Consider the following 43,704-nt stretch of genomic DNA (forward strand, 5'->3'; position numbering starts at 1 on the left):
GTCCTGAGCCAGGATCAAACTCTCCAAAGAATTTGATATAGCTCTTGAAAATGACGAAGCTTGCGCTTCATTCAAAAATTGTAAAACTTTTTTTGCCTCATCGTTCAGTTTTCAAAGTTCGTCTGTCGCTCATTGGCGACTCTTAAGATAATACAAGTCATCGACACAGTTGTCAACCACTTTTTTTATTCTTTTCCGCTGCCATCAGCGGCAACGTTTATTACTTTACCGTATCCCTAAATAGAACGCAATACTTTTCGCGAAAGTTTTTCTAAAAAAGTTTTAGCGTCTTTAAACCGCTAACTCTCCCCTAATAGAAAAACCTCTCGCCCATAAGAGCGAGAGGTTAAAACGATTCTTTATTGTTGGTGTCTCATCGTCGGGAACAATAGAACATCGCGGATCGATGGTGCATTCGTCAACAACATGACTAGGCGATCGATTCCGATTCCAAGACCGCCTGTTGGCGGCATTCCGTATTCGAGTGCCTCAAGGAAATCGTTGTCCAATTCATGGGCTTCATCATTCCCGGCTTCTTTCTCAAGAAGTTGGGCTTCGAAGCGCTCACGCTGATCAATCGGATCGTTCAATTCCGTGAAGGCGTTGGCATGTTCACGACGAACGATGAACAATTCAAACCGATCCGTGAAACGTGGATCCGTATCGTTCTTTTTCGCAAGTGGTGATACTTCAACAGGGTGACCTGTGACAAACGTCGGTTGCAACAATGTTTCTTCGACTTTCTGTTCAAAGAATTCATTGACGATGTGACCGAACGTCATATGGTCTTGAATCTCGACACCGTGCTCTTTTGCAAGCGCACGTGCATCTTCATCCGACATCTGTTGCCAGAAATCGACGCCTGTTTCTTCTTTAACCAAGTCGACCATGTGCGCACGTTTCCAACCGACCGCTAAATGAATCGTATCTTCTCCATATTGAACGTCTGTCGTACCAAGTACTTCTTGGGCTACGTGAGCCACAAGTTCTTCTGTCAAATCCATGATGTCGTTATAGTCTGCATACGCTTCATACAATTCAATCATCGTGAACTCTGGGTTATGACGTGTTGAGATCCCTTCGTTCCGGAAAACACGGCCAATCTCATACACACGCTCGAGACCACCGACAATCAAGCGCTTCAAGTGAAGCTCGATGGCGATTCGCATATATAACTCCATATCAAGCGCATTGTGATGCGTCAAGAACGGACGAGCTGCCGCTCCACCCGCAATCGTGTGCAACATCGGCGTTTCGACTTCCAAGTAACCACGATGGTTTAAGAAGTTCCGAATTTCCGAGATAATCCGGCTACGTAGAATGAACGTTTGACGCGAATCGTTATTTGTAATCAAATCCAAGTAACGTTGGCGATAGCGTTGCTCAACATCTTTTAAGCCGTGATATTTATCAGGAAGTGGACGAAGTGCTTTTGTTAAGAGTTCAAACTCTTCAACATGAATCGACAATTCGCCTACGTTTGTCTTAAACAACTTCCCTTTCACTCCGACAATGTCGCCAAGGTCAGATGATTTGAATAAGTCGAACGGTTCATCTCCTACGTCATTTTTACGCACGTAAATCTGGATTTGTCCTGTGACGTCTTGGATGTGGGCAAAGAAGACTTTCCCTTTTCCGCGTTTCGTCATAATTCGTCCAGCAAGCGTCACTTCGACATCTTGTTCGGCCAAGGCTTCTTTTTCAATCGCCTCATATTGTTCATGTAATTCACCGGCGTGGGCAGAACGTTCGAATCGACGTCCGAACGGATCAAGCCCTTGTTCACGCATCTCGGTCATTTTTTCAAACCGAACCTGCATTTGGTCATTCATTTCCAACTCGTGACTCACTACTCCATTCACTCCTCTATACGTATTGGGGATGTTCCTAATAAAAAACTGTCAGCCTCACGGCCAACAGCACAGCCTAAACCGTTTGCTTGTGTGGTTCACTTTTTCGCCAAACAAGCTTACCACAAATCAATTTTTTTCACTAGTTCACACTTCTTGCATTTGTCGCTCGAGCTGTTCCACAAAATGATACAGCACGATGCCAAAAGCATCTCGCGATTCCGTTTCGTTGATTTGCTTCCGAACCGGGCCGCTGCCTTTCAACCCTTTCAAGTACCAAGCCGCGTGTTGACGCATCTCGCGAACGGCGGTCACTTCTCCTTTGATGGCAATCAAACGATCGAGATGCAACATACAGATGTCAATCTTTTCACGCGCCGCCGGTTCTGGTGGAAGTTCACCCGTCTCCAAATACTGCACCGTTTGATAGAGCATCCACGGATTCCCGAGCGCTGCCCGCCCAATCATGACGGCATCAACGCCATAATGATCAATCGCATGCTTCGCTTCTTTGGGCGTCGAGATATCACCGTTACCGATAATCGGGACCGTCGCGATTTTCTTGGCTTCGCCGATCCAGTCCCAGTTTGCGGTTCCTTCATATTGTTGGGACCGCGTGCGACCATGGATCGCAATTGCCGCTGCCCCTCCCGATTGAGCAGCCCGAACATTGTCGAGAATATAAATATGGTCTTCATCCCAACCGAGACGCATTTTGACCGTGACCGGCTTCTCGACGGCGTTCGAGACAGCGTTCACCATCTCGTAAACCTTATCTGGGTCGAGTAACCATTTGGCACCGGCCTCGCACTTCGTGACTTTCGGGACCGGACATCCCATATTGATATCGATGATGTCCGCATTCGTGTTTTGATCCACGTACTGGGCCGCTCGAACGAGTGTATTCTTCGAACCACCGAAGATCTGGAGGCTGAGCGGTTTTTCCCGTTCATCGACGTAGAGCATCCGGAGCGTTCTCGCATTCTCCAATAAAATCCCTTTATCGCTGACCATTTCGGCACAGACGAGTCCCGCACCGAATTCTTTCGCGATTAAACGAAACGCAGGGTTTGTCACTCCGGCCATCGGGGCAAGCACGGCACGGTTCTTTATATCAATGTTACCAATTTTGAACCCTGACACTTCTCCACTTCCTTTGCTAACGTTAAACCGAGTTGACCAATGATTGTAACGGTCCGAGACGGACGACGTCTTGTCGTTCCGACGTAGGCAGGGCTTCTAGCAACGCCCGCACCGTCATCCCCTTTACCTCGACCGCCGGAGCAATCTCCGCGAACGGGGCAAGGACAAAAGCACGTTCATGCATCCGTGGATGCGGAACAGTTAACTGCTTCGATTGTATATCTTCGCTGTTATAGACCAAGATGTCAAGGTCGATTGTACGCGGTCCATTCTTGAATAGTCGTTCTCGCCCTAGGTCCCGTTCAATCCGTTGGAGTTGAAGCAAGGCCGCCTCCGCAGAAAGCACCGGCTCGACTTCGACGACCATATTATAGAAGGAGGGCTGATCTGTATATCCAACAGGCGCCGTCTCATAGACGGACGATTCCTTCGTCACCTGAAGACCGCTTGCCGCCATCGCTTGAATCGCTTCTGCCAGATAGTTGGCGCGCTCTCCAATGTTCGATCCCAGTGCCACGTACATCATCCGTTTTGTCTCCTTGTCATCTCAATCGCGACCGAGTCGTAGTGTCCCGGGATAGGCGGATCCGGCTTGATGACTTTGACGGTAACGCTTTGAATCTTCTCACTGTGAGCCAAGACAGCCGTCGTGATGCGCTCGCCCAGCGCCTCGAGCAGATTGACCGGTTCCCCGGTGACGATGTCTTCCGTCAATTGATAGAGACCAGCATAGCTGACCCCGTCTGATAAATCATCCGATTGTCCGGCCGGCGCCAAATCCAACTCACACATCAAATCGATGTTGAACCGTTGACCGAGTCGATTCTCTTCTTCAAACACACCGTGATAGCCATAAAAACGCATTCCATTCACAAACATCTTATCCAATTTGTCCGCCTCCCAGCATCGCGTCCATCATGAGTGACGCTCGTTTATTCGCTCGTACATCATGGACACGGATCCACGCACAGCCTTTCATGATGCCTAAACACGTCGTCGCCAATGTCCCTTCCAATCGTTCTTCGGTCGGTAAATCAAGCGCTTGGCCGATAAATGATTTCCGCGACGTCCCGAGTAACACCGGGTAACCGAGGTTCGTGATCACGTCGAGTCGATTCATCAACTCCATATTTTGCGCATAGTCTTTCGCAAACCCGATTCCCGGGTCTAGCCAAATCATCTCTTCCGGGACACCGGCCGCTTGGGCGATTTCAATCGACTCATGCAAGTCACCGACGACCTCCTCGATGAAATGACCATAATTGCGATTGTCACGATTGTGCATCAAGATGATGGGAACGTTATACGCCCGTGCCACTTGCGCCATCGACTGATCCCCCCACTTTGATCCCCAGACGTCATTAATGATGTCGGCCCCGGCTTCTAATGCCGCTTGTGCCACCACCGGTTTGTACGTATCGATGGAGATGAGCACGTCGAGTTCTTGCTTCAGTTGACGAATGACAGGAACGACCCGCTCGATTTCTTCTTCCGCCGAGACGAACCGGGCTCCCGGCCGTGTCGATTCCCCACCGATGTCAATCGCGTCCGCTCCGTCTTGAACGAGTTGCTTGGCGTGAGCGACCGCCTGTTCAAGCCCCGTATACCGTCCCCCGTCTGAAAACGAGTCCGGCGTCACATTTAAAATGCCCATGACTTTTGTCATCGCGTTTCTTCCCTTTCAATCGCATGCATCAAGACAGACCAACATGCTTTAAATTTTACCCCGTCTTTGCCTGGATAGCTGTTCCCGGCATAGTGTGTGACCGGCGCAATCTGTTGAACCGAATTGGTCAACCAAATTTCGTCTGCCCGAGCAAGTTCAGCAAACGTCACATCACGTTCACTCACCTCGAACGTATCCGTCACCCAGCGCCGCGTGACTCCGGCGAGCGCACCGGTCGTAAGCGGTGTCGTCCAAAGCTGGTCCGCTTCGACCCAAAAGATGTTCGAGACGAGTCCTTCCACGACATATCCTGCGTCGTCTGCGAACAGTCCCTCCGCTTCCCGGTCAATGAGCATTCGTTTCCCTAATATGTTGTTCATATAATGATGAGACTTTAAGCGGAACGCCGCTTCGGGCCGACTTCTTGGAAACGGAATGGCTTCCAACCGTTTTTCCACGGGCTGGAACGACTCCAACAGCGGTTTGATAAGCAACGTCACGTTCGGATGCGTATAACGTCCGTCATACAGTCCGAGTGGCGCCTCGCCCGCGGACACGTTCAAGCGTACATATAGATTCGGAGTCCCGTTTTGACGAACGACGTCTTGAATCGCCTGTTCAATCTCTTGTTTCGTATACGGTAAATCGATCCACAGTTCCGCTAAGCTCTTCTCCAGCCGCTCCCAGTGAAGATCAAACAAAAACGGGATGCCATCGAACGTTCGAAACGTCTCGAATAGGCCCATTCCATATAAAAACCCGTGATCCTCCACCGGAATCATCACTTCAGAACGACCTCGCAATTCGCCGTTATGCCAAAGCCACATGACGATACACCTCGATAAAATTGCGAATCATGTCTTTTCCGTGCTCGGTCAAAATCGCTTCCGGATGAAACTGCACGCCTTCGATCGGTAACGTTTCATGCCGCAACGCCATAATCTCTCCCAGGCTCGTCTCGGCCGTGACTTGCAAACACGACGGCAGCGAGTCGCGTTCGACCGCGAGCGAATGATAGCGTGTCACAATCGTCTGTTGCGGGACGCCGTCAAACAGCGTGTTGCCGTCATGTTGAATCGCCGACGTCTTGCCGTGCATGAGCCGCTCGGCATGCACGACTTTTCCGCCGAACGCTTGAGCAATCGCCTGATGCCCGAGACACACGCCTAAAATCGGGATACGACCGGCAAACGCCTGAATCGTATCGATGCTGATTCCGGCTTCACTCGGCGTACATGGACCGGGTGAAATGACAAGATAACTTGGGGCGAGCGCTTCAATTTCCTCGAGCGTGATGTCATCGTTACGACGGACGACGAGCTGTTCACCGAGTTCCCCAAAGTATTGAACCAAATTGTATGTGAACGAGTCATAGTTATCGATGAGTAAAATCATACTGTCGCCTCCGTCATTTCTTTCGCGGCCCATAGTGCCTTCGCCTTGGAAAGTGATTCGGCATACTCCGCTTCCGGATCCGAATCGATTACAATCCCGGCACCGGCCTGAACATGGGCGATTCCGTCCTTGACGACCATCGTCCGAATCGTGATGTTGAACACGAGGTCGTCATCCCAACTGAGCCAGCCGTATGAGCCCGTATAAATCCCACGCCGGACCGGTTCGAGTTCTTCGATGATTTCCATCGTCCGGATTTTCGGCGCCCCGGTGATGGTGCCGCCGGGGAACATGGCGCCGAGCGCCTCGGCTCCTGACACACCGTCTCGCATCACACCACGCACGTTCGAGACGATATGTTGGACGTGCGAGTATTTCTCAATGACCATCAGCTCATCGACATGCACCGTCCCATAAGCGGCGACTTTGCCCAAGTCGTTTCGTTCCAGGTCGACGAGCATAACGTGTTCGGCCCGCTCTTTCTCATTGTCGAGCAACGTCCGCGCCAATTCCAAATCTTCCGCCTCGTTCCGGCCTCGCGGTCTCGTTCCGGCAATCGGACGGGTCGAGATGGCGGCGCCGTGCTTCTCGAGTAACAGTTCCGGTGAAGCCGACACCATCGTGAGCGAGTCGTCAGCGAAATAACCCATATACGGTGACGGGTTCACTTTCCGAAGCGTGTCATAGATGTGACGCGGGTGCGCGAGTAACGGTTCCGATTGCCGGACGCTCAAGTTCACTTGAAACACATCGCCCTCGACGATGTAGTCCTGAATCTTTCGCACTGCCGTCACGAACGTCTCTGGTGACAGCGAACGCGAACGTTCGAGTGCTCCGTTCGCGACCGGCGGGAACGCATAGTGCGTCTCGGTGTGCCAGAGGGCGGCAAAGCGATCGAGCTTCACTTCTAACTGATCGTCCGCCGTGACGAGCGTATATAGGATTGACTCTTCTTCATCGAAGACTGCCACTTCATCGAACAGTAAGAATGAGACGTCCGGTGTCGCCAAATCGTCCGCCGCCTGCCGCGGTAAACGTTCGAGCGTTCGGGCCACGTCATAGCTCACATAGCCGATCATCCCACCAAAAAACGGGGGAGCGCCAGCCGGGCGCTCGGTAGCGTATCGGGTCCGGATCGTTTCGACGATGTCGAGCGGGTCACCGTAAAGTGTTTCCGTCGCCGTTGCTGTCGCGAACGTCCCGACACCATCTTTCACGTGAAGCGTAGCGAACGGTTCAATCCCGGCCATCGTATAACGACCGACGCGACCGCTCTCTAACCACGCGTAATGCTTCTTTCCTTCGGTCAATGTCATATAGGTGTCGTACATCTTCTCTTTTGTCATGCGCATCGTTTTGAACGCTGTTCGTCTCACGCCACATTCCCCCGTTCCACTAATTCATGCCTTTAATTGTACACAAGAAAAGGCAGTTACCGAAAGAAGTTGTCTCCCGGTAACTGCCGTTTGTTTACGAGCGTACGCTATCTGATTCTTCGTCGAATTGATAGAGCGGTGTGCTAAGGTAGCGTTCTCCGTTTGATGGGATAATCGCCAGCACGTTTTTGCCTTTGCCGAGACGTTTAGCCGTATCGACAGCGGCAGCGATGGCCGCCCCAGACGAGATGCCGCCGAGCACGCCGTTCGTTTTGGCAGCGAGACGTGCGTATTCGAACGCCTGATCGGTCGTGATTTGAAGGACACCTTCATAAATCTCCGTATCAAGAATCGACGGGATGAACCCAGCCCCGATTCCTTGGATTTTATGCGGGCCTGGTTTGCCGCCCGATAAGACCGGTGAATCGACCGGTTCGACCGCTAGGATCTGAACGTTCGGATAGTGGGCTTTCAACACTTTACCCGCTCCCGTAATCGTTCCACCTGTCCCGACGCCGGCGATGAACGCATCGACTTGAAGGCCTGACGCATCGAACGCGTCGACGATTTCAGGTCCCGTCGTCATCTCGTGCACGTTCGGGTTGGCTTCATTGTTAAACTGTTGCGGGAGGAAATAACCGTTTTGTTCAGCCTCTTCCGTCGCGCGGCGAATCGCTCCGCCCATTCCTTCAGGACCCGGTGTCAAAATGAGTTCGGCACCGTAGCCACGAAGCAGGTTGCGACGTTCCATGCTCATCGTTTCCGGCATGACTAAAATCGCTTTATAGCCTTTGGCCGCACTGACCATGGCGAGACCGATTCCTGTGTTCCCACTGGTCGGTTCGATAATCGTATCTCCTGGTTTCAAGACCCCTTCTCGTTCCGCCGCTTCAATCATTGCGAGCGCAATCCGGTCTTTTACGCTCGAGCCCGGGTTCATATACTCCAACTTCAAGTAAACCGTGGCATCTTCGGCGCCAGTCAATCCATTCAACTTCACAATCGGTGTCTTGCCAATTAAGTCTGTTACTGAATCTACGATACGCATTTCATTTCCTCCTCCATAATTCCGACTATTCCGATATTGTAATCATACCCTATCAGATTCAAAATATGCAATTTGGAGCAAAGCGGTCAGCGTGCTTGTTGTTTCATCGTTTCTAATTGTTCCGCCGAGAAGTGGTATTTCTCGCCGCAGAAGTGACAAACCGCCTCAGCGCCGCCATCTTCTTCGATCATTTGGCTGATTTCGTCAGCTCCGAGTCCGATGATGGCACTTTCCATGCGGTCGCGACCACATGTGCAATTGAACTGAACCGGTTTTTGATCCAACACTTCAAGGCTGTCGCCAAGGAGCATATGGAGCATCTCTTCCGGTGTCTTCTCTTCCCCAATGAGGACCGATACCGGCGGGAACGACTTGAGTGCCTGTTCAAGCGATTGAATCGTCTCTTCTGACGCATCCGGCATCAATTGAACGATGATTCCACCGGCCGCGAGAATCGATTCATCTTCTGGCAAGACGAGGACACCCGCGCCGACAACTGACGGTACTTGTTCAGATGTCGCGAAATAGTACGTGAAGTCTTCACTGATCTCACCCGTTTGAATCTCAGACGAGCCGCCAACAAAGTCTTTCAAGCCGAGGTCTTTAACGACCGAAATCGTCCCTTTTCCGACGACTTCGCCAACTTTCAATTTCGTCAAACCGTGGTCGTTGACAAACGTACCACCTTCAACGCGTGGATGAGACACGTAACCGCGCACATCACCGGCCGTATCAGCATCGACGATGATTTTTCCAATCGGACCATCGCCTTCGACTTTAAGCGTCACGCGGGCAGCGCCTTTTTGCATCGCCCCGATCATCGTCCCAATCGTCATCGTCCGGCCGAGCGCTGCTGAAGCGACCGGTGTCGTCTGATGACGGAGTTGTGTTTCGAAGATTGTTTTCGTCGTCCGGACGGCAAACGCTCGGACTTCCCCGTTGAATCCGAGGGCACGGACGAGGTAATCGGCTTTCATTTGGTCAAGTAATGCTTGTTGTTCTGGTTGAATCATATTGAGTAACTCCTTTAAAGTTTATTTCTGGTTACGCTCATAGATGAGACGAAGCCCATCGAGCGTCAAGAATGAATCGACGACGTCAATCGTCTCGGCATGTTCGCTAATCAAACGCGCGAGACCGCCCGTGGCAATCACGGTCGCTTCTCCGACTTCACGTTTCATGCGACCGACAATGCCGTCGACTTGTGCGACATAGCCGTAATACGTTCCGGACTGCATCGCTTGAATTGTATTTTTCCCAACGACCGTAGGCGGTGTCGCGAGCTCGATACGCGGTAGTTTGGCCGCTCGTTGATAGAGCGCCTCGACCGAGATCATGATTCCCGGTGAAATGATGCCTCCGTGATAACGACGGTTCTCATCAATATAGCAGTACGTCGTCGCCGTTCCGAAATCGACGATGATGAGCGGTCCATCATACTTGGCGATTCCAGCGACCGCGTTGACGATACGGTCCGCACCTACTTCACGTGGATTATCGACATGAATGTCGAGACCGGTTTTCACGCCGGGACCGACGACAATCGGCCGGACATTGAAATAGCGTTGCGACATCTGTTCGAGCGGAAAGATGACCGGTGGCACGACCGAAGACAGAATCACGCCGTCAATCTGATCGAACGAGACGTTCGAATGATCGAACAGCGATTTCACGAGCATGCCGTATTCATCGGTTGTTTTCGTACGGTCTGTCGAGATGCGCCAATGATGGACGAGCGTCTCACCATCATACATCCCAAGGACAATATTTGTATTCCCAACATCAATCACTAAAATCATGATAGCGTTCCTCACTTTGTTGTCAATTACAGTTCGCTCGAATTATAACACGAAAAAAGACGAATGCCTTGTTTAGGGCATTCGTCTTGATTTCATTACCGCAAATCGTTGTTCGGACGTTCCGTCGGTGTCGCTTCCGGCTTATCGCCTTCAGGGACAACGTCTGGCTTCGTCTCTTGAACGACTCCTGGTTGGTCGATGACTTGTCCGTGCTGGACGGCCGCCTCATCTTTTTTCGCTTCGTCGTTTGAATCATCTGTCGATGGTTCAGACGGCTCTTCTGGCTCATGCGGCAAGAATTCGCGCGTCTTGATCAAGTGACGAATCTGTTTCGAGTCGAGCGTTTCCACGTCGAGAAGTGTCTTCGCAACGAGCTCGAGATCATCTTTGCGCTCCGTCAAAATTTGTTTCGCTTTCGCGTAGCAACGGTTGATGATGTCACGGATTTCAAGATCGATATCTTGCGCGATCGCATCCGAGTAGTTTTGTTCCGTTTGGAAATCACGGCCAAGGAAGACTTGTCCACCGTGGTTCGAACCAAGTTGGAGCGGTCCGAGCTTATCGCTCATCCCATAATCCATGACCATTTTCCGGGCAATTCCTGTCGCACGTTGGAAGTCATTGCTCGCGCCTGTCGACACTTCACCGAAGATGACGTCTTCGGCGACACGTCCGCCAAGGAGACCGACGATTTTGTCTTCAAGTTCTGGCTTCGTCATGAAGTAACGATCTTCTTTTGGAAGCATGACGACGTAACCGCCAGCGTTTCCGCGAGGGACGATCGTCACCTTGTGGACTTCGTCCGCATTCTCGAGCTCGAGGCCGATAATCGTGTGACCCGCTTCGTGGTACGCCACGATTTGACGTTCTTTGTCCGAGATGATCCGGCTCTTCTTCGAAGGACCGGCGATGACGCGGTCAATCGCTTCTTCCACATCCACGACCGAGATGGCCGCGCGATCCGAACGGGCTGCGACGAGCGCGGCTTCGTTCAACAAGTTTTCAAGGTCTGCCCCTGAGAAGCCAGGTGTGCGTTGCGCGATCGACTTCAAGTCGACTGTTGAATCAAGCGGTTTGTTGCGGGCGTGAACTTTAAGGACTTCTTCACGGCCTTTGACGTCTGGACGATCAACCGTGATTTGACGGTCGAAACGGCCTGGACGAAGCAAGGCTGGGTCAAGGATGTCCGGACGGTTCGTCGCGGCAACCATGATGATTCCTTCGTTATCGCTAAATCCATCCATCTCAACGAGAAGTTGGTTAAGCGTTTGTTCACGTTCATCGTGGCCGCCACCAAGACCGGCACCACGTTGACGTCCGACTGCATCGATTTCATCGATAAAGATGATACACGGCGCATTTTTCTTCGCGTTCTCGAACAAGTCGCGAACACGCGATGCTCCGACCCCGACGAACATCTCAACGAAATCAGAACCTGAAATCGAGAAGAATGGTACACCGGCTTCGCCTGCAACAGCGCGGGCGAGGAGTGTCTTACCTGTTCCCGGAGGACCGACGAGCAAGACACCTTTCGGAATCCGTGCCCCGAGTTTCGAGAACTTGCGTGGGTCTTTCAAGAATTCAACGACCTCGATGAGCTCTTGTTTTTCTTCGTCCGCTCCGGCGACGTCTTTAAACGTCACACGGCGCTTCTCTTGGTCGTAGAGTTTTGCCTTCGATTTCCCGAAGTTCATCACACGACCGCCACCGCCGCCACCTTGGGCTTGGTTAAGCAAGAAGAAGAATAAGATGAAGATGATGATGAACGGTAAGATCGCGAACACGATGCTGAACCAGTTCCCACTCGACTCCGCCTCTTCGATTTGGATGTCGGTATCCGCACGAAGTGACGAGAGCACTTCGGCGTATTCGGCCTCGTTGGCCGGGATGTTCGTTTCAAAACGCTGATCTTCGTCTCCTGCTAGATCTCCTGTAATTGAGATGGCTCCCGGAATTTCTTGTACGGTTGCCGTTTCAATCCGACCTTCTTCCACATATTCCAAGAACTTCGAATACGTAAGCGTCTCGCTCTGGCTATTCGGGTTTTGTAAATATTGAAGGAACAAGATCAAGGCTAGGAAAATCACACCGAAAACTAAGGTGTTTTTCACTGCACGATTCATTCTCTGCCTCCTATTCCGAGAAACGATGTTCTCGCCCATTCAGTATATGTGTATACTTTGGGTATTTCTTTTATCTTAACACGACGCATTTTCAAAAGAAAAACGTTAGCCCCCGTAAATGCTCGGCTTGAGCACACCGACGTACGGAAGGTTACGATATTTCTCTTCATAATCGAGACCATAGCCGACAACAAACTCGTGCGGAATAACAAATCCGCTATAATCTGCCGACAATCCGTTCTTGCGGCCCGTCGGTTTATCGAGAAGCGTCACGATTTTTACCGATTTGGCTTTGCGGTACTTGAGCAGGTCGACGAGATAGCCGAGCGTAAGTCCACTATCAATGATATCTTCTACAATCAAGATGTCGCGTCCTTCTACAGATGTATTTAAATCTTTCTCAATTTTGACTTCACCTGTCGATGACGTTCCGCCATGATACGTCGACACGTCCATGAAATCCATTTCTAAATGGATATCCATTTCTTTGACGAGGTCCGACATGAATGGCATCGCACCTTTTAACACGCAGACGAGGAGTGGGAACTCTTCTTTATATTCTTCGCTAAGTGTTGTAGCGAGTTCTTTCACTTTACCTTGAATCTCTTCGCTTGAAATCAGTACTTTCTCCATATCGTTCATTAATGACATCTTAAAATCCTCCTCTTTCTTATCCGACACAATCATCATTTTACCATTAATCGTGGGCACATCGCACCCGACTTATCCGGAAAATCGGAAACTCTTACCCCTACTATAGCGATAATCCGTCCCGTCGCGTCAACTATCAATGGGACCAAAGGCCGTTTTTCTCGCGGAATCTTCGCGTCAACGAAGATGCGGGCGACTTTTTTCGTTCCGACAGACAGTTTCATCACGTCGCCCGGCTCGACCGTGCGAATCACGAGCGGCAACTCGATCGCCTCGAGCGGGATACCGGTCGTACCCTCGACCACGTCCAGCGTGACTGACATCGCTCCGAACGTGATACGCGCCGGGAATGTCGTCACCTCTTGTGGAGCTGGGGCTAGTACTGACGGGGCGGTCACTTGTAACGATAAGAGCCCGTCTTGTTTCCGCAGTTGCCACGGCCCCTCTAAATCGAAGTGACCAGACCCCTGTGTGCTCGTTAACAGACGATCGAGCGCAGTCCCCACCTCTACCTCATAGCGACTCGAGAGCAGGCGTCCGACGGTATATCGTTCGATCGGACGCAAGCGCATCAACTCATCAGATTTCACGTGAAACGCTTTCATCTCAAGCTGCACGTTATCCTCAATCCAACCCTCCATCTGGTGGTAGCGGGTTCGCCACAGTTCGCGTTGATACCGCGCCGTCTCGGTCACGACTTGAACGAGATTCGGTTGTGACGCGAGGAGCTGAGGCACAACGTGATGCCGCAGTTGATTGCGCAAATAATCCGTCGTGGCGTTGCTCGCATCTTCTCGCCATTCGAGTCCGTATCGTTTGGCATAGGCGATGAGTTCCCGCTTCGGTTCCGACAAGAGCGGGCGGACGAGTTCCCCTCCAGCGAACGGACGCCGCTCGGGAATCCCCGTCACTTCGACGACGTTACGCTGCAGTTGGATGAGGACGGTCTCGAGTTGGTCGTCTGCGTGATGGGCCGTCATCAGTTGGGTATAGCCGAACTCGCGCATCACGGCCTTAAAAAACGCATAACGCGCTTCCCGATAGACGGCTTGCGACCCGCCGTTTGGAAACGACAGTCGCTCACCATGAAACGGGACACCGTATTGGTCGGCCAGATGCTCGACGAATGTATACTCTTCATCCGATTCCGGACGCAAGCCATGATGGACATGCGCCACCCCGATGTCGGTTCCGCTTCGGGCGAGACGATCGAGTAACACAACCGAGTCTACACCGCCCGATACGGCAATCAATACTTTCGTCATCCGTCCGCCTCCTTGATATAACAAAAGAAGCCATCTCGAGTGAGATGGCTTCTTTTCGCTTAGGTAAGTGACCCGTACGGGATTCGAACCCGTGTTACCGCCGTGAAAGGGCGGTGTCTTAACCGCTTGACCAACGGGCCTAAATAAAATGGTAGCGGCGGAGGGAGTCGAACCCACGACCTCACGGGTATGAACCGTACGCTCTAGCCAGCTGAGCTACACCGCCATGTTATTGTTGTGTCCTAAGCACATTTTCTATAATAACCAGTAGCCACGTCAGTGTCAATTCTTTTTTAAAAGTTTTTTCACAAAAAAATCGTGTATAGTGTCGTCTTATCCACTATACACGATTTTCAATTGTTTGTGCATCACGCTTCTGACGTCGTCAGCCGATATTTTTTCTTCCAGGCGATGCGGAAATATCCCCAGAGCAGGAAGAAGCAAGCGGTTGAGACGAACGCCAAATAGATGATCGCTTGTTGCAAGTACTGCCAACCGTCCGCTGACAAAATCTCTTTATAGCCCGAGACGGTGTACGTCATCGGTAACCAGGCGTTGAACGGTTGGAGGGCACTCGGAATCAGTTCGAGCGGGAACGTTCCAGCCGACGTCGTCAATTGAAGGATCAACAAGACGATGGCGACGAACCGGCCCGGATTTCCGAGCGTCGTGACGAGCAGCTGCACGATCAAGAGGAACGTGATGCTGACGAGCCAACTGAATCCGAAGAACTGGAGTGGCGCCTCGACTTCAAGTCCGAGCAACATGACCATCGCCACGTCCAAGACGAGTGCTTGAATCAATCCGACGACAAGCAATACACCCGATTTCGAGACGAGCCATGACAGGCTGCGCTTCGGTTTTCCAGCTGGGTCGTACAGCGGATAGACGATTGAGAGCAAGAGCGCCCCGACGAATAGTCCGAGTGACATGAAGTACGGTGCAAAGCCCGTCCCGTAGTTCGGGACCTGGTGAATCGAGTCGTTGACGACCGTGACCGGTCCGGCCATCATGTCGACGTTATCGTCTCGGATGTCGATAGCAGCCGCTTCTGCCCCATCGGCGAGCGCGTCCCGTAACTTGCTGTTTCCGGATGCAAGTTCGGATACACCATCTGCGAGCTGGTCGCTACCTGACTGAAGGTCTTTACCGCCCTCTGCCAAACGGACAGCCCCGTTCGCAAGTGTAGTCGTGCCCACGCCGGCGCTCTTCGCCCCGTCCGCGAGTTTTGAACTTCCCTCTGACAAGGCACCTGTCGCCTCGGTCAACCGCGTGCTGCCGGACGCAAGTTCGGCGGTCCCATCTTTCAATGCTCCGACGCCAGTGTTTAAACGATCGCTGGCCGAAGCGAGCTCTTTCGAACTCACGGCTGCCGTTTGCGCCCCTTGCTCCACTTGAGCCGATCCATCCACCAACGCCTGCGCTCCATTCGCGAGCTCGGTCTGTCCGTCACGCAACGTCACGAGTCCCGATGCGAGTTCACCTGCACCGGCCTCAGCTTGGGTCAATCCGTCACCGAGCGCGGCCTGCCCCTCTTTCACACGCGCCGCTCCCGCGGACAGTGCATCGAATCCGGCGGCCGTCGCTGTGCGGCCTTCCGCCAACTGGGCCACAATCGCCTGCAGCATCTCTGGAGAAGCGGGTTGCCCTGCCTCGGCGAGTGATGACAGTTGAGCCATCAACTGATCTTGACTGGCCAACATCTCCGTCTTCATCTGACCGATTCCGGCCACGAGTTCCGTCTCGCCTGCCAGCAAGGCGGTGTTGCCTTCTTTCGCCGCCGTCATCGCGGCCGCCAATTCATTCGAACCGGCACTCAATTGTTCACTGCCATCCTTTGAACGCTGAATCCCGGCCGCGAGTTGTTGAACTCCTTGATTGAGGGTCGCCGTCCCGTTGTGCAGTTCCTCCAGTTTCGAGGCGAACGTACCCGTCCCTTCGACGAGTTGGCTCGTTCCGTCTTGAAGGGCGGACGCCCCGTCATTCACTTGACGAGCGCCATCCGATAAGGCAGCGCTGCCTGCATAGACTTGCTGGCTTCCCTGCGCCAACGCTGTCGTGCCTGTTTCAAGCTCAGCCACGCCCTCATTCAACCGGCTCGCCCCGTCGGCCAATTCCTGTTGTTTTGTAGCGAGCAAGGCGGTCCCATCGGCCAGTTGGGTCGCCCCCTGCTCGGCCTTCTGCGAGCCATCTGCTAGTTTCGTCGCCCCGGTCGCCGCTTCATCCAGTCCAGCGGCGGCATCTTGAATCCCGTCACGCATCGCACTGACGTACTGTTTCGCGACTTCGGTCGACAGCTCACCTTTCACTTGCTCCATCGCGGAGCCACCGATTTGAGCTGCTAAAAAGTTATATGATTCATTGGCGATATATTTGAGTTCGAGTTTCTCAGGGTCTTCATTGAGCGCCGTCGTCGCTTTTTCCGAGAAGTTTGCCGGAATCTCAATCGCCATATAGTAGTCGTGGTCGTTCAACCCTGACTCGGCCTCTCGTTTCGTCGTCTCGATAAATTCGAACGCCTCAGACGTCTTTAATTTCTCGACGAGTTCGTCCCCGACGTCAAGCTGCTCGCCATCGAACGTCGCGCCCCGGTCCTCGTTCACGATTGCCACCGGCAAGTCTTTCATCTGTCCATACGGATCCCAAAACGCCCATAAGAACATCCCGGCATACATGAGCGGTACGAGCGCGACCGCGAGAATCGGAATCCACACCCGAGGGTTCTTCCCGATGCTTCGCCATTCCGCCAACCACAGTTTCCATCCATTCATCTTCATTCTCACCTTTCACTTATAAAACATAACTATTTTTCATGTTCCCTATTGTGCTCGCTTCCCCAGAAAAATGCAACCCCTTTTTACTTATTTTTCATAACAAAATAGAATCAAAAAAAACCACAGACTGTAAAAGTCTGTGGTTCGTCGTCTTCTTGAGGAAGACCGTCTATCGTTACGAGTAGAAGCTGATGGTTTACGAAGGGTTACCCGCGCTTGGCTCCACGTCCACCGCGTTTTGAGTCAGTTTGACGTTTTAACGTCGTCAAGCGCTCGTCGCTGTCTTTTAAGAACTTGCTCATCAACGTATCGAACGTTTCTGGCTCACGGCGTACTTCACGACGTCCGCCGCCACCACGGGGACCACCGCCACCGCGGGGACCGCCGCCACGTGGGCCGCCTTGTCCTGGACCACCTGGGCGTGGGCCGCCTTGACCCGGGCCGCCTGGGCGTGGGCCACGAGAGAAACGCTCGCCGGCTGGACGTTCTGGACGTTCACTGACAGGGCGATCGACGGCCTTTTTGATAGACAACCCGATTTTGCCATCATTTTCGACGTTCAAGATTTTGACCGTCACTTCTTGACCGACCGTTAGTACTTCATTGATGTCTTTGACGTAAGAATCTGCCACTTCACTGATGTGTACCAAACCCGTTTTGCCATTTGGAAGTTCTACGAACGCTCCGAAATGCGTAATCCCTGTAACCTTACCTTGTACCTTGCTTCCTACTTCAATTGACATAAAATAATGTACTCCTTTTTTGATTGATTCCCTACAATTATACGAGTCGATTCGTCAACGGTCAACGAACCCACTTATTCCTCTGGTGAGAAGTAAAAAATAATCTCGCCATCTTTCGAGAACAACAGCTCGTTACGCGCTAGATTGGCGATGTATTCTTCGTCTTGTAAACGTTCGACCTGCTCTTTCAGTTCTGATTGTTCGTCCTTCGTTTCCCGAAGTTCGACTTGCGCTTCATTTTGTTTCCGTTCCTGCTCGGACACATATCCGACCTTAGAGAAGTAACTCTGACCGATGAAGACAACCATTAACAAAAAGAGAAGTGAGGCCGCAGCCAGGCGGCGTCGAAGATGGATACGTCGCCGGTTCTGTTCTTTTTCCAGCTGTTCTCTCCGTTCATCAAGAGCCCGAATCCGCTGTTTGCGTTCCATCGGGTTACGTCCATTCATCGAATCACCTTCCTCCTGTCCTGTTACGTTCAGTATACCTTTTTTTTACGCTTCCGTACCACTGTTCACCTTTTCTTCTTTGAGCAAGCGATACATTTCTTTCGCGTCCTCTTTGCGGGCGTGCTCGGCAATCGAGTCGATGACGACAGTGACGAGCTTGTTCCCGAATCGAATTTGCAACTCGTCACCGACTTTGACGTCCGTGCTCGCTTTCGCCACTTGCCCATTCAATTGAATCCGGCCTTGGTCGGCAACTTCTTTCGCCAACGTGCGCCGCTTAATCAAGCGGGATACTTTCAAAAACTTATCTAGTCTCATAATCCCTTCTCCTTCGCTTCATCCCAGAGCCGATCCATCTCTTCAAGCGTCATCTCTCCTAGGGAGCCGTTCGCTTCAATGTATTCGAATCGTCTCTTAAATTTTTGGTTGGTCCGTTCGAGCGCCTGCTCGGCGTTCAACTTGAAATAGCGCGCCACGTTGACGACCGAGAAGAGGACATCGCCAAGTTCTCGCTCATCTTCAGGCTGACTTCTCCACTCTTGGAGTTCTTCTTCCAATTTCTCGAACGCACCTTGAACATCGTCCCATTCGAAACCGACTTGCGCAGCTTTCTTCTGCAACTGCTCGGCCCGCATCAACCCAGGTTGCGTCATGAGAACACCATCTAGCTGCGATTTTCTCTTTTCCCCTTTTTCCACTTGTTTAATCGCATTCCAATTCGTCACGACATCATCGGCGTCCGAAACGGTCACATCGCCGAACACGTGCGGGTGACGACGGACCATCTTCTCGCTAATCGAACCGATGACATCCCGAATATCGAAATAGCCTTCGTCCGCTCCGATTTGGGCGTGGAGCATGACTTGGAGCAACACATCACCGAGCTCTTCGACGATTGCGTCATCATCTTCCGTATCGATTGCTTCAATCAACTCGTACGCTTCTTCAAGTAAGTATTTGCGAAGCGATTCATGTGTCTGCTTCCGGTCCCACGGACAGCCGCCCGGGCCGCGGAGCGTCGCGATGATGTGCTTCAACGTCGAAAATTCGCGCGCCAACTGCGCCTCATCTGTCAACGGCGGTACGTAGAGCGTCGTCAAGTTGTCGACTTCTGCCACGCGGTCCATCTCGTAGAGCGGGATTTCGCTGACCCGCTCGCGTTTCGTCCCGGCGGCCGTCACGAGTTTGACGATATGTTCATCCGGATATCGTTCCATCAATTGGACTTTCACGTCCCCGGCCACGAACCCGTCATACACTTGGCCGATCAAGACGTGTTGGGTCACTTGAATCCGCTCGACATCGAGTGCCGTCGCATCAAGCAATTGAAAGCCGTTAATCGGATCGATGCGGAGGGCTTGGAACATGGCGTCCAAAAAGCTCTGACCGCCGAGGAACGTGACGTCCGCGCCTTGTTCGACGAGCAGTTCCACCGTCCGCTCTGCGACGAACGGATGACCCGGTACGGCATACGTGATGGCCAGCTCTTCACTTTTTTCGAGCAACGTCTCAACGATTTGTCGATAGACTTCCTCGAACGTGTCACTCGCTTCGTAAATCGCATCAAACGATTCGAACGTCACGCCTTCCGCCTCAAGCTCGCTGACGACAGGATGTTCTTTCGTACGCAACCAAACGAGCGGTTGCTGTTTCAAATGACGATAGACGCCGAGCGGTAATTGTTCAAGTTCGCCAGACCCAAGGCCGACGACCGTAATTCCGTAACTCATATCAGTTCTCCTTTTTCTCTAGCAGATTGATGAGACGACCTCCGAACGGGATCATCTCCCACTCGTCCGTCGTCAAAATTTGTTCTTTCCATAACCGCCAGACGTAACTGCCGGCCCCGAGCACGAGCATGAACCCGAGCCAGACGAGGGCATCGAGACGATGCGTCAACCCATCGAGCGCCACCACATTCAAACCGAGCAAGATGACGCCCATCGGCGCCACCGTTTTGACGAGACGTCCGTAATGTCGAAACCGGAGCCTGCCGAGCGCGATGATTTGATCGAGCCGATTGAAATTGAAGGCGGCCATCGCCAAAAAGGCAAGTGATGTCCCGAGGGCAGCCCCGGCGATGCCAAAGGAAGGAACGAGCCACAAATTGCTGCCGAGCTTCACAACGATGGCGAGAACCATGCCGACAGCGGCCGTGCGTTCCCGGTCAATCGCCTGTAGACACGTCATGCTCGCCACGGCGAGCGACGCGGCGAACGTGCTCGTCGAGAGCAGGATGAGCGCCTTCGTCCCATCCGCATTTTCGAACAGTGCGATATTCAACGGGAGCATGACGCCCATCAAGCCGATCGTCGCTGCAGCAGCGACCGTCGTCGTCACACGAATCATCGAACTGAGACCGGAAGCGGTCGCATCGATACGACCGGCTCGGTAATGCCGCACTAAGTTCGGGACGTTTGCCATTCCGAGCGCCGTCGTGAAGAGAATCGCGAATTGAACGAGCGGATAGCCCCGATCAAACACACCTTTTCCGACTTTGGCCGCGTAATCCCCGCCCATAAGATTGACAATCGTGAACGAGTCTACGAGTTGCATCCATAAAATCCCGAGCGAGGCGAAACCGACGGCAAATCCCGTCGTCACTAAGATTCGAAAGACCGACCGCAACGTCGCGGGTTGTACCGGCACGAGCCGTAGCTGCTTCGCCCACAGCGACAAGATGATGATGGCGATGACACCTCCGACGAGCGCCGCCCCATATGCGTATCGACTGAGCGTATAAGCGTCTTGGCCGTAACGCACGCCAATCAACAAGGCGACGAGTAAAACCGTGACGCGAACGAGGTTTTCGAGCACTTGAGAAATCGCACTCGGCCGCAAGTCATCGACGGACTGAAACGAACCGCGGAGCACGGCCAAAGCCGGCATGAGTAAATAACTCAGGCTGATCACGCGGAGCGTCGGTGCGAGTTCCATGTCCCCGAGGAGGCGGGCGATGACCGGTGCCAACATCCACATCGTGACGACAAGGATGACGGCCAGACCGAGCAAGGCATAAAAACTGCCCCATAGCACTTCGAGCTTTCGCCGCGGTCCTTGGGCTCCTACCCCAATTTTCGCAATCACGACCGGCATCGCATACATGCCGAGCGAGGCGACGATCGCAGCAAACGGATATACCGTCTGATAGGCATACAACCCGAAGTCGCCGGCGATATTTTGGTAAGGCACGCGGTAAGCGAAACTGATGAATTTGGACAGATAGCCTGCGAGCGCAAATAAGACGACGCCGGTCGCAAACTTACTTGGCGACCGCATGCGCCAACCTCTTCACGAGCTCCTCAAGCACCGTATCGGCATCGTTCAACAGTTCGACGACCGGCATCCGGCCGCTGAGCGACAATTTGAGAGCCCCGTTGTCTTGTCCGACACCGAGTTTCCGACCGAGCGGCATCGTCCACTCCATGAATGACGGCACGTCGAGCGCCGTCGTCGATTCGAGCGACAACACCATCTCGATGCGGCCCGGCGACTGTTTGATGCGCGCCACTTTCGCCATCTCGCCATAGATGCGCAGACGCGTCAGTTGGATAAGGAGCGCGACCGGTTCCGGGAATTCGCCGAACCGTTCAATCAGCTCATCCTGAAGGGCGAACAGCGCCTCTGGCGTATCGACATATTTGAAGCGTTTGTACATCTCGATTTTTAATTCGCTGTCTGATAAATAGTCGTCCGGAATGTACGCGTCCGCTTGGAACGAGATTTCCGGTTTGAAGACGACTTGTTTCGCCTGTCCGCGCATCCGGTCTTTCCGTTCCTCGATGGCTTCGGACAACATCTGTGAGTAGAGATCGAATCCGACCGAGTCGATGAACCCGGACTGTTGGGCTCCGAGCAAATTCCCGGCGCCGCGAATCGATAAGTCGCGCATCGCGATCTTGAATCCGCTCCCGAGCTCCGTGAACTCTTTGATAGCCTGTAGCCGGCTCTCCGCGACCTCGGTCAAGCGCTTGTCTTTCCGATACGTGAAGTAGGCGTAGGCGATCCGGTTGGAACGCCCGACACGACCGCGCAGCTGATACAGCTGGGACAGCCCCATCTTGTCCGCGTCATGAACGATGAGCGTATTCACGTTCGGGATATCGATGCCGGTCTCGATAATCGTCGTCGAGACGAGCACGTCCGCCTCCCCTTCGAGGAAACTGATGAGCTGGCTCTCGAGTTCGGTCTCGGTCATCCGACCGTGTGCCGTCGCAATGCGTGCTTCCGGCAACAAAGCGCGAATCTCTTCGGCTTTCCGTTCGATGCCTTCGACGCGGTTATAGAGGAAGAACGCCTGCCCGCCGCGAGCGAGCTCACGCTCAAGCGCTTCCCGCAAGACGATGCCATCGTATTCCATTACATACGTCTGCACCGGATAGCGGTTCTCCGGCGGTGTCTCGAGGACCGACAAGTCACGGATCCCAATCATCGACATATGGAGCGTCCGCGGAATCGGTGTCGCCGTCAGCGTCAAGACGTCGATATTCGTCTTCAACTGCTTGAGCCGCTCCTTATGCTTGACCCCGAACCGCTGCTCTTCATCGATGATGACGAGACCGAGGTCGGCGAACGTCACGTCTTTCGACAAGACGCGATGCGTCCCGACGACGACGTCAATCGTTCCTTCCTTCAAGCCTTTCTTCGTCGCGGCCATCTCGCTTTTCGAGCGGAAGCGGCTCATGACGGAGACGTTGATCGGGAATTCACTGAACCGTTCGAGCATCGTCTCGTAATGTTGTTGGGCGAGCACGGTCGTCGGGACGAGGAACGCGACTTGCTTGCCGGCGAGCACGGCTTTGAACGCGGCTCGAATCGCCACTTCCGTCTTGCCGTAACCGACGTCGCCGCAAAGGAGACGGTCCATCGGCCGTGACCGTTCCATGTCCGCTTTAATCTCGGCAATCGAGCGGACCTGGTCTTCTGTCTCTGCGTACGGGAACGAGCTTTCGAACTGGCTCATCTCTTCGTCATCACCTGGGAACGCATACCCGACGGACGCTTCACGCGCCGCATACAGCTTAATCAGTTCGTCGGCGATGTCTTCAACCGATTTGGCGACTTTTGATTTGACCTTCTTCCACTCGGTCCCACCGAGTTTATAAATCTTTGGCTCTTTGCCTTCGGCCCCGACATACTTTTGAACGAGATCGATTTGATCGACAGGGACGTACAAGGCATCATCACCGGCGTAGACGAGATGTAAGTAATCTTGGTGAATGCCGCCGACTTCAATCGTTTTGATACCGAGGTACTTTCCGATCCCGTGATGGATATGGACGACGTGGTCGTTCGGCTTCAATTCTTGATAACTTTTAATCCGTTCGGCGTTCGTCAAATTCTTCATCTGTCGTTTCCGCTTTGTGACGCGTTTGAACAGCTCTGCTTCGGAGACGACGACGAGACGGCTCGTCGAGAGTTCAAAGCCGCCTTCGATTTGTCCGATCATGACATGGACGTGACGCGGCAACAGCTCCCCGTCCACATTGGTGAACGTGGACGAGATGCCATAATCGTCAAGCAGCGCCACGACTTTATCGGCCCGGGTTTGATCGCCTGCTAAAAAGACGATGCGATGGTCACCTTGTTGCCACCGCTCGACTTCTTGTTTCAACAAGTGCATCTGGCCATGGAACGCCGGGAGCGGGCGACAACTGAGGTGCACCGTGTTCGTCTCCGGAATCCCCGACCGTCGTGACGGCAACAGGGAGAACGCGACTTGTTTCAACGTGCGGAACACTTTATGCATCGGGACGGCTAACGTGTAATTGCTGACCGATTCACCGCGTTCGATGAGCGACGAGAACCATTCCGCTTCCTCGCGGTCTTGCACGTCGGCAGCATCTTCAATCCGTGCCACTTCATCTAACATTAAGACCGCTTCCGGCCCGACGTAATCGAGGAGTGTCGAGCTATAAAGGAGCGGTGTGTACTTTCCAAGTTTTTCAGGAGCCTCGCCTCGACCGAACTGCTCGATGTCGCGAGCAATTCCATCCTCGAGTGCCTGACGAATCGTCTCGGTCTCGATTAGCGAGAGCGTCCGCTCGTATTGACGTCCAAGTGCCTCTCCAGCTTTTTTCAAAAGCTCGGGTGAGGCGACGAATTCTGTTGCCGGTGGAATAATCGCCTCGCCGACGACACCTAATGAGCGCTGCGTCTCGGCGTCGAATGTGAATACCGAATCGACTTCGGTGTCGAACAAATCGATGCGATACGGCCGCGCCGCCGTGAGCGGATAGACGTCTAAAATACTACCCCGCACAGAAAATTCACCCGGTGCGGTCACGGTGGCCGTCCGTTCATACCCGAGCGTGATAAGCGTCTCGGCAAACGGCTTTAAATCGAGCTCTTGTCCAGGTTTGATGAGATGGTGGCTCGTCTGCCAGTCTGACGGGTTCGGGATATAACGGCGCAAACCACCGAGCGGCACGACAAGGACGCCTCCCGTTTCGTCAAGGAGACGTGTCCGCGCCTCAATCCGAGCGGCAAGCAATTCCGGACTCGATGTGAGGGAGAGTTCACCCGCGAGCGTCTCGTCAATCGGATAAAGCAATGTTTTGCTCGGTCCAATGAGCGACTCGAGTTGATCGTACATTTTCTGGGCTTGATACATGTTATGTGTGACGACGACGAGGCGCCTTGACGAATTCTTTGCCAATCCCGCCAATACAAGCGCCTTGGCACTCGTCGTCAACCCCGTGACGAGTTGACGATCGACTTTTGGCAACCGCTCCCGAATCACGTTCGTCTCTGGTAACGTCACCATGAATTTCTCTAGAGCATTCATTTGTTTTCCTCCACCTCATACGACAAAAAAGGGTACGTTGACCCTTTAGTTATATCGATTCATGAGCGCAATCCATTCCGTGTCCACAAAATCGGTTGCGGCGGACACAGCTTGATCGAGCGTATCATTCAATTCTGGCATGTCTTCCTTGCGATAGTTCATCAGCACCCAGTCGACCACTTTAATCGGTTGCGGCGGACGGCCGATTCCCAGTTTCAGACGTTTAAAGTCTTGTGTGCCCAAATGCTGAATCAATGACTTGATCCCGTTATGTCCGCCGGCACTGCCTTTCGGTCGGAACCGGAGTTTTCCTGGGACCATGTCCAAGTCATCATAAATGACGAGCAAGTCGTCAATCTCAATCTTATAATAATCTAAAATCGGACGGACCGACTCGCCTGATAAATTCATATACGTGAGTGGTTTGACGAGGACGACACGTTCTCCATTGATTCTTCCCGTTCCAATCAATGCTTTAAACTTGGCTTCATCAAGTTTGATCCCATGTTTATCGGCTAGGCGATCAATCGCCAAAAATCCGACGTTGTGACGGGTCATCTCATACTTTTTGCCTGGATTCCCGAGGCCGACGATGCATTTCATCTTATTCCTCCTGAACAAAAAAGCCCAAAGGCGAACGCCTTCGGGCCTCGTTTTTTTAATCGAACAGCGTGCTCACCGATTTGTGCTCGTGGACGCGCATGATCGCTTCTCCAAGCAAACGGGCAACCGACATTTGCTTGATTTTGCTCGAACATTCGCGACCTTCTAAGTCGATCGTGTTCAAGACGACAAGTTCTTTGATTGACGAGTTGTCGATTCGTTCCATCGCCGGTCCAGACAATACCGGGTGTGTACACGAGGCGTACACTTCTTTTGCCCCCGCCTGAACGATGGCGTCAGCCGCAAGCGTGATCGTTCCAGCTGTATCGATGATGTCATCGATCAAGATGGCCGTCTTGCCTTCGACGCTGCCAACGATGTTCATGACTTCGGCCACGTTCGCTTCAGGACGACGCTTGTCGATGATGGCGATTGGAGCCTTCAAGCGCTCGGCAAGCTTACGGGCACGTGTGACGCCACCGTGGTCCGGTGAGACGACGACAATGTCTTTCGCTTTGAATTCTTCTGTCTCAAAATACGTCGAGATGAGTGGAACACCTAACAATTGGTCTACTGGGATATTGAAGAAACCTTGGATTTGAGCAGCGTGCAAGTCCATCGTGATTAAACGTGTGGCACCTGCAACCGTCAATAGATCAGCGACAAGTTTCGCTGTGATCGGCTCACGCGAGCGCGCCTTGCGGTCTTGGCGGGCGTAGCCATAGTAAGGCATGACCACGTTAATCGTCCGAACCGATGCCCGTTTCAACGCATCGATCATGACGAGTAACTCCATGAGCGTCTCGTTCACCGGTGAGCTCGTCGATTGAATGATGTACACATCATCGCCTCGTACGCTCTCCTCGATGTTGATGTAAAGTTCTCCGTCGCTAAACCGCTTCACTTGGCAATCGCTGAGCGGGATACCAATTTCCTTGGCAATCTCTTCGGCGAGTGGGCGGTTTGAATTTAAGCTAAATAGGCGAATTTCACGTTCATATACAGTAGACATGTTTAGGATTCTCCTCCATCGTTTTCCATAATAATAGGCAGCAACTTATCGTTTCGTGTAACCTTCTTTATTCGTTTGGCGTTCGCGTGCAATCGCAAGCGCCTCTTCCGGAACGTCATCCGTGATCGTCGAACCAGCGGCGACGATTGCGCCTTTTCCGACTGTCACCGGAGCGATCAAGTTCACGTTGCATCCGACGAATGCATCGGCTTCGACGACTGTCTCGAACTTGTTCTTGCCGTCATAGTTGACCGTGATCGAGCCACAGCCGAGGTTGACGCGTTCTCCGATCGAAGCATCTCCGATATAGCTGAGATGTGATGCTTTCGCACCGTCTCCGAACGTTGATTTTTTGATTTCCACGAAGTTACCGACGCGCGTATTGGCGCCGAGGACTGCTTGTTGACGAAGGTGGGCGAACGGCCCGACCTGTGCTTCCGTTCCGACACGGCTGTCGCTCACGACCGATTGACGAACCGTCGCGCCGTCTTCGATGACGCTATTACGGATATCTGAATTTGGACCGATTACGCACTCCGAACCGATAATCGTCTTCCCGAGAATGACCGTCCCTGGATAGATGATTGTGTCCGAACCGATGACCGCATCTGGTGAGATATATGTCGAAGCTGCATCCATGAACGTGACGCCTTCACGCATGAGGCGTTCGTTCGTGCGCTTGCGCATGACTGCCTCCGCTTGGGAGAGGGCGACACGGTCGTTGACACCAATCGTTTCATCGAATGTCGGCGCCGTGTGTGCTGCCACGACTTCGCCTGCTTCTTTCGCAATCGAGATGACGTCCGGCAAGTAGTACTCGCCTTGAGCGTTGTTGTTCCCGACTTGCTTCAACGCATCGAACAAGAGCTCGTTATCGAACACGTATGTGCCGGTGTTGATTTCACGGATCTCGAGTTCGGCATCAGACGCATCTTTATGCTCGACGACTTTCGTGACGTTACCGTCTTCGCCACGGATGACGCGGCCATATCCCATCGCATCATCCGCAATCGCAGTCAATACGGTCACTTTTGCCTGTTGCGCCTCGTGATGGGCCAACAACGCCTCGAGCGTTTCCGCTGTCAATAGCGGCGTATCACCGCAAACGACGAGCGTCGCGCCCGGTTTGCCTGCGAGTTCAGCTTCTGCCATCTGTACCGCATGGCCCGTACCGAGCTGTTGTTCTTGGACCGCATACTCCACACGTGAGCCCAACGTCTCTTGTACCGCTTCAGCCCCATGGCCGACGATGACGATTTGACGACTGACCCCGATTTTGTCGAGTTGATCGACGACGTGTTCGACCATCGGTTTTCCAAGGACCGGATGAAGTACTTTATAAAGCTTCGACTTCATGCGCGTCCCTTTACCTGCTGCCAAAATGACTGCAAAACGATCCATTCTTGATTCGCTCCTATCTCATATCGACTGTAATGTACTCAAATGTTCGGTTTTTTCTGCATTCAAACCTTATTTACACCGTATCTACTATATCGAAACCATGACGCGGTTTCAACCGTTGTACCTATTCGTAACCAATGAAACGTAAAAAGGCAGCGGAAGGATCCCCATCCGCTGTCATCAGTTACTCGTTCATGGCATTATATTGGGCTTGCGTCTCGGCGATGGCGACGTCCTCTTGACCGTACGCCTCTAGAACGGCCGCCTCGACTTTCTGACGCATATCTCCGTTGATCGGGTGAGCAATGTCACGGAAAATCCCTTCTGGCGTCCGCTTGCTCGGCATCGCTACGAACAGACCGGTACTCCCTTCAATGATTCGAAGGTCGTGTACCACAAATTCGTGGTCGAGTGTAATGGAGGCCAGTGCCTTCATTCTACCTTCCGTCGCGACTTTGCGAATTTTTACGTCTGTGATCTGCATGTTTCGCATCCCCTTTTCATCGTTGTCTGGACCGTGGTGTACTTTCTAAAAGGCTGAGATGATTCCAAGCGAACCGATTGACTTCGTACGAATCTTATACCCTTTCATCATAAAACGAAATCAATTTTTTGCCAATCACTTTAAGAACTGTTCGACGTTTCCACGCGAAATCGTGACGAGCCCTTCATCCGAGTCGACGTTCGTCAATTTCATCAAACTGACGTATTCGCTCACCATTTTCTTCTCGGCGCCTTCTGCTTCCATGAGCACGCCGACACCGGCGAGGTTCGCCTCGAACTCGTTCAAGAGACTCATCATTCCACGAATCGTTCCGCCAGCTTTCATGAAATCGTCAATCAACAGCACGTTCGCACCGCGTGGCAAACTGCGACGCGCGAGCGCCATCGTGCGAATCGCCTTCGACGACCCGGATACGTAGTTGATACTCACCGTCGAGCCTTCGGTGACACGGCTATCGGACCGGACGATGACGAATGGGACACCGAGTTGCTCGGCGACCGCATAGGCGAGCGGAATCCCTTTCGTCGCAATCGTCATGACGACATCGACTTTCCGATCGGCGAACACGGAGGCAAACACTTGTCCCATCGGCTTCACTTGACGCGGGTTACCGAGCACGTCTGTCAAATAGAGATAGCCCCCTGGAAGCAGCCGTTCTGGCTTCGACAACTGGTCGCATAATCCATCGATCATCGAGAGCGACTTGTCTTTGCTCCATCCCGGGATGAACATGACGCCACCGGCCGCTCCCGGCACCGTGACCAGTTTCCCCGTGCCATCGTGGGCCAACATTTCACTGACGATGACCAAATCTTCACTGATGGATGACTTGGCTGCTTTATAACGGCTCGAAAACATGGATAACGAGACGAGCTGGTGCGGATGGTCCAGCAAATAACGGGTCATATCGACGAGACGACCACTTCTACGAATTTTCATACGGATTCCCCTTCACTTCTTCAATAATAGACGAATGTTCTAAACAGAATATATCACTCTCATTCGTCTTTGTTCAATGTTTTTTGCCGAGAATCCGAACGACGAACACTTCAGGACAAAATCCTTTCAGCCCGTTATAGACGCGATGTGCTTTTTGCTCATGCTCAATCAAAGCGAAGACAGTCGGGCCGCTTCCGCTCATGAGCACCCCATCGGCCCCGCAGTGGAGCATCGTCTCTTTGATTTGTCGAACTTCCGGATGAAGTTCGAGCGTGACCGCCTCAAGGGCATTACCGAGGTTTTCACAGATGCCCGCAAAATCACGATCACGAATCGCTGTCACCATCGCCTCCGTATTCGGATGCACGATCTTCTCCATCTCCACCGCGCGATAGACATCAGCCGTCGACACGCCGATTTTCGGTTTCGCCAAGACGACGTAACACGGTGGCGGTGACGGAATCGTCTCCAACTGTTCACCGCGCCCGCGCGCGATGGCCGTCCCGCCCATGACACAAAATGATACGTCCGAGCCGACGGCGGCCCCGAGCTCGGCCAACTCTTCTAACGACAGACCGAGATCGAACAGTTCGTTCATCCCACGAAGCGTCGCGGCAGCGTCACTTGACCCACCAGCTAGCCCTGCTGCCACCGGGATCTGCTTATCCAGGACGATTTCGACGCCTTCTTTGATGCCGAAGCGCTTCCGCAACAGCTCGGCCGCACGATACGCCAAGTTCCGGTGGTCATTCGGCACATAGGCGTGTTCGGATTGAATCCGAATTTCGTCCGTATCAAGGACAGTCAATTCCAGGCGATCCGCTAAATCCACTGTCGTCATCACCATTTCTACTTCATGATAGCCATCTGTCCGCTTTCCGAGGACATCAAGCGTCAAATTGATTTTTGCCGGCGCTTTCACACTGATCGTGCGCATATCGTTCACCCTTCCCATGTATCTCCTGTTCGCCATTGTACCGTAAACGAGCGCACAAAAAAAGAAGCAGCTGCCAATGCATCCGCCCCTCATTTATCGTTCAATTGCTGAATTCAATTTTAACTGTATCCGTTAGGACATCAGCGTAGCTATATGAGACACGTTCCACGTTATGGTGGTCTTCATCCAATTTGACGACGAACACCGCGGGATACGTCTCAACGAGCGTTCCAAACCGAGTAACGACTTTCTTACGACCGCCGTTTGCTTTCAACGTCAATCGTTCTCCAACATGCGATTCGAGTTTCTGTCTGATTTCTTGCAACGTCTTTGGCATACGCTTCACCTCACTGTTACAAGTATAACACATTCAGAAATGAAAATAAAGATTAATATTATAGCGACTCGTTATCCGGTCGTCAACTGTTTTTAAGTGGTAAAATTGTGTCGGCCAACCGGGCAAACTCTTCAAGCGAAAGCGTTTCGCCGCGCCGTTTTGGGTCGATTCCGGCTTCTCCTAACAGACGTTCGATTTCCATTTTCTGATCTTTGCCCAGATGGTTCGTCAAGTTATTTAAAATCGTTTTCCGACGTTGCGCGAAACTGGCTCGGGCGATTTCGAAGAAGAACGCTTCATCTTTGACGTCGACCGCCGGTTTCGGACGCATCTTCAACGTGATGACCGCTGAATCGACGTTCGGAGCCGGCATGAACACACTTTTCGGGACGATAAAGCTCACGTTCGCCTCGGCGTAATACTGAATCGCGATTGAGAGCGAGCCGTATGCTTTCGTCCCAGGCTTCGCTCCGATGCGCTCGGCTACTTCTTTTTGAATCATCATGACAAGTGAGCGGAACTTGATTTGACTCTCCAGCAAACGCATGATAATCGGCGTCGTTACGTAGTACGGCAAATTCGCCACGACCGAGATGTCATCGATGCCTTGGCTGAAGAACTCACGCTCGACGATGTCTTGAATGTCGAGTTCGAGCGCGTCGCCGTGGATGACGTGCACATGTGGATAAGGGGACATCGTATCTTCCAAAATCGGAAGTAGACGTTGATCAATTTCAAGGGCGACGACTTTTTTAGCCCGCTTGGCCGACTGTTCCGTCAATGACCCGATCCCGGGACCGATTTCGAGTACACCGCTCGCCTCCCCTAGCTCGGCGGCGTCCACAATTTTATTCAAAATATTTAAATCGATTAAAAAGTTTTGTCCGAGCGACTTTTTAAACGAGAAGCCGTGACGTTCTAGAATTGATTTCGTGCGTTGAATTGTTGCGATGTCTTTCAATGATTTTCCTCCTCTAACTGAGCCAGTGCCCGTTCCCATTCCTCAATCGTGACCCGTAACGCCTCGACGCGCTTCACAAACTGTTTGGCGTTCGGCTCCCCGATACGGAGTAGCACGCCAAGTCGTTTGCGGCGCCGCGCCGCGTCCGCTCCGCCGATCAAATCAGCCTCGAGCACCATCTGTCGGGTGACGAGCGGCATGTCGGTCTCGACCCGCTGTTCATACACCGCTTCAAGCACACGGCGAATCGTCGCGGGCGACGCGTGTTCGACCCCGATTTTACCCCGCTTGTCTTTCGCTTCGGCACGAGGGAGGTAGGCGTGCTTGCACCCTTTGACGTGTTCCTCGACGATGGCCCGAATCCGGTCACCTGGATAATCCGGGTCCGTCAAAATAATCACGCCCCGCGTCTCTTGGGCACGTTTGATTCGTTCGATGGTTTGCTTCGAAACGGCCGATCCGTTCGTTTCAATCGTATCGACGTCATATACTTCTTGTAGCCGCGTCGTGTCGTCTCTACCTTCGACGACGATCACTTCTTGTATTTTTTCACGCATCATCGGTTCCTTCTTTCTCTTCTTGCTTAGGGATGACCCAAATCGTGAGTGGCTGACGTCCAAACGTCACCGCCTCTTCTTTCGAATCCATCATCACATCGATTTTATTGCCTTTGATGGCACTGCCTGTATCCAAGGCAATCGCCATACCAAACCCCTCGACGTACACGCGGGTGCCGAGTGGGATGATGGCTGGATCGACCGCGATGATTCGCATGCCTTCATACAGAATCGTGTCGGTCACATCATAACCGCTACGCGTCAGTACTCTGCCGTCAAACGTGATCGTATCTTCTGCATTGTTCGTATACGCCGTCGCTTCGACGAGAAGCTGTTTCGCAGAGGTGAAATCTAAAACATCCTCGGCTCGAGGTGTCTCTTCGATTTTAATCTCTGCTTCCTCTCGAAACGGGCTCGACGGTTCGGGCGTTGGCGTTTCCTCTTGCGCTGTCTCTTGGCTCGCCTCTGGTTCAGCTGCGACTTTCGTTCCAAGTTTGATGATTTGAGGGCGCACGGTTCGTAGCGTTTCCACGCTCGTTTCGGTCCGATTTGTAATTGTACCATTTTCCACTGTCAGTGCATACCGCGTCCGTTCGAGTCCAGGGACACCGACTTGAACAACCTCGGTTTCTCCGAGCGCAAGCGTGTCATCCTCTTCTCTGACGATTTCAAATGGGATGAGTCGACTCTCATACTGCACGACGTCACGACTCTCGTTGACCGTGATCGTCATCCCGTCTCGTACCGGTGTCGTCAGAGCCGGTTCGACGGTATCCTTGTCAGAAACCGTCACATTCGCCTCCTTGAGCGCCTGCTCGACCGTTTGGGCCATCGTATACACCGTCTTCGCCTCGTCGCCTACAATGACATCGAGAGCGACGACAGGCTGATAGCGGATGGTCATGCCTGATGTGATGGGGGTGCGAATGCCCGGGTACACATCGTCCCCGTCACGGACACTCACCCCATAACGAAGCAACACGTCTTCGACGGTCCGTTCACGCGTCTCAATCGTCTCGATTTGTCCGTAGCCGATTTGCAGCGAGACGGTGCGGGCCCGCTCGATTTGAATGACTCGGTCGATCGGGATGTCCGCACTCAAGGCCGGCGTCACGACGTCTGCCTCGTCGATAACAATCCCCGTCTCTTCAAGCACATCTAACACCGACTCACCACGACTCTCGTATACGGTCGTCACGCCATCATCGACGATGGTGATCGGTTCCGGCTGCATCGCCATGTAGGCGAACACCGCTGTCGCCACGACACCGAGGCTTAACACAATCCGTCTGAACATCATGGAAGACGGAACAAACGCTTCGCGTTAGCGGTCGTCGCCTCAGCAAGTGCGTCGTAAGACATGTCACGCAGCGATGCGATCTCTTCGGCGACATACGTGACGTAAGCCGGCTCGTTCCGTTTACCACGGAACGGCGTCGGCGTTAAATACGGGCAGTCCGTCTCCACGAGGAGTCGATCGAGCGGGACATGTTGCGCCACCGCTTTCGGTATTTTCGCATTTTTGAACGTCACTGGCCCCCCGAGCGAGATATAGAAGTTCAAGCGTAGACAGCGCTCGAGCAACTCGACGGACATGCTGTAACTATGGAACACACCACCGACCTCTTCGGCATGTTCTTGTTCTAAAATGTCGAGCACGTCGGCAGTCGCCTCCCGATTGTGAATCACAATCGGCATGTTCGTCCGCTTCGCAATGGCGATTTGCTGCCGGAACACACGTTGTTGAACGTCTTTCGGTGATTTATCCCAATGGTAGTCGAGTCCGATTTCCCCGAGCGCCATCACTTTCGGATGATCCAGCAACGTCTCGATTCTGGCCAAGTCGGCCTCCGTGCAATCGACGGCATCGACCGGGTGCCAACCGACGATGGCGTAAATGTCTTCATACGTTTCCGCGAGCTCGATGGCGCGCGTGATCGTCGGGTTGTCGAACCCGACGACGAGCATCGGAGAGACGCCAGCGGCACGAGCCCGTTCAATCGTCGCTTCGACATCTTCATTGAACTGTTCGGCATTGATATGGGTGTGTGTATCAATCAACATGGTGGTTCCTCCTTGTATAGACAAAGAGGGAGACCGAAGTCTCCCCCAAACGATTATTTGACGATGGCCCCGTTCGGCATATTCTCAGATACGGTCGCAAGTTCGAGCTTGCCGTCTTTATCCGCCGCTAGAATCATCCCTTGTGACAATTCGCCACGCAGTTTGACCGGCTTCAAGTTGGCGACAACGATGACCTTCTTGCCGACCAAGTCTTCCGGCGCATACCATTCCGCGATGCCCGAGACAATTTGACGTTTCTCCCCGCCCATGTCGACTTGAAGTTTCAACAACTTCTTCGCCTTCTTGATTTTATCGGCTTCGACGATTTGACCGACACGAAATTCGACTTGGTCAAAGACATCAATCGTGATTTCTGGACGTACGTCCTCATCTTCGACGTCGCCCGCTTCCGCTTCGGCTTCTTCAACACGTGCTTGTGAGGCTTGACGCATCATCTCTTGAATCGCATCGACTTCTTCTTTGACGTCACGACGTGGGAAAATCGGAGTCCCGTCTGTGACGACGGCTCCATCGAACGCCGCGAACGTATCGAGCGCTTCCCAGGACATATCTTTGCCTTCGAGACCGAGCTGACGGAACATCTCTTTTGGCGCCCGCGTCATGAACGGCTGAATCATGACTGCGACGTGACGGAGCACGCCGGCAAGGTGAGTCATCACCGACGCCAGTTCATCCCGTTTCGCTTCGTCCTTCGCCAAGACCCACGGTTGCGTTTCGTCGATGTACTTATTGGCACGGCTGACGAGCTGCCAAATGCTCGTGAGGGCAACCGAAAACTCCATGTGCTCCATGGCCGCTTCCGTCTTCGCTGTCGTCTCGTTGACGACTTGAAGCAACGAGGCATCGAACTCCGTCACATTGCCCGCGTACGCCGGGATATTCCCATCGAAATACTTCTTGATCATGGCCACAGTCCGGTTGAGCAAGTTCCCGAGGTCGTTCGCGAGGTCAAAGTTCAAGCGATCGACGAACGCTTCCGGTGTGAACGTACCGTCCGCCCCGAAGGGAACTTCACGAAGCAGATAGTAGCGGAGCGAATCGAGTCCGTAACGGTCGATGAGTGGAATCGGGTCAACGACGTTACCTTTTGATTTCGACATCTTGCCGTCTTTCATGAGCAACCAACCATGCGCGAAAACTTGTTTCGGCAACGGGAGGTCAAGCGCCATGAGCAACGCCGGCCAAATGATTGTATGGAATCGGACGATCTCTTTCCCGACCAAATGAACGTCGGCTGGCCAATAGCGGTTGAACAACTCATCGTTGTCCGACCCGTAGCCGAGGGCCGAGATATAGTTCGTGAGGGCATCGACCCACACGTAGACGACGTGTTTCGGGTTCGATGGGACTTGTACCCCCCAGTCGAACGTCGTCCGGGAGACAGCCAAATCTTGAAGACCCGGCTTCAAGAAGTTGTTGATCATCTCCGTTTTGCGCGATTCCGGCAAGATGAAGTCGGGGTGCGATTCGAAGTACTCAATCAAACGGTCCGCATACTTGCTGAGACGGAAGAAGTAACACTCTTCACGCACGAGCTCGACCGGGTGACCGCTGTCCGGGCTCTTCCCGTCAATGAGCTGAGACTCCGTGTAATACGTCTCATCCGGAATTGAATACCAGCCTTCATACTCCCCGAGATAAATATCATCATTTTTAAGAAGCGTCTCGAAAACATGCTCGACGACAGCCTTGTGGCGTGCGTCTGTTGTGCGGATATAGTCATCATATGAGATTTCGAGACGGTCCCATAACACTTTGATGTCTTTGACGACTTCATCGACAAACGCTTGCGGTGTCACACCAGCTTCTTTCGCTTTTTCTTGAATCTTTTGACCGTGCTCGTCTGTCCCGGTCAAATAACGAACGTCAAATCCTTTCAAGCGCTTATAGCGTGCAATCGCATCGCCGGCCACCGTCGTATAAGCATGACCGATGTGTAGTTTGGCACTCGGATAGTAAATCGGAGTCGTAATATAAAAAGTAGGCTTCGCCATTGTATGTTCTCCATCCTTTCGACATTTGCAATTTCCATTATACACGGTTCGACAAAAGAATTTCCAAACCAATTGTTTGGAATTTTTTTGTTGTTATCTCATAAAATATGTTCCAAAAAAACCCTTTCTTTGTTTCATGTCCTAACTTTCGGGGAATTTTAGGTATATATTGCTCTTACATCGTCATTTTTCGAAAATGTGGATTTCCAATAGTAAACAGTTGACTGCAATTGGAAAGTTTAGTATGCTTTTTGCTGTAGTAACATTGTCGAATTTTGACGACTCATGTCACCAAGAGATTTCGACACCATTGGAGGAGGAAACACAAAATGAAATCTACAGGTATCGTACGGAAAGTTGATGAGCTCGGTCGTGTCGTCATTCCAATCGAATTGCGCCGCACACTCGGGATCGCTGAGAAAGACGCACTTGAAATCTACGTCGACAACGATCAAATCGTGTTGAAAAAATACAAACCAAACATGACTTGCCAAGTGACAGGCGAAGTATCGGATGACAACTTCAAGTTGGCTGACGGTAAATTGATCCTTTCACCAGAAGGCGCACAACGTGTCCTCGTCGAGTTGAAAAACATGCTCGAAAACTACTACAGCGAAGAGTAAGCAAGGGATTCCTTGCTTACTCTTTTTTGTCGACTTGGTGATACGCGTCATATACCTCGCTCCGTGACAAGCCCCGCTCTTTAGCGACTTGTTTAATGGCGGCATTCGGTTTTAAACCGTCCTCGATATAACGGTCGACGTGCTCGAGGGGCGATAGCGCCTCCCACCAATCGTGCGTCGGTGCCGCTTCCGTCGATCCTTCCACCAAGACGACGAATTCACCGCGTACCTCACCTTCGCACCAGACAAGTGCTTCTTCTACAGTGCCTCGTAAAAACTCTTCAAACGTTTTCGTCAACTCTCGTCCGAGGACAAGTTGCCGATTGCCGAACACCTCTTTAATCCCGGTCAACATCTCTTTCAACCGATGTGGCGCTTCATAAAAAATGATGGTGCCGGGTTCATATTGTAACGATGATAACACATCGATCCGCTCTTTCTTTTTACGGGGCAAGAATCCGTAATACAAAAACCGCTCGGTCGCAAGACCAGAGGCGACAAGAGCCGTCAACGCCGCGTTCGCTCCAGGGAGCACGACGACGGGGAGCTCCGCTTCAATGGCCAATCGCACGAGGTCACTCCCAGGGTCGGATATGCCAGGCATACCGGCATCCGAGACGACAGCGATCGATTTCCCCGCTTGAATGTCTTCAATCAAACGCGGGCCACTCACGAGCTTATTGTGTTCATGGTAGCTGACGAGTTTCGTCTCGATCTCGAAATGGCGACAGAGTTTCATCGTTTGGCGCGTGTCTTCGGCCGCAATCAAATCGACTTCCCCTAAAATCCGGACCGCCCGATACGTCATGTCTTCTAAATTTCCAATCGGCGTCGGCACGACATAGAGCGTGGGCCCATCAGTCTGATAACTTTTCTGTGAGTTCATTACTCGTTCCCTCCATCAATTGCTGTTTTTGAGCCCGCGTGAGTTGTTTGATGGACCATTCGTATTGCATGGCTTCACGTTTGGTCGCAAACGACCTGACATATCGCAACGTCACCGGGAGACGAGCTCGTGTATACTTCGCTCCTTTGCCGTTGTTATGCACTTCCATCCGCTTATCCACGTCCGTCGTATATCCGGTATAGTACGTGCCATCGTTGCACTCGAGAATATAGGCGAAGTGCTTACGCATCGAGGATTGCCCGCATGTCGCTCGTATACGTGTCATCTTCCTCATAAACGACAAACGGAGGTAAGATTGTGAGCCCTGCTTTTCCATCTTTCGACCCCTCTATTAACAATGTGTTCGCGTCTCGACCTTGCTTCGGATAAACGAGTTGCATTCGTTTCGGTTCAATCCGATACGCCCGCATGAGCGTCAAAATGTCGAGCAATCGTTCCGGACGATGGACGAAGGCGACCTTCCCACCTGGTTTGACGAGTTGACTGGCTGAACGGATGCAGTCTTCTAACGTGCAAAGAACTTCATGGCGTGCAATCGTATGATGTTCATTTTGATTACGCAGCGAAGTCTCGTTCGCCAAAAAATAAGGGGGATTGCACGTGACGACATCGTAACGGGCATGCCCTAATTGACTGGCAGCGGTTTTCACATCCCCTTCAACGATGTGCAGCCGCTCTTCCAATCCGTTGACGGCAATGCTTCGGTTGGCCATGTCGACGAGGCGAGGCTGGATTTCCACACCCGTGACCGTCCCTTTCGTTCGATATGATAAAAAGAGCGGAATCGCTCCCGTGCCGGCGCACAAATCGACGAGTTTTCCTTTTTGAATCGGTACCCACACAAATTCAGCGAGTAATACGGCATCCAATGAAAATGAAAAAACGTCATCGCTTTGAATGATCTTGCCGGGACGCCCTAACAAATCATCAAGACGTTCACCTTGTTTAACAGTCACGCCATTTCCCTCCTACATAACGTACAAAGGCGACGGACGGGAATGCTCCCGTCTATCGCCCCTTATTAATGTTTATTTAGCATCGACATACAGAAGAGACAATCTCCGTCTTTTCTGACTTGCCCGTAGTGCAAATTACAAATGTGAAATCCTTCTTGGTATAGTGCCGCCAAATTGTTCTGCCCTTTTCCGGACAACGCAATTTGGGGATCCCCATCAGGCGTCTCCACTTCTGCAAGTTGCTCCACTTTCTCACGCAAATGATGGTTTTCGAGATACATGTGTTGGTTTTCTTCGAGCAAATAGGCGAGTTGCTCTTTGAGCACCCCTAAATGCTCCGTCAACAATTGCATTTGTTGCTCGATCGCATCGACCCGCATCATGACTTCCTTTTTATCCATTCTTTCCACTGCTCAGCACCCCATCACTGTTTCGACGGTTTTCGTTTGACTGCACCGACTTCGACGAGTTCGTCGATTGTATACGTCACAACACGGGTCCGGTCATTCAACTCGACTTGAATCAATTGATCCAAGATGTTGAGACCGATGACACGTCCGTCACCTTCTGGAATTTTGATTCGTTTTCCGACGTCCGGTAAATCCCGCTTCAATTCTTCATACGTATCATTCTCGTATTTCAGACAGCACATGAGACGACCACACACACCAGAGATTTTGTTCGGATTCAAGGATAAGTTCTGATCCTTGGCCATCTTAATCGATACCGGCTCAAATTCCCCTAAGAACGAGGAGCAACACAGTACACGGCCACAAGGCCCGATTCCGCTCAGCAGTTTCGCTTCATCCCGAACCCCAATTTGACGGAGTTCGATGCGCGTTCGAAACACACTTGCTAAATCTTTGACGAGTTCTCGAAAATCAACGCGTCCTTCTGCCGTGAAATAAAAGATGACTTTATTGCGATCAAATGTATACTCAACATCGACCAACTTCATTTCAAGTCGATGTTCACGAATTTTTTCTTCACAGACGGCGTGAGCGTCAAATGCTGCCAATCGATTGTCTTGAACGATTTCGGCATCCTTTTGATCGGCGACACGAAGGATTGTCTTTAAAGGCAACACTACTTCGTCTTCACCCAGTTGCTTACCAACTTGGACGATTTCACCGTATTCGATGCCTCGTACCGTCTCTACGATGACATGGTCCCCACGTTCAAGCGTTGCTTCGCCTGGTGAAAAGTAATAGATTTTTCCCGCTTCTTTAAAACGGACTCCGACTACTTCAAGCACGCTCTCCTATCCTTTCTGCAAATCGAACGTTAAACGTTCGAACGTTAATTGAGGATTGACGTTTGCCTCAAGCCGCCGAATCGCCTCATGGACATATTCGATAGCATGGACGATTTTATGAACCGGGCGATCTTTGACAAACGCGATATATAGCGCCTGTTCTTTCGTAAACAATTCCGGAACATAGTCTGTTCGCACCTTGAAATGGAGCGCTTGCTCCAACCAATTTCCGAACAGCTCGAGACCGACTCGCAATTCATTTCGCCCTTTAAAATGGCCAAGCCATTTTTCTTGGGCAAATAAAAGCAATTCTTGCGGGCGTTTTGTCAATACTTCAACTAATTGTACCACTAGCCCATACGCCTGTACAAACCAGTCGTTGTGAAGCGCCTCTCGCGCGTCTTCCCATTTCGGATACGTCTCTAATGCGAGACGCGCCAAATCGCTCGTACACTGCGCATCCGCGACCAACGTTTCCACAAGCCGTTCTCGATCAATCGGTCGAAACACTAAATGCTGAGCCCGCGAACGGATGGTCGGCAATAGGAGTTGTGGCTGGGTCGTGACGAGGATGGCTAGTTTCCCAACACCCGGCTCTTCGAAAAATTTTAAGAGGCTGTTGGCCGCCTGAGGTGTCATTTTATGCGCTTGATGAATGACGTATATTTGACGATCGCCTTCTGCGCCACGTAGCGACAAGTCGCTCAACAACTGTTGAACTTGTTCTTTTTTGATACTCGCCCCATCCGGTTCCACTTCCATATAGTCGACAAGGTTCCCTGAATCCATCCGTCGACAGTTTCGACAACTGCCACAAGGCTCTACCCCGTCAGGCGACTCGCAAAAAAGGGATTTCGCAAACAGTTGCGCCGTCTCAATTAAATAAGGCTCATAGTCTCCCGAGAAAATATAGGCGTGACCCACCTTTTGAGCGACAATCGAATTTTCAATCACTTTGGCGATAACCGTTTGAGATTTCGCTAACTCTTGAAAGCTCATATTCGTGACCGTTCCCATTAAAACTGATGGAATCCTTCAATCGGCAAGACGAACACAGTTGCTCCGCCGACTTGGACTTCTACCGGATACGGAATATATGAATCGGCGTGACCACCCATCGGTGAAATCGGGGTAATCATTTGATCTCGGCTCGAACAATTTGATTTGATTAGCGCAAGCAAATCGTCTAACCGTTCTTTTGGTACACCAATCATGAACGTTGTGTTCCCTTCTTTCAAAAAGCCTCCCGTTGTGGCTAATTTCGTTGCGCGGAAATCTTCTTCAATTAAAGCATCTGACAACCGGGCGCTGTCCTTATCATGTACAATCGCGATTACCATCTTCATCATTGCGTCACTCCTCTGTCATTTAATCGTTCTAACGTAATATCTAACACTTCATCTTGAATCATCTCAATTGTAGCGTTCGCATCGATGCGAACCATCCGTTTCGGATGTTGTTCCAATAATTTCTGAAACCCATCATATACACGCTGATGGAAAGCCTCATCACGGCTTTCGATGCGGTCTAATTGACCTCGATCTTTCATGCGACGACTCGCTTGATCAGGAGTCAAATCAAAGAGGAAGGTCAAATCAGGTGTAATCCCGGCTGTTGCCCACTCATTCAGTGATAAAATTTGAGTCAAATCATATTGGAGTCCATATCCTTGATAGGCGATCGAGGCGTCGACAAAGCGATCACACACTACAATCGCCCCTCGATTAAGAGCAGGTCGAATCACTTGATCGACGTTTTGGGCACGGGACGCGGCATACAGCATCATCTCGACTCGCGGGGTCATCTCATCATGTTCTGGCGATAACAAGACTTCTCGAATACTGTTTCCGACTTTTGTCCCTCCTGGTTCTCGAGTGACGACTACTTCATATCCTTTTTCAGTCAATGAACGAACTAACAATTGCAACTGTGTGGTTTTCCCCGAACCGTCGGGACCTTCTACAGTAATAAACATACCTTTCACGATTAAAACTCCTCTACGATAACATCAATTTGTTTCATCATAACATGCTTACTCGCTTGAAGGTTCCGTCCTAGTGAAATCCATTCATTCAATACTCTGATTTTCTCGTGTGTGATGACTTCTCCTCGTAGTATCCACGGGATTCCCGGCGGATAAGGAATAACGGTCTCTGCAGCAACGGCTCCAATTGCTTGTTCAAACGATTGGCGGGTGATATTCGCATCATCTGAAATAGCGTGCAACAACGAAACACGCTCTGTCATCGGATAAGGATAAATGGTTTCATCTTCGACGATGAGCGGGACGTGTTGTGATGCATTTTTAATCAGTTTTACCCAATGTTGAATCTCTTGGCTTTTTAATTCCCTTAACGGCAGGCAGAATAACACATGATCTTCTGCGGCCAGTTCCACATCAATGCCGATTGACGCCAAATGTTGACTAAAGACGAGACCATTTTTCGGATATGTCAGCACAGTCATTTTGGTGAAGTCATCGCCCACTTTGATTGAAAAGCCAGCTCGTCTCATTTCCATGATGAATGCGAAATGGCTCGTTTGAATATGCGTCCAATCCCGTTCACTCAAATTCTCGAGATACTCCCTAGCGTAATCGAGTGAAGCCATAATCAAATAGGACGGACTTGACGTTTGGAAAGAAGAGAGCGCATGAAATAAACGTTTCTCATCAATTTCTTCCTTATAATGGACCCATGCACCCATCGTAAGCGCTGGAAGGGTTTTATGAGCAGACTGAACGACCGCGCTAGCCCCTTCAAAGATGGCAGATCGCTTTGGAAATGTAGGATGAATCAAATGAGCCCCATGTGCTTCATCTACTAAGAGCGGAATATTTAACGGACGCAAATAAGCACTAATCTCTGAAATGTTTGCCATATCTCCGTAATAAGTAGGAGATGTCAGAAGGAGAGCTTTTCCTCCTGGATACTGTGTGACAGCCTCTTGAATTGTTTCTAATGCCACAACAGTCGGTAGACTGCTTCCACGATCTAATTCTGGAGTGAGTAAGATGGGTTCTAAACCGAGCCACTCAATGGCGTTCCACACCGATTTGTGAGAATTTCGTTGGACATATACTCGTTCTCCACGCTTGACGGTCGCTGCCAATAGACTCCAGTTTCCAGCCGTCGAACCATTCACTAACCATTTGCTTTTACTCTGATAAAGAGAACCTAACGCCTTCTCCCCTTCTAAAATAATACCTTCAGCATGATGTAAATCATCCAAATGTCCGAGTTCTGTTAAATCGTATGGCATTATTTTTTGAAACACGGTCGGTAACTTCTCATCGCTTACTGTGCCATTGTGATGGCCAGGTACATGAAAGGAGACACGATCTTCTCGTACATGTTGCTCCAATGTTTCCATAAATGTAAAAGGATTACGCTTCGATTTTCGAGTCATATAGGCAACCTTCCTATCCGAATAGATCCGACTTATATACAAAAAGAGACGACCAAGCGGATGCTTGATCGTCTTTCGCGTTGGCCTGGCAACGTCCTATCCTCACAGGGGGAGACCCCCAACTACTTTCGGCGCTGAAGCGCTTAACTTCCGTG

At 51.8% G+C, this 43,704-nt stretch carries 43 protein-coding genes and 2 tRNA genes; 1 reads left to right on the forward strand and 44 read right to left on the reverse strand.

Annotation, left to right across the window (positions count from 1 at the left end):
• Window positions 1-359: 359 nt before the first annotated feature.
• From lysS to metG, 35 genes are all read right to left on the reverse strand, one after another.
• A complete protein-coding gene (gene lysS / locus KNP83_RS14530; RefSeq protein WP_021068200.1) occupies window positions 360-1,850 on the reverse strand; it encodes a lysine--tRNA ligase in 1,491 nt (496 codons plus the stop codon).
• Window positions 1,851-1,997: 147 nt separating this feature from the next.
• Window positions 1,998-2,936, reverse strand: a complete 939-nt coding sequence (gene dusB / locus KNP83_RS14535; protein ID WP_251139415.1) for a tRNA dihydrouridine synthase DusB — start codon at window positions 2,934-2,936, stop codon at window positions 1,998-2,000.
• Between the two features lie 79 nt (window positions 2,937-3,015).
• Window positions 3,016-3,519 (reverse strand): 2-amino-4-hydroxy-6-hydroxymethyldihydropteridine diphosphokinase, encoded by a 504-nt coding sequence (gene folK / locus KNP83_RS14540; RefSeq protein ID WP_214763068.1) that lies wholly within the window; start codon window positions 3,517-3,519, stop codon window positions 3,016-3,018.
• On the reverse strand, window positions 3,516-3,881 hold the full coding sequence (gene folB, locus KNP83_RS14545) for a dihydroneopterin aldolase (RefSeq protein ID WP_214763069.1): 366 nt from the start codon (window positions 3,879-3,881) through the stop codon (window positions 3,516-3,518). Before folB ends, folK begins: the two co-directional genes overlap by 4 nt.
• Complete coding sequence (folP, locus tag KNP83_RS14550; protein ID WP_214763070.1) at window positions 3,874-4,659, reverse strand: dihydropteroate synthase; 786 nt, start codon at window positions 4,657-4,659, stop codon at window positions 3,874-3,876. Before folP ends, folB begins: the two co-directional genes overlap by 8 nt.
• Complete coding sequence (locus KNP83_RS14555) at window positions 4,656-5,486, reverse strand: aminotransferase class IV (protein WP_214763071.1); 831 nt, start codon at window positions 5,484-5,486, stop codon at window positions 4,656-4,658. The genes folP and KNP83_RS14555 overlap by 4 nt, the downstream gene beginning before the upstream one ends.
• Window positions 5,470-6,054 (reverse strand): aminodeoxychorismate/anthranilate synthase component II, encoded by a 585-nt coding sequence (gene pabA / locus KNP83_RS14560; RefSeq protein WP_214763072.1) that lies wholly within the window; start codon window positions 6,052-6,054, stop codon window positions 5,470-5,472. The genes KNP83_RS14555 and pabA overlap by 17 nt, the downstream gene beginning before the upstream one ends.
• Window positions 6,051-7,430 carry an anthranilate synthase component I family protein gene (locus KNP83_RS14565; RefSeq protein WP_214763073.1) on the reverse strand — a complete coding sequence of 460 codons (1,380 nt, stop codon included), beginning with the start codon at window positions 7,428-7,430 and terminating at the stop codon, window positions 6,051-6,053. The genes pabA and KNP83_RS14565 overlap by 4 nt, the downstream gene beginning before the upstream one ends.
• Before the next feature lie 94 nt (window positions 7,431-7,524).
• Window positions 7,525-8,478, reverse strand: a complete 954-nt coding sequence (cysK, locus tag KNP83_RS14570; protein ID WP_021068192.1) for a cysteine synthase A — start codon at window positions 8,476-8,478, stop codon at window positions 7,525-7,527.
• Window positions 8,479-8,564: 86 nt separating this feature from the next.
• A complete protein-coding gene (gene hslO / locus KNP83_RS14575; RefSeq protein WP_285801573.1) occupies window positions 8,565-9,491 on the reverse strand; it encodes an Hsp33 family molecular chaperone HslO in 927 nt (308 codons plus the stop codon).
• A 21-nt stretch (window positions 9,492-9,512) separates the two neighbouring features.
• Window positions 9,513-10,277: a type III pantothenate kinase gene (locus tag KNP83_RS14580; RefSeq protein WP_021068190.1), complete on the reverse strand. Its 765-nt coding sequence runs from the start codon at window positions 10,275-10,277 to the stop codon at window positions 9,513-9,515.
• A gap of 95 nt (window positions 10,278-10,372) precedes the next feature.
• Window positions 10,373-12,400 carry an ATP-dependent zinc metalloprotease FtsH gene (ftsH, locus tag KNP83_RS14585; RefSeq protein WP_214763074.1) on the reverse strand — a complete coding sequence of 676 codons (2,028 nt, stop codon included), beginning with the start codon at window positions 12,398-12,400 and terminating at the stop codon, window positions 10,373-10,375.
• A gap of 105 nt (window positions 12,401-12,505) precedes the next feature.
• Window positions 12,506-13,051: a hypoxanthine phosphoribosyltransferase gene (hpt, locus tag KNP83_RS14590; RefSeq protein WP_021068188.1), complete on the reverse strand. Its 546-nt coding sequence runs from the start codon at window positions 13,049-13,051 to the stop codon at window positions 12,506-12,508.
• Between the two features lie 35 nt (window positions 13,052-13,086).
• The gene (gene tilS, locus KNP83_RS14595) at window positions 13,087-14,316 is read right to left on the reverse strand and encodes a tRNA lysidine(34) synthetase TilS (RefSeq protein ID WP_214763075.1); all 1,230 of its coding nucleotides are present in this window, start codon (window positions 14,314-14,316) and stop codon (window positions 13,087-13,089) included.
• Between the two features lie 68 nt (window positions 14,317-14,384).
• Window positions 14,385-14,456, reverse strand: a tRNA-Glu gene (locus KNP83_RS14600).
• Window positions 14,457-14,465: 9 nt separating this feature from the next.
• Window positions 14,466-14,542 (reverse strand) — tRNA-Met (locus tag KNP83_RS14605).
• A 142-nt stretch (window positions 14,543-14,684) separates the two neighbouring features.
• Window positions 14,685-17,087 (reverse strand): YhgE/Pip domain-containing protein, encoded by a 2,403-nt coding sequence (locus KNP83_RS14610; protein WP_214763076.1) that lies wholly within the window; start codon window positions 17,085-17,087, stop codon window positions 14,685-14,687.
• Window positions 17,088-17,296: 209 nt separating this feature from the next.
• Entirely contained in the window at window positions 17,297-17,833 is a 537-nt protein-coding gene (locus KNP83_RS14615; RefSeq protein ID WP_214763077.1) for a S1 domain-containing RNA-binding protein, read from the reverse strand.
• A gap of 74 nt (window positions 17,834-17,907) precedes the next feature.
• The gene (locus KNP83_RS14620; protein WP_021065740.1) at window positions 17,908-18,282 is read right to left on the reverse strand and encodes an FtsB family cell division protein; all 375 of its coding nucleotides are present in this window, start codon (window positions 18,280-18,282) and stop codon (window positions 17,908-17,910) included.
• A 45-nt stretch (window positions 18,283-18,327) separates the two neighbouring features.
• Window positions 18,328-18,600 carry an RNA-binding S4 domain-containing protein gene (locus KNP83_RS14625; RefSeq protein ID WP_021065741.1) on the reverse strand — a complete coding sequence of 91 codons (273 nt, stop codon included), beginning with the start codon at window positions 18,598-18,600 and terminating at the stop codon, window positions 18,328-18,330.
• On the reverse strand, window positions 18,597-20,012 hold the full coding sequence (gene yabN / locus KNP83_RS14630) for a bifunctional methyltransferase/pyrophosphohydrolase YabN (RefSeq protein WP_214763078.1): 1,416 nt from the start codon (window positions 20,010-20,012) through the stop codon (window positions 18,597-18,599). Before yabN ends, KNP83_RS14625 begins: the two co-directional genes overlap by 4 nt.
• A gap of 1 nt (window position 20,013) precedes the next feature.
• Window positions 20,014-21,561 (reverse strand): polysaccharide biosynthesis protein, encoded by a 1,548-nt coding sequence (locus KNP83_RS14635; RefSeq protein ID WP_214763079.1) that lies wholly within the window; start codon window positions 21,559-21,561, stop codon window positions 20,014-20,016.
• Complete coding sequence (mfd, locus tag KNP83_RS14640) at window positions 21,545-25,069, reverse strand: transcription-repair coupling factor (protein WP_214763080.1); 3,525 nt, start codon at window positions 25,067-25,069, stop codon at window positions 21,545-21,547. The genes KNP83_RS14635 and mfd overlap by 17 nt, the downstream gene beginning before the upstream one ends.
• A 45-nt stretch (window positions 25,070-25,114) precedes the next feature.
• On the reverse strand, window positions 25,115-25,672 hold the full coding sequence (gene pth / locus KNP83_RS14645) for an aminoacyl-tRNA hydrolase (RefSeq protein ID WP_128124099.1): 558 nt from the start codon (window positions 25,670-25,672) through the stop codon (window positions 25,115-25,117).
• Between the two features lie 55 nt (window positions 25,673-25,727).
• A complete protein-coding gene (locus KNP83_RS14650; protein ID WP_029594403.1) occupies window positions 25,728-26,684 on the reverse strand; it encodes a ribose-phosphate diphosphokinase in 957 nt (318 codons plus the stop codon).
• 45 nt (window positions 26,685-26,729) lie between these two features.
• Complete coding sequence (glmU, locus tag KNP83_RS14655; RefSeq protein ID WP_214763081.1) at window positions 26,730-28,085, reverse strand: bifunctional UDP-N-acetylglucosamine diphosphorylase/glucosamine-1-phosphate N-acetyltransferase GlmU; 1,356 nt, start codon at window positions 28,083-28,085, stop codon at window positions 26,730-26,732.
• A gap of 184 nt (window positions 28,086-28,269) precedes the next feature.
• Window positions 28,270-28,569: a septation regulator SpoVG gene (gene spoVG / locus KNP83_RS14660; RefSeq protein ID WP_021065748.1), complete on the reverse strand. Its 300-nt coding sequence runs from the start codon at window positions 28,567-28,569 to the stop codon at window positions 28,270-28,272.
• A 135-nt stretch (window positions 28,570-28,704) separates the two neighbouring features.
• On the reverse strand, window positions 28,705-29,529 hold the full coding sequence (purR, locus tag KNP83_RS14665) for a pur operon repressor (protein WP_034803704.1): 825 nt from the start codon (window positions 29,527-29,529) through the stop codon (window positions 28,705-28,707).
• A 73-nt stretch (window positions 29,530-29,602) separates the two neighbouring features.
• The gene (gene ispE, locus KNP83_RS14670) at window positions 29,603-30,466 is read right to left on the reverse strand and encodes a 4-(cytidine 5'-diphospho)-2-C-methyl-D-erythritol kinase (protein ID WP_214763082.1); all 864 of its coding nucleotides are present in this window, start codon (window positions 30,464-30,466) and stop codon (window positions 29,603-29,605) included.
• Window positions 30,467-30,566: 100 nt separating this feature from the next.
• Entirely contained in the window at window positions 30,567-30,803 is a 237-nt protein-coding gene (locus tag KNP83_RS14675; protein ID WP_021065751.1) for a Veg family protein, read from the reverse strand.
• 82 nt (window positions 30,804-30,885) lie between these two features.
• Window positions 30,886-31,764: a 16S rRNA (adenine(1518)-N(6)/adenine(1519)-N(6))-dimethyltransferase RsmA gene (gene rsmA, locus KNP83_RS14680; RefSeq protein WP_214763083.1), complete on the reverse strand. Its 879-nt coding sequence runs from the start codon at window positions 31,762-31,764 to the stop codon at window positions 30,886-30,888.
• Window positions 31,761-32,321 carry a ribonuclease M5 gene (rnmV, locus tag KNP83_RS14685; protein WP_214763084.1) on the reverse strand — a complete coding sequence of 187 codons (561 nt, stop codon included), beginning with the start codon at window positions 32,319-32,321 and terminating at the stop codon, window positions 31,761-31,763. The genes rsmA and rnmV overlap by 4 nt, the downstream gene beginning before the upstream one ends.
• Window positions 32,314-33,603, reverse strand: a complete 1,290-nt coding sequence (locus KNP83_RS14690) for a ubiquitin-like domain-containing protein (protein WP_353048574.1) — start codon at window positions 33,601-33,603, stop codon at window positions 32,314-32,316. Before KNP83_RS14690 ends, rnmV begins: the two co-directional genes overlap by 8 nt.
• 14 nt (window positions 33,604-33,617) lie before the next feature.
• Entirely contained in the window at window positions 33,618-34,385 is a 768-nt protein-coding gene (locus KNP83_RS14695) for a TatD family hydrolase (RefSeq protein ID WP_214763086.1), read from the reverse strand.
• Between the two features lie 53 nt (window positions 34,386-34,438).
• A complete protein-coding gene (gene metG, locus KNP83_RS14700) occupies window positions 34,439-36,400 on the reverse strand; it encodes a methionine--tRNA ligase (protein ID WP_214763087.1) in 1,962 nt (653 codons plus the stop codon).
• A 329-nt stretch (window positions 36,401-36,729) separates the two neighbouring features.
• On the opposite strand from metG, the gene KNP83_RS14705 reads away from it, so the two are divergent.
• The gene (locus tag KNP83_RS14705; protein ID WP_012727742.1) at window positions 36,730-37,023 is read left to right on the forward strand and encodes a transition state genes transcriptional regulator AbrB; all 294 of its coding nucleotides are present in this window, start codon (window positions 36,730-36,732) and stop codon (window positions 37,021-37,023) included.
• 16 nt (window positions 37,024-37,039) lie between these two features.
• Here the strand turns inward: KNP83_RS14705 and rsmI are convergent, their stop codons facing one another.
• From rsmI to KNP83_RS14750, 9 genes are all read right to left on the reverse strand, one after another.
• Complete coding sequence (rsmI, locus tag KNP83_RS14710) at window positions 37,040-37,909, reverse strand: 16S rRNA (cytidine(1402)-2'-O)-methyltransferase (protein ID WP_214763088.1); 870 nt, start codon at window positions 37,907-37,909, stop codon at window positions 37,040-37,042.
• A complete protein-coding gene (locus KNP83_RS14715; protein WP_214763089.1) occupies window positions 37,881-38,159 on the reverse strand; it encodes a GIY-YIG nuclease family protein in 279 nt (92 codons plus the stop codon). Before KNP83_RS14715 ends, rsmI begins: the two co-directional genes overlap by 29 nt.
• On the reverse strand, window positions 38,152-38,886 hold the full coding sequence (locus tag KNP83_RS14720) for a tRNA1(Val) (adenine(37)-N6)-methyltransferase (RefSeq protein ID WP_214763090.1): 735 nt from the start codon (window positions 38,884-38,886) through the stop codon (window positions 38,152-38,154). The genes KNP83_RS14715 and KNP83_RS14720 overlap by 8 nt, the downstream gene beginning before the upstream one ends.
• 65 nt (window positions 38,887-38,951) lie before the next feature.
• Window positions 38,952-39,287, reverse strand: coding sequence for a DNA replication initiation control protein YabA (gene yabA / locus KNP83_RS14725; protein WP_021065760.1), 336 nt, complete (start codon window positions 39,285-39,287; stop codon window positions 38,952-38,954).
• Window positions 39,288-39,310: 23 nt separating this feature from the next.
• The gene (locus KNP83_RS14730; protein ID WP_034781766.1) at window positions 39,311-40,141 is read right to left on the reverse strand and encodes a PSP1 domain-containing protein; all 831 of its coding nucleotides are present in this window, start codon (window positions 40,139-40,141) and stop codon (window positions 39,311-39,313) included.
• 6 nt (window positions 40,142-40,147) lie between these two features.
• The gene (locus tag KNP83_RS14735) at window positions 40,148-41,140 is read right to left on the reverse strand and encodes a DNA polymerase III subunit delta' (RefSeq protein ID WP_214763091.1); all 993 of its coding nucleotides are present in this window, start codon (window positions 41,138-41,140) and stop codon (window positions 40,148-40,150) included.
• 17 nt (window positions 41,141-41,157) lie between these two features.
• The gene (locus tag KNP83_RS14740) at window positions 41,158-41,487 is read right to left on the reverse strand and encodes a cyclic-di-AMP receptor (protein WP_029594397.1); all 330 of its coding nucleotides are present in this window, start codon (window positions 41,485-41,487) and stop codon (window positions 41,158-41,160) included.
• Window positions 41,487-42,125: a dTMP kinase gene (gene tmk / locus KNP83_RS14745; protein WP_214763092.1), complete on the reverse strand. Its 639-nt coding sequence runs from the start codon at window positions 42,123-42,125 to the stop codon at window positions 41,487-41,489. Before tmk ends, KNP83_RS14740 begins: the two co-directional genes overlap by 1 nt.
• A 2-nt stretch (window positions 42,126-42,127) precedes the next feature.
• Window positions 42,128-43,549, reverse strand: a complete 1,422-nt coding sequence (locus KNP83_RS14750) for an aminotransferase class I/II-fold pyridoxal phosphate-dependent enzyme (protein WP_251139414.1) — start codon at window positions 43,547-43,549, stop codon at window positions 42,128-42,130.
• Window positions 43,550-43,704: the final 155 nt, after the last annotated feature.

It is taken from the genome of Exiguobacterium sp. s146 (assembly GCF_018618415.1).
In the GTDB taxonomy this organism is placed as follows: domain Bacteria; phylum Bacillota; class Bacilli; order Exiguobacteriales; family Exiguobacteriaceae; genus Exiguobacterium.

Coding starts and splice junctions, on each gene's coding strand:
- dusB (WP_251139415.1), bottom strand. CDS start 2,936: ATGGCCGGAGTGACAAACCCTGCGTTTCGTTTAATCGCGAAAGAATTC.
- folK (WP_214763068.1), bottom strand. CDS start 3,519: ATGATGTACGTGGCACTGGGATCGAACATTGGAGAGCGCGCCAACTAT.
- folP (WP_214763070.1), bottom strand. CDS start 4,659: ATGACAAAAGTCATGGGCATTTTAAATGTGACGCCGGACTCGTTTTCA.
- KNP83_RS14555 (WP_214763071.1), bottom strand. CDS start 5,486: ATGTGGCTTTGGCATAACGGCGAATTGCGAGGTCGTTCTGAAGTGATG.
- pabA (WP_214763072.1), bottom strand. CDS start 6,054: ATGATTTTACTCATCGATAACTATGACTCGTTCACATACAATTTGGTT.
- cysK (WP_021068192.1), bottom strand. CDS start 8,478: ATGCGTATCGTAGATTCAGTAACAGACTTAATTGGCAAGACACCGATT.
- hslO (WP_285801573.1), bottom strand. CDS start 9,491: ATGATTCAACCAGAACAACAAGCATTACTTGACCAAATGAAAGCCGAT.
- KNP83_RS14580 (WP_021068190.1), bottom strand. CDS start 10,277: ATGATTTTAGTGATTGATGTTGGGAATACAAATATTGTCCTTGGGATG.
- ftsH (WP_214763074.1), bottom strand. CDS start 12,400: ATGAATCGTGCAGTGAAAAACACCTTAGTTTTCGGTGTGATTTTCCTA.
- hpt (WP_021068188.1), bottom strand. CDS start 13,051: ATGTCATTAATGAACGATATGGAGAAAGTACTGATTTCAAGCGAAGAG.
- tilS (WP_214763075.1), bottom strand. CDS start 14,316: ATGACGAAAGTATTGATTGCCGTATCGGGCGGTGTAGACTCGGTTGTG.
- KNP83_RS14610 (WP_214763076.1), bottom strand. CDS start 17,087: ATGAATGGATGGAAACTGTGGTTGGCGGAATGGCGAAGCATCGGGAAG.
- KNP83_RS14615 (WP_214763077.1), bottom strand. CDS start 17,833: ATGTCAATTGAAGTAGGAAGCAAGGTACAAGGTAAGGTTACAGGGATT.
- KNP83_RS14620 (WP_021065740.1), bottom strand. CDS start 18,282: ATGAATGGACGTAACCCGATGGAACGCAAACAGCGGATTCGGGCTCTT.
- KNP83_RS14625 (WP_021065741.1), bottom strand. CDS start 18,600: ATGAGACTAGATAAGTTTTTGAAAGTATCCCGCTTGATTAAGCGGCGC.
- yabN (WP_214763078.1), bottom strand. CDS start 20,012: ATGAGTTACGGAATTACGGTCGTCGGCCTTGGGTCTGGCGAACTTGAA.
- KNP83_RS14635 (WP_214763079.1), bottom strand. CDS start 21,561: ATGCGGTCGCCAAGTAAGTTTGCGACCGGCGTCGTCTTATTTGCGCTC.
- mfd (WP_214763080.1), bottom strand. CDS start 25,069: ATGAATGCTCTAGAGAAATTCATGGTGACGTTACCAGAGACGAACGTG.
- pth (WP_128124099.1), bottom strand. CDS start 25,672: ATGAAATGCATCGTCGGCCTCGGGAATCCAGGCAAAAAGTATGAGATG.
- KNP83_RS14650 (WP_029594403.1), bottom strand. CDS start 26,684: ATGTCTACTGTATATGAACGTGAAATTCGCCTATTTAGCTTAAATTCA.
- glmU (WP_214763081.1), bottom strand. CDS start 28,085: ATGGATCGTTTTGCAGTCATTTTGGCAGCAGGTAAAGGGACGCGCATG.
- spoVG (WP_021065748.1), bottom strand. CDS start 28,569: ATGCAGATCACAGACGTAAAAATTCGCAAAGTCGCGACGGAAGGTAGA.
- purR (WP_034803704.1), bottom strand. CDS start 29,529: ATGAAAATTCGTAGAAGTGGTCGTCTCGTCGATATGACCCGTTATTTG.
- ispE (WP_214763082.1), bottom strand. CDS start 30,466: ATGCGCACGATCAGTGTGAAAGCGCCGGCAAAAATCAATTTGACGCTT.
- KNP83_RS14675 (WP_021065751.1), bottom strand. CDS start 30,803: ATGCCAAAGACGTTGCAAGAAATCAGACAGAAACTCGAATCGCATGTT.
- rnmV (WP_214763084.1), bottom strand. CDS start 32,321: ATGCGTGAAAAAATACAAGAAGTGATCGTCGTCGAAGGTAGAGACGAC.
- KNP83_RS14695 (WP_214763086.1), bottom strand. CDS start 34,385: ATGTTGATTGATACACACACCCATATCAATGCCGAACAGTTCAATGAA.
- metG (WP_214763087.1), bottom strand. CDS start 36,400: ATGGCGAAGCCTACTTTTTATATTACGACTCCGATTTACTATCCGAGT.
- KNP83_RS14705 (WP_012727742.1), top strand. CDS start 36,730: ATGAAATCTACAGGTATCGTACGGAAAGTTGATGAGCTCGGTCGTGTC.
- rsmI (WP_214763088.1), bottom strand. CDS start 37,909: ATGAACTCACAGAAAAGTTATCAGACTGATGGGCCCACGCTCTATGTC.
- KNP83_RS14715 (WP_214763089.1), bottom strand. CDS start 38,159: ATGCGTAAGCACTTCGCCTATATTCTCGAGTGCAACGATGGCACGTAC.
- yabA (WP_021065760.1), bottom strand. CDS start 39,287: ATGGATAAAAAGGAAGTCATGATGCGGGTCGATGCGATCGAGCAACAA.
- KNP83_RS14735 (WP_214763091.1), bottom strand. CDS start 41,140: ATGAGCTTTCAAGAGTTAGCGAAATCTCAAACGGTTATCGCCAAAGTG.
- KNP83_RS14740 (WP_029594397.1), bottom strand. CDS start 41,487: ATGAAGATGGTAATCGCGATTGTACATGATAAGGACAGCGCCCGGTTG.
- KNP83_RS14750 (WP_251139414.1), bottom strand. CDS start 43,549: ATGACTCGAAAATCGAAGCGTAATCCTTTTACATTTATGGAAACATTG.